General features: G+C 58.9%; 52 protein-coding genes and 1 pseudogene (2 of these 53 cut by a window edge). 29 read left to right on the top strand and 24 right to left on the bottom strand.

What is annotated here, in order from left to right; translation table 11 throughout:
* The 4 genes from ytfR to L362_RS02410 form a co-directional block, all read left to right on the top strand.
* A protein-coding gene (ytfR, locus tag L362_RS02425; RefSeq protein WP_008501421.1) for a galactofuranose ABC transporter, ATP-binding protein YtfR crosses the window boundary here: on the top strand, positions 1–1,104 show its 3' portion. It extends 399 nt beyond the left edge of the window; 1,104 of the gene's 1,503 nt are visible here — the last part of the coding sequence; its start codon lies beyond the left edge, outside the window; the stop codon is at positions 1,102–1,104.
* 10 nt (positions 1,105–1,114) lie between these two features.
* Positions 1,115–2,140, top strand: coding sequence for a galactofuranose ABC transporter, ATP-binding protein YtfT (gene ytfT / locus L362_RS02420; RefSeq protein WP_021240695.1), 1,026 nt, complete (start codon positions 1,115–1,117; stop codon positions 2,138–2,140).
* Positions 2,127–3,128: a galactofuranose ABC transporter, permease protein YjfF gene (yjfF, locus tag L362_RS02415; RefSeq protein ID WP_023293434.1), complete on the top strand. Its 1,002-nt coding sequence runs from the start codon at positions 2,127–2,129 to the stop codon at positions 3,126–3,128. Before ytfT ends, yjfF begins: the two co-directional genes overlap by 14 nt.
* An 84-nt stretch (positions 3,129–3,212) precedes the next feature.
* Entirely contained in the window at positions 3,213–4,784 is a 1,572-nt protein-coding gene (locus L362_RS02410) for a methyl-accepting chemotaxis protein (protein ID WP_021240693.1), read from the top strand.
* Here L362_RS02410 and L362_RS02405 read toward each other — a convergent pair.
* Positions 4,756–5,112 carry a helix-turn-helix domain-containing protein gene (locus L362_RS02405; RefSeq protein ID WP_023345312.1) on the bottom strand — a complete coding sequence of 119 codons (357 nt, stop codon included), beginning with the start codon at positions 5,110–5,112 and terminating at the stop codon, positions 4,756–4,758. The two genes, L362_RS02410 and L362_RS02405, sit on opposite strands and share 29 nt — an antisense overlap.
* Before the next feature lie 150 nt (positions 5,113–5,262).
* Positions 5,263–6,261 (bottom strand): class 1 fructose-bisphosphatase, encoded by a 999-nt coding sequence (gene fbp, locus L362_RS02400; protein WP_008501416.1) that lies wholly within the window; start codon positions 6,259–6,261, stop codon positions 5,263–5,265.
* 197 nt (positions 6,262–6,458) lie between these two features.
* Here fbp and mpl point away from each other — a divergent pair, with 197 nt between their 5' ends.
* The gene (mpl, locus tag L362_RS02395; protein WP_023345313.1) at positions 6,459–7,838 is read left to right on the top strand and encodes a UDP-N-acetylmuramate:L-alanyl-gamma-D-glutamyl-meso-diaminopimelate ligase; all 1,380 of its coding nucleotides are present in this window, start codon (positions 6,459–6,461) and stop codon (positions 7,836–7,838) included.
* Positions 7,839–7,942: 104 nt separating this feature from the next.
* On the opposite strand, the gene yjgA is transcribed toward mpl, so the two are convergent.
* On the bottom strand, positions 7,943–8,494 hold the full coding sequence (gene yjgA, locus L362_RS02390; protein ID WP_008501414.1) for a ribosome biogenesis factor YjgA: 552 nt from the start codon (positions 8,492–8,494) through the stop codon (positions 7,943–7,945).
* Positions 8,495–8,589: 95 nt separating this feature from the next.
* Here yjgA and pmbA point away from each other — a divergent pair, with 95 nt between their 5' ends.
* The 12 genes from pmbA to L362_RS02330 all read left to right on the top strand — a co-directional run bounded on the left by pmbA (position 8,590) and on the right by L362_RS02330 (position 19,257).
* On the top strand, positions 8,590–9,942 hold the full coding sequence (pmbA, locus tag L362_RS02385) for a metalloprotease PmbA (RefSeq protein WP_008501413.1): 1,353 nt from the start codon (positions 8,590–8,592) through the stop codon (positions 9,940–9,942).
* A 38-nt stretch (positions 9,943–9,980) separates the two neighbouring features.
* A complete protein-coding gene (cybC, locus tag L362_RS02380) occupies positions 9,981–10,367 on the top strand; it encodes a cytochrome b562 (protein WP_008501412.1) in 387 nt (128 codons plus the stop codon).
* Positions 10,368–10,682: 315 nt separating this feature from the next.
* Positions 10,683–11,021: a glycine dehydrogenase gene (locus tag L362_RS02375; protein ID WP_025911967.1), complete on the top strand. Its 339-nt coding sequence runs from the start codon at positions 10,683–10,685 to the stop codon at positions 11,019–11,021.
* Between the two features lie 10 nt (positions 11,022–11,031).
* Positions 11,032–11,394: an SFCGS family glycine-rich protein gene (locus L362_RS02370; RefSeq protein ID WP_006810339.1), complete on the top strand. Its 363-nt coding sequence runs from the start codon at positions 11,032–11,034 to the stop codon at positions 11,392–11,394.
* A gap of 2 nt (positions 11,395–11,396) precedes the next feature.
* On the top strand, positions 11,397–11,696 hold the full coding sequence (locus tag L362_RS02365; RefSeq protein WP_006810338.1) for a DUF4312 family protein: 300 nt from the start codon (positions 11,397–11,399) through the stop codon (positions 11,694–11,696).
* A gap of 22 nt (positions 11,697–11,718) precedes the next feature.
* Positions 11,719–12,495: a DUF4311 domain-containing protein gene (locus tag L362_RS02360; RefSeq protein WP_008501408.1), complete on the top strand. Its 777-nt coding sequence runs from the start codon at positions 11,719–11,721 to the stop codon at positions 12,493–12,495.
* A 13-nt stretch (positions 12,496–12,508) separates the two neighbouring features.
* Complete coding sequence (locus L362_RS02355; RefSeq protein WP_008501407.1) at positions 12,509–13,150, top strand: DUF4310 family protein; 642 nt, start codon at positions 12,509–12,511, stop codon at positions 13,148–13,150.
* A 42-nt stretch (positions 13,151–13,192) separates the two neighbouring features.
* Positions 13,193–14,326, top strand: a complete 1,134-nt coding sequence (locus tag L362_RS02350; protein ID WP_023345314.1) for an amidohydrolase/deacetylase family metallohydrolase — start codon at positions 13,193–13,195, stop codon at positions 14,324–14,326.
* Positions 14,310–15,428, top strand: a complete 1,119-nt coding sequence (locus tag L362_RS02345; RefSeq protein ID WP_023345315.1) for a DgaE family pyridoxal phosphate-dependent ammonia lyase — start codon at positions 14,310–14,312, stop codon at positions 15,426–15,428. The genes L362_RS02350 and L362_RS02345 overlap by 17 nt, the downstream gene beginning before the upstream one ends.
* On the top strand, positions 15,425–16,165 hold the full coding sequence (locus tag L362_RS02340) for a 2-dehydro-3-deoxy-phosphogluconate aldolase (RefSeq protein ID WP_023345316.1): 741 nt from the start codon (positions 15,425–15,427) through the stop codon (positions 16,163–16,165). Before L362_RS02345 ends, L362_RS02340 begins: the two co-directional genes overlap by 4 nt.
* Before the next feature lie 25 nt (positions 16,166–16,190).
* Positions 16,191–17,327 carry a lactonase family protein gene (locus L362_RS02335; protein ID WP_023345317.1) on the top strand — a complete coding sequence of 379 codons (1,137 nt, stop codon included), beginning with the start codon at positions 16,191–16,193 and terminating at the stop codon, positions 17,325–17,327.
* A gap of 19 nt (positions 17,328–17,346) precedes the next feature.
* The gene (locus tag L362_RS02330) at positions 17,347–19,257 is read left to right on the top strand and encodes a BglG family transcription antiterminator (protein WP_023345318.1); all 1,911 of its coding nucleotides are present in this window, start codon (positions 17,347–17,349) and stop codon (positions 19,255–19,257) included.
* A gap of 32 nt (positions 19,258–19,289) precedes the next feature.
* Here L362_RS02330 and nrdG read toward each other — a convergent pair whose 3' ends face one another.
* The 5 genes from nrdG to L362_RS02305 form a co-directional block, all read right to left on the bottom strand.
* Positions 19,290–19,754 (bottom strand): anaerobic ribonucleoside-triphosphate reductase-activating protein, encoded by a 465-nt coding sequence (nrdG, locus tag L362_RS02325; protein ID WP_023293423.1) that lies wholly within the window; start codon positions 19,752–19,754, stop codon positions 19,290–19,292.
* Between the two features lie 105 nt (positions 19,755–19,859).
* On the bottom strand, positions 19,860–21,998 hold the full coding sequence (gene nrdD / locus L362_RS02320; RefSeq protein ID WP_023293422.1) for an anaerobic ribonucleoside-triphosphate reductase: 2,139 nt from the start codon (positions 21,996–21,998) through the stop codon (positions 19,860–19,862).
* Positions 21,999–22,367: 369 nt separating this feature from the next.
* Positions 22,368–22,940 carry a fructose PTS transporter subunit IIA gene (locus L362_RS02315; RefSeq protein ID WP_023345319.1) on the bottom strand — a complete coding sequence of 191 codons (573 nt, stop codon included), beginning with the start codon at positions 22,938–22,940 and terminating at the stop codon, positions 22,368–22,370.
* A 1-nt stretch (position 22,941) separates the two neighbouring features.
* Positions 22,942–25,539 (bottom strand): glycoside hydrolase family 38 N-terminal domain-containing protein, encoded by a 2,598-nt coding sequence (locus tag L362_RS02310; RefSeq protein ID WP_023345320.1) that lies wholly within the window; start codon positions 25,537–25,539, stop codon positions 22,942–22,944.
* 10 nt (positions 25,540–25,549) lie between these two features.
* A complete protein-coding gene (locus L362_RS02305; RefSeq protein ID WP_071787691.1) occupies positions 25,550–26,947 on the bottom strand; it encodes a PTS fructose transporter subunit IIC in 1,398 nt (465 codons plus the stop codon).
* 179 nt (positions 26,948–27,126) lie between these two features.
* On the opposite strand from L362_RS02305, the gene L362_RS02300 reads away from it, so the two are divergent.
* Complete coding sequence (locus L362_RS02300) at positions 27,127–27,786, top strand: MurR/RpiR family transcriptional regulator (protein WP_023293418.1); 660 nt, start codon at positions 27,127–27,129, stop codon at positions 27,784–27,786.
* A gap of 8 nt (positions 27,787–27,794) precedes the next feature.
* Here the strand turns inward: L362_RS02300 and L362_RS02295 are convergent, their stop codons facing one another.
* The 4 genes from L362_RS02295 to treR all read right to left on the bottom strand — a co-directional run bounded on the left by L362_RS02295 (position 27,795) and on the right by treR (position 32,879).
* Entirely contained in the window at positions 27,795–28,541 is a 747-nt protein-coding gene (locus tag L362_RS02295) for an oligogalacturonate-specific porin KdgM family protein (RefSeq protein WP_023293417.1), read from the bottom strand.
* Between the two features lie 135 nt (positions 28,542–28,676).
* A complete protein-coding gene (gene treC, locus L362_RS02290; protein WP_023345322.1) occupies positions 28,677–30,332 on the bottom strand; it encodes an alpha,alpha-phosphotrehalase in 1,656 nt (551 codons plus the stop codon).
* A gap of 51 nt (positions 30,333–30,383) precedes the next feature.
* Positions 30,384–31,802, bottom strand: coding sequence for a PTS trehalose transporter subunit IIBC (gene treB, locus L362_RS02285; protein ID WP_008501395.1), 1,419 nt, complete (start codon positions 31,800–31,802; stop codon positions 30,384–30,386).
* A gap of 129 nt (positions 31,803–31,931) precedes the next feature.
* Positions 31,932–32,879: a trehalose operon repressor TreR gene (gene treR, locus L362_RS02280; RefSeq protein ID WP_023345323.1), complete on the bottom strand. Its 948-nt coding sequence runs from the start codon at positions 32,877–32,879 to the stop codon at positions 31,932–31,934.
* 391 nt (positions 32,880–33,270) lie between these two features.
* On the opposite strand from treR, the gene mgtA reads away from it, so the two are divergent.
* Positions 33,271–35,979 carry a magnesium-translocating P-type ATPase gene (gene mgtA, locus L362_RS02275; protein ID WP_023345324.1) on the top strand — a complete coding sequence of 903 codons (2,709 nt, stop codon included), beginning with the start codon at positions 33,271–33,273 and terminating at the stop codon, positions 35,977–35,979.
* Between the two features lie 202 nt (positions 35,980–36,181).
* Positions 36,182–38,566, top strand: a complete 2,385-nt coding sequence (locus L362_RS02270) for a beta-N-acetylhexosaminidase (protein ID WP_023345325.1) — start codon at positions 36,182–36,184, stop codon at positions 38,564–38,566.
* Positions 38,567–38,617: 51 nt separating this feature from the next.
* Here L362_RS02270 and ridA read toward each other — a convergent pair whose 3' ends face one another.
* The 4 genes from ridA to L362_RS24230 all read right to left on the bottom strand — a co-directional run bounded on the left by ridA (position 38,618) and on the right by L362_RS24230 (position 40,623).
* Positions 38,618–39,004 (bottom strand): 2-iminobutanoate/2-iminopropanoate deaminase, encoded by a 387-nt coding sequence (ridA, locus tag L362_RS02265; protein ID WP_008501391.1) that lies wholly within the window; start codon positions 39,002–39,004, stop codon positions 38,618–38,620.
* A 73-nt stretch (positions 39,005–39,077) separates the two neighbouring features.
* A complete protein-coding gene (pyrI, locus tag L362_RS02260; protein ID WP_008501390.1) occupies positions 39,078–39,539 on the bottom strand; it encodes an aspartate carbamoyltransferase regulatory subunit in 462 nt (153 codons plus the stop codon).
* Positions 39,540–39,551: 12 nt separating this feature from the next.
* On the bottom strand, positions 39,552–40,484 hold the full coding sequence (gene pyrB / locus L362_RS02255; RefSeq protein WP_023326589.1) for an aspartate carbamoyltransferase: 933 nt from the start codon (positions 40,482–40,484) through the stop codon (positions 39,552–39,554).
* Positions 40,485–40,518: 34 nt separating this feature from the next.
* Complete coding sequence (locus L362_RS24230) at positions 40,519–40,623, bottom strand: pyrBI operon leader peptide (protein WP_022646880.1); 105 nt, start codon at positions 40,621–40,623, stop codon at positions 40,519–40,521.
* Between L362_RS24230 and L362_RS24740 the strand changes: the two are divergent.
* A pseudogene (locus L362_RS24740) lies at positions 40,603–40,720 on the top strand (hypothetical protein). The gene L362_RS24230 and the pseudogene L362_RS24740 sit on opposite strands and share 21 nt — an antisense overlap.
* Before the next feature lie 3 nt (positions 40,721–40,723).
* On the opposite strand, the gene L362_RS02250 reads toward L362_RS24740, so the two are convergent.
* The 5 genes from L362_RS02250 to arcA all read right to left on the bottom strand — a co-directional run bounded on the left by L362_RS02250 (position 40,724) and on the right by arcA (position 45,907).
* The gene (locus L362_RS02250; protein WP_025912003.1) at positions 40,724–41,203 is read right to left on the bottom strand and encodes an arginine repressor; all 480 of its coding nucleotides are present in this window, start codon (positions 41,201–41,203) and stop codon (positions 40,724–40,726) included.
* Between the two features lie 80 nt (positions 41,204–41,283).
* Entirely contained in the window at positions 41,284–42,687 is a 1,404-nt protein-coding gene (locus L362_RS02245) for a YfcC family protein (RefSeq protein ID WP_008501387.1), read from the bottom strand.
* Positions 42,688–42,734: 47 nt separating this feature from the next.
* Positions 42,735–43,739 carry an ornithine carbamoyltransferase gene (gene argF, locus L362_RS02240; RefSeq protein ID WP_023345326.1) on the bottom strand — a complete coding sequence of 335 codons (1,005 nt, stop codon included), beginning with the start codon at positions 43,737–43,739 and terminating at the stop codon, positions 42,735–42,737.
* Positions 43,740–43,765: 26 nt separating this feature from the next.
* Entirely contained in the window at positions 43,766–44,677 is a 912-nt protein-coding gene (arcC, locus tag L362_RS02235) for a carbamate kinase (RefSeq protein ID WP_023345327.1), read from the bottom strand.
* Positions 44,678–44,686: 9 nt separating this feature from the next.
* Entirely contained in the window at positions 44,687–45,907 is a 1,221-nt protein-coding gene (gene arcA / locus L362_RS02230) for an arginine deiminase (RefSeq protein WP_008501384.1), read from the bottom strand.
* Positions 45,908–46,582: 675 nt separating this feature from the next.
* On the opposite strand from arcA, the gene L362_RS02225 reads away from it, so the two are divergent.
* From L362_RS02225 to L362_RS02205, 5 genes are all read left to right on the top strand, one after another.
* Positions 46,583–47,035 carry a YhcH/YjgK/YiaL family protein gene (locus L362_RS02225; protein WP_023345328.1) on the top strand — a complete coding sequence of 151 codons (453 nt, stop codon included), beginning with the start codon at positions 46,583–46,585 and terminating at the stop codon, positions 47,033–47,035.
* 221 nt (positions 47,036–47,256) lie between these two features.
* A complete protein-coding gene (yagE, locus tag L362_RS02220; protein ID WP_023345329.1) occupies positions 47,257–48,165 on the top strand; it encodes a 2-keto-3-deoxygluconate aldolase in 909 nt (302 codons plus the stop codon).
* A gap of 14 nt (positions 48,166–48,179) precedes the next feature.
* Positions 48,180–50,147 carry a xylonate dehydratase YagF gene (gene yagF / locus L362_RS02215; RefSeq protein WP_023345330.1) on the top strand — a complete coding sequence of 656 codons (1,968 nt, stop codon included), beginning with the start codon at positions 48,180–48,182 and terminating at the stop codon, positions 50,145–50,147.
* A gap of 226 nt (positions 50,148–50,373) precedes the next feature.
* On the top strand, positions 50,374–51,756 hold the full coding sequence (locus tag L362_RS02210; protein WP_023345331.1) for an MFS transporter: 1,383 nt from the start codon (positions 50,374–50,376) through the stop codon (positions 51,754–51,756).
* A gap of 11 nt (positions 51,757–51,767) precedes the next feature.
* Positions 51,768–53,378: a glycoside hydrolase family 43 protein gene (locus L362_RS02205; RefSeq protein ID WP_023345332.1), complete on the top strand. Its 1,611-nt coding sequence runs from the start codon at positions 51,768–51,770 to the stop codon at positions 53,376–53,378.
* Between the two features lie 4 nt (positions 53,379–53,382).
* Here the strand turns inward: L362_RS02205 and xynR are convergent, their stop codons facing one another.
* The 3 genes from xynR to L362_RS24990 form a co-directional block, all read right to left on the bottom strand.
* Positions 53,383–54,141, bottom strand: coding sequence for a DNA-binding transcriptional repressor XynR (xynR, locus tag L362_RS02200; RefSeq protein WP_023345333.1), 759 nt, complete (start codon positions 54,139–54,141; stop codon positions 53,383–53,385).
* A 191-nt stretch (positions 54,142–54,332) separates the two neighbouring features.
* Complete coding sequence (argF, locus tag L362_RS02195; RefSeq protein WP_023345334.1) at positions 54,333–55,337, bottom strand: ornithine carbamoyltransferase; 1,005 nt, start codon at positions 55,335–55,337, stop codon at positions 54,333–54,335.
* Positions 55,307–55,402, bottom strand: coding sequence for a putative translational regulatory protein ArgL (locus tag L362_RS24990; RefSeq protein WP_213014347.1), 96 nt, complete (start codon positions 55,400–55,402; stop codon positions 55,307–55,309). The genes argF (L362_RS02195) and L362_RS24990 overlap by 31 nt, the downstream gene beginning before the upstream one ends.
* Positions 55,403–55,501: 99 nt before the next feature.
* Here L362_RS24990 and rraB point away from each other — a divergent pair, with 99 nt between their 5' ends.
* The 3 genes in view from rraB to L362_RS02180 are tightly spaced (at most 46 nt apart) and all read left to right on the top strand, a layout consistent with a single transcriptional unit that may run on beyond the window.
* Positions 55,502–55,927 carry a ribonuclease E inhibitor RraB gene (rraB, locus tag L362_RS02190; protein ID WP_008501374.1) on the top strand — a complete coding sequence of 142 codons (426 nt, stop codon included), beginning with the start codon at positions 55,502–55,504 and terminating at the stop codon, positions 55,925–55,927.
* Positions 55,928–55,973: 46 nt separating this feature from the next.
* A complete protein-coding gene (gene miaE / locus L362_RS02185; RefSeq protein ID WP_023345335.1) occupies positions 55,974–56,732 on the top strand; it encodes a tRNA isopentenyl-2-thiomethyl-A-37 hydroxylase MiaE in 759 nt (252 codons plus the stop codon).
* 30 nt (positions 56,733–56,762) lie between these two features.
* Positions 56,763–57,185 carry the 5' portion of a hypothetical protein gene (locus L362_RS02180; RefSeq protein ID WP_023345336.1) on the top strand. 300 nt of this gene lie beyond the right edge of the window, so 423 of the gene's 723 nt are visible here — the first part of the coding sequence; it begins with the start codon at positions 56,763–56,765; its stop codon lies off the right edge, out of view.

The raw sequence follows: 57,185 nt of genomic DNA on the forward strand, positions 1-57,185 counted from the left end.
GGCTTCTCTCTCGACGTCCGCGAGCCGCTGAACCGCTTTTCCGTGGCGATGCAGCAGATCGTCGCCATTTGCCGCGCGATCGATCTCTCGGCAAAGGTGCTGATCCTCGACGAACCCACCGCCAGCCTTGATACCCAGGAGGTGGAAATGCTCTTTACCCTGATGCGCCAGCTGCGCGATCAGGGCGTCAGCCTGATCTTCGTTACCCACTTCCTCGATCAGGTGTATGAGGTGAGCGACCGCATTACGGTGCTGCGCAACGGCAGCTTTGTCGGCTGCCGCGAAACCCGCGAGCTGCCGCAGATCGAGCTGGTCAAAATGATGCTGGGCCGCGAGCTGGAGACCAACGCCCTTCAGCGCGCGGGCCGCACGTTGCTGAGCGAAAAACCGGTTGCCGCGTTCAGCGATTACGGCAAAAAAGGGGTCATCTCGCCGTTTAACCTTGAGGTGCGGCCGGGCGAAATTGTCGGGCTGGCGGGCCTGCTGGGCTCGGGGCGTACCGAGACCGCCGAGGTGATCTTCGGGATCAAGCCCGCCGACAGCGGCAGCGCGCTGATCAAGGGCAAACCGCAAACCCTGCGATCCCCGCATCAGGCCTCCTGCCTGGGGGTGGGCTTCTGCCCGGAAGACCGGAAAACGGACGGCATCATTGCCGCCGCCTCGGTGCGGGAAAATATCATTCTGGCGCTTCAGGCGCAGCGCGGCTGGCTGCGGCCGATCCCACGCAAAGAGCAGAACGCCATTGCTGAGCGCTTTATCCGCCAGCTCGGCATCCGCACCCCGAGCGCGGAACAGCCCATTGAGTTCCTCTCCGGTGGTAACCAGCAGAAAGTGCTGCTCTCCCGCTGGTTGCTGACCAAACCCCAGTTCCTGATCCTCGACGAACCGACCCGCGGCATTGACGTAGGGGCGCACGCCGAAATTATCCGGCTTATCGAAACCCTGTGCGCAGACGGTCTGGCCCTGCTGGTCATTTCGTCCGAGCTGGAAGAGCTGGTGGGCTATGCCGATCGCGTCATCATCATGCGCGATCGTAAACAGGTGGCAGAGATCCCGCTGGATAAGCTGTCCGTTCCGGCGATCATGAATGCCATCGCGGCATAAGGAGTGAATCGTGATGTCCCGTTCGCTTTCGCAAACCGGTGAGTCAAAGCGCCGCTTCAGCTGGCCGACCGGCACGCCGCAAATCGCGGCGCTGCTGGTGGTTTTACTGGTGGATAGCCTGGTCGCGCCGCATTTCTTCCAGATTATCGTGCAGGATGGCCGCCTGTTTGGCAGCCCGATAGACATTTTAAACCGCGCCGCGCCCGTGGCGCTGCTGGCCATCGGGATGACGCTGGTCATCGCCACCGGCGGGATTGATCTCTCCGTCGGCGCGGTGATGGCTATCGCCGGGGCCACGGCAGCCTCCATGACCGTGGCCGGGCATAGCCTGCCGGTGGTCCTGCTGGCGGCATTAGGCACTGGCGTGCTGGCCGGATTATGGAACGGCATTCTGGTGGCGGTGCTGAAAATCCAGCCCTTTGTCGCCACGCTCATTTTAATGGTGGCCGGGCGCGGCGTCGCGCAGCTGATTACCTCCGGCCAGATTGTCACCTTCAACTCGCCGAGCCTGGCGTGGCTCGGCAGCGGCAACCTTCTGTTCTTCCCGACGCCGGTGATGATTGCCCTGGTGACGCTCGTGGTGTTCTGGCTTTTCACCCGCAAAACGGCGCTGGGCATGTTCATTGAGGCCGTCGGGATCAACATTCGAGCCGCGCGCAACGCCGGGGTTAACACGCGGCTGATGGTGATGCTGACCTACGTGCTGAGCGGTATTTGCGCTGCCATCGCCGGCGTGATCGTCGCGGCGGATATTCGCGGAGCCGATGCCAACAACGCCGGGCTCTGGCTGGAGCTGGATGCGATCCTGGCGGTGGTGATCGGCGGCGGGTCGCTGATGGGCGGGCGCTTTAACCTGCTGCTCTCGGCGATCGGCGCGCTGATCATTCAGGGCATGAACACCGGGATCCTGCTTTCGGGATTCCAGCCGGAACTCAACCAGGTGGTGAAAGCGGTGGTCGTGCTCTGCGTGCTGATCGTCCAGTCGCCGCGCTTTGTCAGCATCATTAAGGGGATCCGTGGCCATGATAAAACGTAATTTGCCGCTAATGATCACGCTGGGCGTGTTTGTGCTGGGCTATCTCTACTGCCTGACCCAGTTCCCGGGGTTTGCCTCGACGCGCGTGATCTGCAATATCCTGACCGATAACGCCTTTTTAGGCATCATCGCCGTCGGGATGACCTTTGTGATCCTCTCCGGCGGGATCGACCTCTCCGTCGGCTCGGTGATCGCGTTTACGGGCGTGTTCCTCGCGAAAGCGATCGGCTTCTGGGGCATCTCTCCGCTGGTGGCGTTTCCGCTGGTGCTGGCGATGGGCTGTGCGTTTGGCGCCTTTATGGGGCTGCTGATCGACGCGTTAAAAATTCCTGCGTTTATCATTACCCTCGCGGGGATGTTCTTCCTGCGCGGGGTGAGCTACCTGGTGTCGGAAGAGTCGATTCCCATTAACCATCCGGTGTACGACACGCTCTCCAGCCTGGCGTGGAAAATCCCCGGCGGCGGCCGCCTGAGCGCGATGGGGCTGCTGATGCTGGGCGTGGTAGTGATTGGCATCTTCCTCGCCCACCGCACCCGGTTTGGCAATCAGGTTTACGCTATTGGCGGCAACGCCACGTCGGCCAACCTGATGGGGATCTCGACCCGCAGCACCACCATCCGCATTTATATGCTCTCGACCGGCCTGGCGACGCTGGCGGGGATCGTCTTCTCGGTGTATACCCAGGCGGGCTATGCCCTTGCAGGCGTTGGCGTGGAACTGGATGCGATTGCTTCTGTGGTCATCGGCGGCACGCTGCTCAGCGGCGGCGTGGGTACGGTGCTAGGGACGCTGTTCGGCGTGGCGATTCAGGGGCTGATCCAGACCTATATCAACTTTGACGGCACGCTCAGCTCCTGGTGGACGAAGATCGCCATCGGCATTCTGCTGTTTATTTTTATTGCCCTGCAGCGCGGCCTGACGGTGCTCTGGGAGAACCGCCAAAGCTCGCCTGTTACCCGTGTGAACACATCGGTAACAGAGCGATAACATGCTGAAAGTCTAAACATTTTCCGGTAGCGGCCGATACTCTTTTTTTATGCCCAGAAATATCTCGCTACCGGAAATAATATCATGCTGAAAACGCTATCGATTCGTACCGGCTTGCTCTCTTTACTGGCCGTTATGACCCTTCTGCTGCTGATTGTCAGCGGCATTGGCATTTATGCCCTCACACAGAGTTCTTCTTCGCTGCAGCGCATTAATCACCTTCAGGGTGAGCAGATGGTGCAGCTTAATTCAGGCTATACGCTGATCCTGCGCGCGCGCAATGAAGCGGGACAGGCCGTCCGCATGATGGAAATCGGCATGCTGGACGATGCGGCCAGCGCGGTAAAAAACATCAATCAGGAAGTCGCCCTGGCCCAGAAAACGCTGAAGGGCGTGATCGACGGCGGCGTGGCTGACGAGCAGGGGCAGCAGCTGCTCGATAAAGTGGCAGCCAGCCTGGCGGCGTATAACCAGCAGGGGATCAACCCGATGCTGAAAACCCTCAATGACCAGAGCGCGGACGGGTATTACGACCTGCTGGAGAAGACGCTGATCCCGCTGGCGTCAGCGTTTGATAACGACATGCAGGCGTTTCAGAAATGGAGCGAAGCGCGAGGTCAGGCGGAAGTGAGTGCCGTGCAGGCGAGTAAAACCCGCGTCCTGATCCTGATTATCGTCGCCGCGCTGCTGACGGCGGGCATTATCGTGCTGGCCTGGCTGGCGCTGCGCCATATGCTGCTCAAGCCGCTCTCGGCGTCGATTGCTCAGCTGGAGAACGTGGCGGCGGGCGATTTAACCCATACGCTGGCCGCGCCCGCGAGCCAGGAGTTTAACCGCCTTAACGCGGTCATTGAGGAGATGCGTCAGTCGCTGATGAACTCGGTTCTGCGGGTACGCGATGCCAGCGCGCAGATTGACACCGGCAGCCGCGAGCTGACGCTGGGGAACCGGGATCTTGCCGAGCGAACGGAATCCACCGCCACGTCGCTGGAGCAGACGGCGGCCAGCATGGAACAGATCACCGCCACGGTGAAGCTCAACGCCGATAACGCCGAGCAGGCGCACCAGCTGGCGAAGTCGGTGTCCGACACGGCCGATCACGGCAGCGAAATGGTCTGCTACGTGATTGAAAAAATGCGCGATATCTCCGGCAGCTCGGCGCGCATCGCCGACATCCTGAGCGTGATCGACGGCATTGCCTTCCAGACCAATATCCTGGCGCTTAACGCCTCCGTAGAGGCGGCGCGCGCGGGCGAGCAGGGGCGCGGGTTTGCCGTCGTCGCGGGCGAGGTGCGAAACCTGGCCAGCCGCAGCGCCGACGCGGCGAAGGAGATTCGTTCTCTTATCAGTGATTCGCAAACCCACGTTAACGAGGGCAGCGAGCTGGCCCAGCAGGCGGGCGAAACGATGGATGAGATCGCAACAGAAGTGCTGCGCATGACCAAACTGATGCGTGAGATTGCGACCGCGTCTCAGGAGCAGAGCCGCGGCATTGAGCAGGTTAATATTGCGGTAAACCAGATGGACGAAACCGCGCAGCAGAATGCGGCGCTGGTGCAGCAATCCTCCGCCGCGACCCGCTCCCTTGAGGAGCAGTCGCGTCAACTGATGGAAGCTATGTCATCATTCAAAGTGACGACTCAGAACGCGGCATAATATTACCCAGCCCCGGTACGTTCTGTGCCGGGGTTTTATTCCTTCCGGAATTAAGCGCCCCGATATTATCGTGAATTTCGCCCATTAATATTTCCAGCGAGCGGGTTAAGGCTAATGCTTTTTCAGTCGGCTCAAGATATAAGCCTTTGCGGAGAAATAACGGCTCATCAAAGAGTTGATTAAAACGCTTTAATGCCAGACTCACCGCAGGGCGTGACATCTCCAGACGCAAAGAGGCCTTTGCCATGCTGCCGCAGCGGACGATTTCAATAAATACAGGGATAAGATTTAAATCAATGCCGGTATTAGCACGGGAATAATTTTTCATTGCGTTTCTGCTCCACGAAATATCTGTCAAACTGTTATGGAAATAATGCAGGAGCAGTGGCGAATATTAAAGCGTGTTTTTTATAAACACTTATACGGTAAAATATATAAATGAACAGGGGAGCCGGATCGGCTCCCCTGAAGAGAGGGATTACGCGTCCGGGTACTCGCGGATAAAGCGTTCAACGTCTTCAACCATGTGGTTGTTGCCGACGAAGAACGAACGGCGCTGGTGAAGGCTTTCCGGCACGATCTCCAGAATACGCTCTTTACCGTCGCTCGCCTTACCGCCCGCCTGTTCGGCCAGGAACGCCATCGGGTTGCATTCGTACAGCAGACGCAGTTTCCCGTCCGGGTGGCTGGCGGTGCTTGGGTAGAGGTAGATGCCGCCTTTCAGCAGGTTACGGTGGAAATCCGCGACCAGAGAGCCAATATAGCGGGACGTGTACGGGCGCTGCGTCGCTTTATCTTCTTCCTGGCAGAATTTGATGTACTTCTTCACGCCGTTCGGGAAGCGGATGTAGTTACCTTCGTTAATGGAGTAGGTATTGCCCTTCTCCGGGAAGCGCATGCGTTCCTGGCTCAGACAGAAAACGCCCAGGGAAGGATCGTACGTAAAGGCATGTACGCCGCAACCGGTGGTGTAGACCAGCATGGTGGAGGAGCCATAGACGACGTAACCGGCAGCAACCTGATTAATGCCCGGCTGCAGGAAATCTTCTTCGGTCACCGGCGTGCCAACAGGCGTGACGCGGCGGTAGATGGAGAAAATGGTACCGACAGAAACGTTAACATCAATGTTGGAGGAGCCGTCGAGCGGATCCATCAGAACAACGTATTTCGCGTGTTCACACCCTTCGAAAACAACAATTTCATCTTCTTCTTCGGAGGCGATACCCGCAACGATGTCGCGCGCGCGCAGTGCAGCTTTCAGTTTTTCATTTGCGAACAGATCGAGTTTCTGTTGAACCTCGCCCTGAACGTTCTCGGCACCGCTGGCACCCAGGATATCGACCAGACCGGCCTTGTTGATATCACGGTGGATGATCTTAGCGCCCAGCTTTATTGCCGACAGCAAAGCAGTGAGTTCACCGGTAGCATGAGAGAACTCGTGCTGCTTTTCGACAATAAATTCACCTAACGTTTTCATAACACTTTCCCTGCATCTTTGTGAGTAGAGCGATTGTATGTTCACTAAAACGACTAAAGCCCAACAATCTTAACAAATATTCAAATAGTAGCGCAGAGGTGAATCGCGCCAGCAACATACGGATTTACCTGAAATGCGTTTCACAGCCGCTAACATGTGAGTAAAATGTGCGCCACATTAAAGAAGGATAGTGACGTATGCGCATTCATATATTGGGGATTTGTGGCACTTTCATGGGCGGACTGGCAATGCTGGCGCGCTCGCTGGGCCATGAGGTGACAGGTTCGGACGCCAATGTGTATCCGCCAATGAGCACACTTCTGGAGAAACAGGGCATCGCTTTAATTCAGGGCTACGATGCCAGCCAGCTGGATCCCGAGCCGGACCTGGTGATTATTGGCAACGCCATGACCCGCGGCAATCCGTGCGTTGAGGCGGTACTGGAACGCAATATTCCGTTCATGTCCGGCCCGCAGTGGCTGCATGACTTCGTCCTGCGCGACCGCTGGGTGGTTGCCGTTGCCGGTACCCACGGCAAAACGACCACCGCGGGCATGGCGACCTGGATCCTCGAAGCCTGCGGCTACAAGCCGGGCTTCGTCATCGGCGGCGTACCGGGTAATTTCGACGTCTCTGCGCGCCTGGGGGACAGCCCGTTCTTTGTGATCGAAGCCGACGAGTATGACTGCGCGTTCTTCGACAAGCGCTCCAAGTTCGTGCACTACTGCCCGCGCACGCTGATCCTCAACAACCTTGAGTTTGACCACGCGGATATTTTTGACGACCTGAAAGCCATACAGAAACAGTTCCACCACCTGGTGCGCATCGTGCCGGGCCAGGGCCGCATCATCCTGCCGGAAAACGACATCAACCTGAAGCAGACCCTGGCAATGGGCTGCTGGAGCGAGCAGGAGCTGGTGGGCGAGCAGGGCCACTGGCAGGCGAAGAAACTCAACGCCGATGCCTCCGAGTGGGAAGTGCTGCTCGACGGCGAAAAAGTGGGCGAGGTGAAGTGGGGCCTGGTGGGCGAACACAACATGCACAACGGCCTGATGGCGATTGCGGCAGCGCGTCACGTGGGCGTTCAGCCTGCGGATGCGGCGAATGCGCTGGGTTCGTTTATCAATGCCCGCCGCCGTCTGGAGCTGCGCGGTGAAGCCCACGGCGTCACCGTGTATGACGATTTCGCGCACCACCCAACGGCCATTCTGGCGACGCTTGCCGCCCTGCGTGGCAAAGTTGGCGGTACCGCGCGCATTCTGGCGGTGCTGGAACCGCGCTCGAACACCATGAAGATGGGCATCTGCAAAGACGATCTCGCGCCGTCGTTAGGACGTGCCGATGAAGTCTTCCTGCTGCAGCCGCAGCATATTCCGTGGCAGGTGGCGGAAGTGGCCGATGCCTGCATCCAGCCGGCACACTGGAGTGCGGATGTGGATGCGCTGGCGGATATGGTGGTGAAAGCCGCTCAGCCCGGCGACCATATTCTGGTGATGAGCAACGGCGGTTTTGGTGGGATCCATCAGAAGCTGCTGGACGGGCTGGCGAAGAAAGCGGAAGCGGCCGCCGAGGCGTAAAAAAAAGCCCGGTGGCGCTAGCGCTTACCGGGCCTGTATTTTTCGCACGACCTTGTAGGCCGGATAAGGCGTTTACGCCGCCATCCGGCGCAAACCCGCACGGATTACTCTTCGTTCTCAGACAGCTCGCGCAGATACTGGAAAATCAGGCGCGCAGACTTCGGCGGCTTATTCCCTTCTTTCTCTTTCTTCGCGTTGCGGATCAAGGAACGCAGCTGCTGGCGGTCGGCATCCGGCCACAGGTTCAGCACTTCCGGTACGGCGTCATCACCCTGTTCAATCAGACGATCGCGGATCTGCTCCAGCTTATGGAACAGCGCAACCTGCTGGTTGTGGCGGTTTTTCAGCTTGTCCAGCGCCTGGCGGATCGGATCGACATCGCGCTGACGCAGCATTTTCCCGATAAGCTGAAGCTGGCGACGACGGCCTTCTTTTTTGATTTTCTGTGCCAGTTCAATGGCATCGCGCAGATCCTGGTCGAGCGGGATCTTATCCAGCGCGTTTTTACCCAGTTCTACCATTTCCGCGCCAAGCTGTTTTAACTCTTCGGCGTCACGTTTAATTTCACTTTTACTGACCCAGATGATCTCATCATCTTCGTCTTCGATGTCATCACCGGGAACGTCGTCGAGCCAGTCTTCGGGCTGCTTAGTCATGTCAGGCTCCTTAAAAAAAGAGGCTAATGTTACCAGTTAAGACGCGCACTGAAAAACGGTTCTCTGTTAGACTTCAGTTAACTCTCTCTTACAGTATGGCATTTGCGATGAAAGTAACCTCACAAGTTGAAGCGCAGCGTAAGATTCTGGAAGAAGCCGTCTCCACCGCGCTGATGCTTGCTTCAGAAAAATCAGATGGCGCCGAAGTGGCGGTCAGCAAAACCACCGGCATTAGCGTGAGCACCCGCTATGGCGAAGTGGAGAATGTTGAATTCAACAGCGACGGCGCGCTGGGTATCACGGTATACCACCAGAATCGCAAAGGCAGTGCGTCATCCACCGATCTCAGTCCGGATGCCATCGCCCGTACGGTGCAGGCCGCGCTGGATATCGCCCGTTATACCTCGCCGGATCCTTACGCCGGCGTGGCGGATAAAGATCTGCTGGCGTTTGACGCGCCGGATCTCGACCTGTTCCATCCGGCGGAAGTGACGCCGGACGAAGCGATTGAGCTGGCCGCGCGCGCCGAGCAGGCGTCCCTGCAGGCCGACAAGCGCATCACCAATACCGAAGGCGGCAGCTTTAACAGCCACTACGGCATCAAAGTCTTCGGCAACAGTCACGGCATGCTGCAGGGCTACTGCTCTACCCGCCACTCGCTCTCCAGCTGCGTCATCGCCGAAGAGAACGGTGACATGGAGCGCGACTACGCCTACACCATTGGCCGCGCGCTGGGGGATTTGCAGTCTCCGGAGTGGGTAGGTAAAGAGTGCGCCGAACGCACGCTGTCTCGCCTGTCGCCGCGCAAGCTCTCCACCATGAAAGCCCCGGTGATTTTTGCCAACGAAGTGGCGACCGGCCTGTTTGGCCATCTGGTGGGCGCTATCGCGGGCGGCTCCGTTTACCGTAAATCGACCTTCCTGCTCGACTCGCTGGGCAAGCAGATCCTGCCGGAATGGCTCACCATCGAAGAGCATCCGCACCTGCTGAAAGGCCTGGCCTCCACGCCGTTCGACAGCGAAGGCGTGCGCACCGAGCGTCGTGACATCGTGAAAGACGGCATTCTGACCCAGTGGCTTCTGACCAACTACTCCGCGCGCAAGCTGGGGCTGAAAAGCACCGGGCACGCGGGCGGCATTCACAACTGGCGCATTGCCGGGCAGGGCCTCAACTTTGAGCAGATGCTGAAAGAGATGGGCACCGGTCTGGTGGTGACCGAGCTGATGGGTCAGGGCGTCAGCGGCATCACCGGCGATTACTCTCGCGGCGCGGCGGGCTTCTGGGTTGAAAACGGCGAAATCCAGTATCCGGTGAGCGAAATTACCATCGCTGGCAATCTGAAGGATATGTGGCGCAATATCGTTACGGTCGGTAACGATATTGAAACACGCAGCAATATACAGTGTGGTTCTGTATTACTCCCGGAAATGAAAATCGCCGGACAATAGAGATAGCGTTTTGTTGATAATAAAAAAGGAAGTGAGCAATGCGTAAACATCTGTTAGCGATCGTCGCGGCTTCAACGCTGGTTCTTGGCTCTTCTGCGTTTGCTGCCGATCTTGAAGACGACATGGGCATCCTCGGGCAAAACCTGAAGGTGGTGCAGAAAACCGACAATGCGGCGGAAATGAAAGACGCGCTGACCAAAATGCGTGAAGCGGCGCTGGACGCACAAAAAGCGACGCCTCCTAAACTGGAAAGCAAAGCGGCAGACAGTGCAGAGATGAAAGACTACCGCCACGGCTTTGACGTGCTGGTCGGCCAGATCGACGGCGCGCTGAAGCTCGCTAACGAAGGCAAAGTGAAGGAAGCCCAGGCGGCGGCCGAGCAGTTTGTGACGACCCGTAATACGTATCACAAGAAATACCGTTAACCGATCGCGCATCTGACAAATAATCAGCGGGGGCCAATGGCCCCCGTTTTTTTGCGCGGTAATAAGTAAACCCTATCGCCATCACATTTTTGCGTCACCACGCCTGAACGTTTTCGCTTCCCCGGCGCGCGTTTTGCCGCTGGAATACGTGATATTCATCACGCAAATGCCGTGATTAATCCAGATTCACCGTATTTATGTGGCACAGATCACTGCTGCGGCTCGCCTTTCCACTTCGAAGTGGAAAACAACTCGCTACAAACCCTTCCCTCCCACCGTTAGTTTTAATCCAGAGCCATTAACGGGGTAAGACCAGTGATTAACGGAGCGGTAATGAACGACGTTGGGGAACAGGCAGAGCAAACAGAACAGCTCGCGAACACCATGCTGCAGCAGGTTTATGCCCTGCTGGCCCGGAACAACATCATCCCCAATGCGGTACAGGAGCAGATGCTTACTTCCCACGTGCGCGCCATGGCGCACCGGTCCGTGACCGGCGAGCCGCTGCCGGAGGTTGAAGCAGAGCTGTTTGACGAAATTTCACCGGATTCAATGCGGCTTGCCCGTGAAGTGGTGGCGCAGTTTGGCAACCTTCCAGATGAAGAGGCCTGGCTGCTCTCCGTTCACTTTGAAGTCGCGAAAGACAACCTTTAAGGAGCAACACATGGAACAGATTACAGTCGTGATTGGCGATCGCCTGGGTAAAGGTCAGAAGGTGGCGGCCGGTGTGGAAAAAGCAGGTGGACGCGCGGTTGTCGTACCGGGCATGGCGGCAGACATGAAGCTCGGCGACGTGATGAAAGCGGAAAACGCCACCTTCGGCATCTCCTTCTGCGGCAGCGGCGGCGCGGGTGCCATCACCGCCCAGACCAAATATGGCTACAAGGCCAAATACGGTATGCGTTCCGTGGATGAAGGCGTCACCGCCATCAACGAAGGCTGCAACGTGCTGGGCTTTGGCTTTATGGATAAAGAAGAGCTGGGCGAGCGTCTGGTACAGGCGTGGCAGAAAAAATACGGCGCATAAGCATGAAAGAACAGTTCACAACCACGGTGAGAGTGAAGGGGAAGGGCGACGCCAAAGCGCGCGCCTTTGCCGACGCGCTCAACCACGTTCAGGCCGCGGTGATGAAAGCCTCACCGCATATCTTACTGCGTATTGAGCCACAGGATGTGCAGGTCGTTCAGGCGCAAGAAGCGGTGCGTAAAGAAGCCTTTCTGTTCTTCTTTTTGCGCCGGGAAAGACGCACCTACAGCGTGGAGCTGGATGTGACCGTCAACGTGACAGCCATCAATCTCGACCAGGTGGATTTCGTCACGCAACGCTGATTATTCATAAAAGGGCAGACTGATGTTCTTAATTATATTAATAAAATCGCTCATCATTGGCGGCCTGGTGGGCGTCGGTGTGGGGGCCGGGGCTGCACGCATGTTTCATGCGCCTACCACTCAGGGGATGGGCGCGTTTCGTACGTTGGGGGAACTGAACTCCTGCGAAGGGGATCCGGCGTCCCACTTCTCCTTTGGGTTAGGCTTCTTCTTTAACGCCTGGGCCTCTTCCGTGGCCGCAGGTGCCTTCACACAGGACGTAGACCACCGCATCATCCCAAACTGGGGTGCCGCAGCATTGATGATCAAAAACCGTAACGTCGGCGAAACGCTGCACGATCCCCGCAAAATGGCGATTGCCTGCGGCGTGATCGGCATGATCGTCGTGACCTTCCTTAACCTGACTGCCTCTTCTGTTCCGGCCGCGCTTCAGGTCACCGCCGTGAAGGTGCTGGTGCCTGCCGCGAACCTGCTGGTCAACACCGTGATGCCGGTGATCTTCTGGCTGGCGGCCATCGACGCGGGTAAAAAATCGGGCTTCTGGGCCACCATCTTTGGCGGCGCGGCGCAGCTGATTATGGGCAACGCCGTACCGGGCCTGGTGCTGGGGATCCTGATCGGTAAAGGCGTGGAAGAGAGCGGCTGGAACCACGTCACCAAAGTGATGATGGCGGCGATCGTTCTGCTCTTCGTGCTGAGCGGCTTCTTCCGCGGTTTCGACATGAAGATGATCGAATCCTTCCATCTGACCGTGCCGAACTGGCTCGACATGATCCACAACTCGCTCAGCGGTAAATAACAGGAGCCTCGACATGGAACAGAATAAAGGTTTTTGGTATGCCGACTGGTCGTTCCCGATCTTCGTTGGCCTGCTCTCCTCCGGCGTGTTTGCCGGGACGCACATGTACTACCTCTACGGCATCGGCGCGTTTAACGAAGTGGCCTTCGTGGCGATGCTGAAAGCGGGAATTGACACCGGCGTTTACGGCGCGGTGGCGGCGTTCGGCGCGAGCTTCCTGTTCGCCCGTATTATCGAAGGCTCGCTGGTCGGTATTCTCGACATCGGCGGGGCGATCCAGACCGGCGTGGGCCTCGGGGTTCCGGCGCTGCTGCTGGGCGCGGGGATCATGTTCCCGGTGACCAACTTCATTGCCGCGCTGATCACCGGCCTGGTGATTGGCCTTGCGATTGGCTACGTCATCATCCTGGCGCGTAAGTTCACCATCAACCAGAGCAACTCCACCTACGGCGCAGACGTGATGATGGGGGCGGGCAACGCTTCCGGCCGCTTCCTCGGACCGTTGATTATCCTCAGCGCCATGACCGCCTCCATTCCGATTGGCGTGGGTTCTCTGCTGGGTGCGCTGCTGTTCTACATCTGGCAGAAGCCCATTACCGGTGGCGCTATCCTCGGCGCAATGATTCTGGGCTGGCTGTTCCCGGTTGCCCTTTAATACCCGCGGGCGCTACGGCGCCCGCCTTTTCAGGAGATCCTCATGTTTGATTTACTCCTGCGCCGTGCGCGCCTCGCCGACGATACCCTGACCGATATCGCCATTCAGGACGGGAAGATCGCCGCGACGGGCGACATAGACGCTCCCGCCCGCAAAACGGTGGAGCTTAACGGCGACGTGTTCGTCAGCGCAGGCTGGATTGACTCCCACGTACACTGCTACCCGAACTCCCCGATTTACCACGACGAGCCGGACAGCGTGGGCGTTGCCACCGGCGTGACCACCGTGGTGGACGCGGGCAGCACCGGGGCCGACGACGTGGACGATTTCTACGCGATTACCCGCAAGGCCTCCACCGAGGTCTTTGCCCTGCTGAACATCTCCCGCGTGGGGCTGATTGCCCAGAACGAGCTGGCCAACATGGCCAATATTGACGCCGACGCGGTGAAAGAGGCGGTGAAACGCCATCCTGATTTTATCGTCGGCCTGAAGGCGCGCATGAGCAGCAGCGTGGTCGGTGACAACGGCATCACGCCGCTGGCGCGCGCCAAAGCCATTCAGAAAGAGAACGGCGATCTGCCGCTGATGGTGCACATTGGCAACAACCCGCCGAACCTCGACGAAATTGCCGAGCTGCTGAGCTCCGGCGACATCATCACCCACTGCTACAACGGCAAGCCTAACCGCATTCTGACGCCCTCCGGCGAGCTGCGCGCCTCCATTACGTCTGCGCTGAAGCGCGGCGTGCATCTGGATGTCGGCCACGGCACGGCGAGCTTCAGCTTTGAGGTGGCGAAACGCGCCATCGCGATGGGCATTCTGCCGCACACCATCAGCTCGGATATCTACTGCCGCAACCGCATCAACGGCCCGGTCGGCTCGCTGGCAAGCGTGATGTCGAAATTCCTCGCCATCGGCATGTCATTGCCGCAGGTGATTGACTGCGTCACGGCGAACGCCGCCGATGGCCTGCGCCTGACGCGCAAAGGCCGCATTCAGCCGGGTCTCGATGCCGACCTGACGCTGTTCACGCTCAAACGCCAGCCGACGGTGCTGACGGATGCCGAAAACGACAGCCTGCAGGCTGAACACATTCTGGTGCCGCTTGCCGCGATCCGCGCGGGCAAGGGCTACATGACCGAACAAGGGAGCACGGAAAATGCCTTCGATTTATGAGAAGTACCGCTTAAAGCAGGTTATCAACACCTCTGGCCGCATGACGGCGCTGGGCGTCTCCACGCCGCGTCCGGAGGTGGTACAGGCGGCGATGGATGGCATGAATCACTATTTCGAGATGAAGGATCTGGTCAATAAAACCGGGGAGTACATCGCGAAGCTGCTGGACGTGGAAGGGGCGACGGTGGTCTCCTGCGCGTCGGCGGGCATTGCCCAGTCCGTGGCCGCGGTGCTGGTGAAAGACAGCGACTGGCTGCTGGAAAACCTGCACGTCACCCCGATTGAGAACAACGAGATCGTCCTGCCGAAAGGCCACAACGTGAATTTTGGCGCGCCGGTGGGCACCATGGTGGCGCTGGGCGGCGGCAGGCTGGTGGAAGCGGGCTACGCCAACGAATGTTCCGCCGATCAGCTGGCGGCGGCGATTACCCCGCGCACGGCGGCGATCATGTACATCAAATCTCACCACTGCGTGCAGAAAAGCATGCTCAGCGTCGAGCAGGCGGCGGTTGTCGCACGTAAACACGACTTGCCGCTCATCGTCGATGCCGCGGCGGAAGAAGATCTGCACGCGTACTACCGCGCCGGCGCGGACCTGGTGATCTACAGCGGTGCGAAGGCGATCGAAGGCCCCACCAGCGGGCTGGTGATCGGCAAGACCCAGTACGTAGAGTGGGTGAAGCGCCAGACGGCGGGGATTGGCCGCGCCATGAAGGTGGGTAAAGAGGGCATTCTTGGCCTGACCTGCGCCATCGAACACTATCTGACGGCCACCAAAGAGAGCGGTGCCGAGATGGTGGCGAAAATGACGCCGTTTATCGAGGCGCTCAACACCCTGAACGGTGTGACCGCGCGCGTGGTCTGGGACAGCGCCGGACGCGACATCGCCCGCACCGAGATTAAGTTTGACGAAGCCACCACCGGCCTCGGCACGGGGGACCTGGTGGCGAAGCTCAAGCAGGGCGAGTACGCCATTTACTTCCGTGGCTACAAGGCCAACGAAGGGATTATCGAGGCGGACGTGCGCAGCGTAAACGCTGACCAGCTGAACATTGTGTACCGCCGCATTAGTGAAGTATTAGGACAGGAGAAAAACGCATGAAACTGACCCCCAACTTTTACCGTGACCGCGTCTGTCTGAACGTGCTGGCTGGCTCAAAGGCCAACGCCAGCGCCATCTACGAGGCGGCGGAAGGCCACGTGCTGGTGGGCGTGCTCTCCAAAAATTACCCGGACGTGGCGAGCGCGGTCGCTGATATGCGCGAATACGCGAAGCTGATTGATAACGCGCTCTCCGTTGGCCTGGGCGCGGGCGATCCGAACCAGTCGGCGATGGTGAGCGAGATCTCCCGCCAGGTGCAGCCGCAGCACGTTAACCAGGTCTTTACCGGCGTGGCCACCAGCCGCGCGCTGCTGGGGCAAAATGACTCCGTGGTCAACGGTCTGGTCTCTCCGACCGGTACCGTCGGGATGGTGAAAATTTCCACCGGCCCGTTGAGCAGCGCGGCGCCGGACGGCATTGTGCCGGTGGAAACGGCGATTGCTCTGCTGAAAGATTTCGGCGGCAGCTCTATCAAATACTTCCCGATGGGCGGCCTGAAGTGCCGTGACGAGTACAAAGCGGTGGCGGAAGCCTGCGCCCGTCGCGACTTCTGGCTGGAGCCGACCGGAGGTATCGATCTGGAAAACTATGAGGAGATCCTGCAGATCGCCCTCGACGCGGGCGTGAGCAAAATCATCCCGCATATCTACAGCTCGATTATCGACAAAGCCAGCGGTGATACGCGTCCGGAAGATGTGCGTACGCTGCTGGCGATGACGAAGAAGCTGGTGAAGTAGAACTCACACCTATACAGGAGCCACCATGCACACCCGTACCTTGCTTGTCGCTTCACTCTCAATGTTCGCCACCGCCGCTGTCGCCCAGACGCAATACGCCTGGGTGGGTACCTATAATCCGAACGGTGAAGGGCTGTACCGTTTTACTGTTAACCCGCAAACCGGTGCACTGAACGATAAAACGTTGGTAAGCAAACTGCCGAATGCGGCGCAGTTGACCCTTTCACAGGACGGCAAAACGCTGTATCTGGCAAGCGAAGTGGAGCAGGGCGTGGTGCAGGCGCTGCGCGTCGGCGATAACGGTGAGCTGAGCGAGCTCAGTCAGGTGGCCTCCGGCGGTGCCGGGCCTGTGTATCTCTCCCTGACGCCGAACGGCCAGCATCTGCTGGTGGCGAACTACGTCAGCGGCTCCATTGCCGTTTTACCCGTTAACGCAGACGGCAGCCTGGGTGACGCCACGGACACACATCAGGATCAAGGCGAACCGGGCGCGGCGAAGCCGGAAGCTGCCGTCGAGGGCAGTTTCGCGATCAGCGATCATAACGGCCCCCATGCGCATATGATCGCCGCCGATCCGAGCGGGAAATACGTGTTTTCCACCGATCTGGGGCTGGATCGCATCTATCAGTACCGCTTTGACGATCGGACAGGAAAGCTGACGCCGAACGATCCGCCGTTTATCAGCGCCTCCTCGAAAGGCGCCGGGCCGCGCCACTTTGTCTTTACGCCGAAGGGCGATGCCCTGTGGCTGATTAACGAAGAGGCGTCTACGCTCACCCGGTATACCGTGAATACCAACGGCACCCTGAAAGAGGGTAAAACGGTTTCTGCCCTGCCGGAAGGTTACAAAGGCACCAGCTTTGCTGCCGGGCTCGCATTAAGCGCCGACGGTAAGCAGCTGTATGTGGCTAACCGTTTGCATAACAGCATCGGGCACTTTACCGTAACGGCGGAGGGCACGCTGACGCATCAGGACGATGTGTGGACGCGCGGTGACTACCCGCGCACCCTGACGCTCGATAAACAGGGGCGCTGGCTGTACGTCATGAACCAGCGCAGCGACAACATTACCCGCTTCCGCGTGGCGCAGGACGGGAAATTGAGCTTTGAGCCAGACTATACCCCGGTCGGCAGCCCATCCCAGATGGTCATTTCACCTTAAGCCGTAAGAGGACAACGACGTGCGATTTCCGAACCAACGTTTGGCGCAACTTTTCGACCTGTTGCAAAACGAGACGCTGCCGCAGGACGAGCTGGCGCAGCGGCTGTCGGTCTCCACGCGAACCGTCCGTGCGGACATCACCGCCCTGAACGCGCTGCTGGCCAGCCACGGCGCGCAGTTCATCCTGAGCCGGGGCAACGGCTACCAGCTCAAAATTGAGGATGCCGAGCGCTATCAGCAGCTTCAGGCATCCCACCCGCGCGCGCTGCGTATCCCGCGGACCGGGCCGGAGCGCGTGCATTATCTGGTGGTGCGTTTTCTGACCTCGGCGTTTTCTCTTAAGCTGGAGGATCTGGCGGACGAATGGTTCGTCAGCCGCGCCACGCTGCAAAGCGATATGGCGGAGGTGCGCGAGTGGTTTCATCGCTACAACCTGACGCTGGAAACCCGTCCGCGCCATGGGATGAAGCTGTTTGGCAGCGAGATGTCGACCCGCGCCTGCCTGACCGATCTGCTCTGGGAGCTGGCGCAGCAGGACAGCCTGAACCCGCTGGTAACCGACGTGGCGCTGAATGCGGGCGTGGCGGAGCAGATGGTGCCGGTGCTGCACGACGCCTTGACCCGTCACCACATTCGCCTGACCGATGAAGGCGAGCTGTTCCTGCGCCTGTACTGCGCGGTGTCGGTACGTCGCATCAGCGAAGGTTACCCGCTGCCGGAATTCCATGCCGAAGACGTGGAAGAGAACGTGCGCGAGGCGGCGAAGGATATCGCGGTGACCCTCCAGCAGCTGGCGGGCAAGGCACTTTCGCCGTCGGAGGAGAGCTGGCTGTGCGTGCACATTGCGGCTCGGCAGATTCAGGAGATCGCGCCCAGCGCCATTAACGCTGACGACGACGAGGCGCTGGTCAACTACATCCTGCGCTATATCAACACTCACTATAACTACAACCTGCTCAGCGACGCGCAACTGCACGCGGACCTGCTCACGCACATCAAAACCATGATCACCCGCGTGCGGTATCAAATCATGATCCCCAATCCGCTGCTGGATAACATCAAGCAGCACTACACGATGGCGTGGGACATGACGCTGGCGGCGGTGTCGAGCTGGGGCAAATACACGCCGTATGTGATCAGCGAAAACGAAATTGGCTTCCTGGTGCTGCATATTGGCGTCGGGCTTGAGCGCCACTACAACATCGGCTACCAGCGTCAGCCGCGCGTGCTGCTGGTATGCGACGCCGGTAATGCCATGGTGCGCATGATTGAGGCGGTACTGCAGCGTAAATACCCGCAGATTGAGGTGACGCGCACGCTCACCCTGCGCGAGTACGAGCTGGCGGAAACCATTAGCGAAGACTTTGTGATCGCGACCGCCCGCGTCAGCGAAAAGTCGAAACCGGTGGTGATGATCGCCCCGTTCCCGACCGACTACCAGTTAGAGCAGATTGGCAAACTGGTGCTTGTGGACCGCACCCGCCCGTGGATGCTGGATAAATACTTCGACGCGGCCCATTTCCGCATTATCGACAAGCCGATCGATCAGCAGACGCTCTTCCGCGAGCTGTGTGAACAGCTTGAAGCAGAGGGCTTTGTCGGCGCGGAGTTTCTGGATTCGGTTGTTGAACGTGAAGCTATTGTCAGCACCATGCTCGGCGACGGCATCGCGCTGCCGCACTCCCTCGGCCTGCTGGCGCAGAAAACGGTGGTCTATACCGTGCTCGCCCCGCACGGCGTGCAGTGGGGCGACGAAACCGCGCACGTTATCTTCCTGCTCGCCATCAGCAAAAGCGAGTACGAAGAGGCGATGGCGATTTACGATATCTTCGTCACCTTCCTGCGCGAGCGGGCCATTTCACGGCTCTGTAGCTGCGAGGATTTCGCCGGGTTTAAGGCGGTGGCGATTGAGAGTTTGAGTCGTTTTTGAGATAAGGGCGGATGGATAACATCCGCCTTTGATCAACGCAGATGATGCACAACCTGGTTGCTGCTGCCTCGCCAGATGAGTGCCGGGTCTTTTAAATCCTGCACGAACTTGCCGTCGACCAGCACGTTAATCAGATCCACGACTTCCATCTGCTGCGCATTCAGTTCATCCAGCTTGTAGCCCGTCCAGACCCAGATATCTTTTCCCGGACACTCTGCGCGAATGCGCTCCACCAGCTTCAACATATCCGGCACGTTTTGCGGGTGCAGGGGATCGCCGCCGGAGAGCGAAATCCCCTGGCGTTTGATGCGCGTGTCGTTCAGGTCGTTGATGATTTTATCTTCCATCTCCGCGGTGAACGGCATGCCGGAATTGAGTCGCCAGGTGCTTTTGTTGTAGCAGCCGGGGCATTCGTGGACGCAGCCTGAAACAAACAGGGTGCAGCGGGTGCCGGGGCCGTTGACGATGTCGACGGGGTAGTACTGGTGATAGTTCATCGCGAATAACCACGCCGGGTGGCGCTGCGCTTACCCGGCCTACAAAAGAGAGCGGTCCGTAGGCCCGGTAAGCGCAGCGCCACCGGGCATTAACGTGGCAGAGGATTAACCGATCTGCCCATTTCCCAGATGCTTCACGCGGCGCTTCACTTCTTCCTGTTTGCCAGCGTTAAACGGACGGGCGTCCGGGCTGCCGAGATAGCCGCATACGCGACGGGTCACGGAGACGCGAGCCGCATCGTGGTTGCCGCATTTCGGGCAGGTGAAGCCTTTACTGGTACATTCAAACTCACCGGTGAAGCCGCACTCGTAACACTCATCAATTGGCGTGTTGGTCCCGTAATACGGCACGTGCTGATAGCTATAGTCCCACACGTCCTCCAGCGCCTTCAGGTTGTGCTGAATGTTCGGGTACTCGCCGTAGCAGATGAAGCCGCCGCTGGCGATCGGCGGATAGGCCGCTTCGAAGTCGATCTTGTCGTACGGGTTCACCTTTTTCTCGACGTCGAGGTGGAAGCTGTTGGTGTAGTACCCTTTATCGGTCACACCTTCCACAATCCCGAACTCGGCGGTGTCCAGGCGGCAGAAGCGGTCGCACAGGTTCTCGCTTGGGGTGCTGTACAGGCTGAAACCGTAGCCGGTTTCCTCTTTCCACTGGTCTACCGCGTCGCGCAGGCGCTGAACGATGGCGATGCCTTTCTCACGCAGGGCTTCGCTGTCGTACATGTGCGTGTCGCCAAACAGGGCGTTGATGGTCTCGTGAATGCCGATGTAGCCCAGCGAAATCGACGCGCGGCCGTTTTTGAAGATCTCGGATACGTCATCGTCCGCCTTCAGGCGCACGCCGCAGGCCCCTTCCATATAGAGGATCGGCGCCACGCGGGCTTTGACCCCTTCGAGGCGCGCAATGCGGGTCATCAGCGCCTTACGCGCCAGCTGCAGGCGCTCATCCAGCAGTTTCCAGAATTCAGCTTCATTACCTTTGGCCTCCAGCGCGATGCGCGGCAGGTTGAGGCTGATCACGCCCAGGTTGTTACGCCCGTCGTGGATCTGCTCGCCGTTTTCATCCTCGTACACGCCGAGGAAGCTACGGCAGCCCATTGGCGTTTTAAACGAACCGGTGACTTTGACGACCTGATCGTAGTTCAGGATGTCCGGGTACATGCGCTTGCTCGCGCACTCCAGCGCCAGCTGTTTGATGTCGTAGTTCGGGTCACCAAACTTGTGGTTCAGGCCGTCGCGAATCGCGAACACCAGTTTCGGGAAGACGGCGGTTTTGCGGTTTTTACCAAGGCCAGAAATACGGTTGCGCAGAATGGACTGCTGGATCAGGCGCGATTCCCAGCTGGTGCCCAGGCCAAAACCGAAGGTTACAAACGGCGTCTGGCCGTTGGCGGTGTGCAGCGTGTTCACCTCATATTCCAGCGACTGGAAGGCGTCGTAGCACTCTTTCTCGGTACGGGAATGCGCATAGCCGTCCGCGTCCGGAATCTGCCACTCTTCGGCGGTTTTACGGTGCTTATTGAAGCTCGCCGTCACGAACGGGGCCAGCACTTCGTCAATGCGGTTAATGGTGGTGCCGCCGTAAATATGGCTGGCGACCTGGGCAATAATCTGCGCCGTGACCGCGGTAGCCGTGGAGATCGACTTAGGCGGTTCAATCTCCGCGTTACCCATTTTAAAGCCGTGGGTCAGCATGCCTTTCAGATCGATCAGCATGCAGTTGAACATCGGGAAGAATGGCGAATAGTCGAGATCGTGGTAGTGGATCTCGCCGCGCTCGTGCGCCGAGACCACGTCGCGCGGCAGCAGATGCTGGCGGGCATAGTGTTTGGCAACGATACCGGCCAGCAGGTCGCGCTGGGTGGGGATCACTTTACTGTCTTTGTTGGCGTTTTCATTGAGCAGCGCAGAGTTGGTCTGCTCCACCAGGCCACGGATCTCCTGGTTCAGGCGGCCGCGCTTCTCGCGCTGGACGTCTCGATCGTGGCGGTACTCAATGTAGGCGCGCGCCAGCTGCTTGTAAGGTCCTGCCATGAGCTGGTTCTCAACCGCGGTCTGGATCTCGTTGATATCGACCTGGCTGCGTTCAGTCATCTGGCTGCTAACGACTTCTGCGACGGTGGCGCAGTAATCTGCGTCATCGACTCCCGCTGCTTTAGCTGCACGCAGAATGGCTTCCTGGATGCGCTCTGATTTAAACGGCACTTTACAGCCATCACGTTTCATCACATGCGGTGTCATGATCACTCCATTTTTAAAAACAGGTTATCCACAGAGGTGGAGAAGTATTCACCGGACGCATTTCCCGCCAGGCCAATGACTTCCCGCGTTCCCAGCTCGTGTTATCCACAATTCCGGCCAGCGTAAGCGCCGTCTTGTTGTTGGAATAGTAGACGATAAATACAAGATGTTGGGTCGGCGTGCATTTTAAGTGCTACATATAGTGATTTGCATCAAACATGTTTGCGATTTATTTGATGCAGAACAAAGTAAAAAGACGAGAGTACAAACGACGGGCGCTTCAGCGATTGTAAAGCCGGGCGAGAAAAATCTGATTAATTATTCAACAAAAACAAGCGCTCAGCACGGTGTGTGCTAAGCGCTGTTCATTTAACTCCCCCCGCAGACCCAGCTCAGTCCCGCCTGCAAAAAGGCTGCGGTTGCGATACTGCCCAGCACCACCGGGATGAGAAAGGAGCGTTCAGGAGCATCGTCCTGTTTTTGTGGTTCTTCAGCACTCAGCGCGGACATCGCCTCTTCCCGGGTGTGCGCCGCCAGCAGTCGCTCACGCACCCGATCTTCCGTCAATAAACAGGTCAGCGTCGTCAGCAGCTGCATATGGGTACTCCCTGCTTCCGCGGGCGGAATGGCGAGCAGGAAAACCATTCTCACCTCTTCGTCACCATCCAGCCCGGGCCAGCGTATCGGGTCGTCAAAGAGCGCCAGACAAAACGCCGCCTGCTGCACCGCCTCGGTTTTACCGTGCGGGACGGCGAGCGCTTCACCCAGCGCGGTAGGACCTTCACTTTCGCGTTGTAACACGCTCTGGATGAACGTTTCTTCATCACTGATGATTTTTTGCCTGGCGAGCGGTTCGGCGAGCCAGCGTATTAGCGCTTCAGGCGAACGGTGCGGCGGGTTGATAAAAACCAGATCGGGATGCGTCAATGCAAGCAGCTTCATATTAAGCCTCCATTAAAAAATCGCAGGTCGCGAAAGGGGGAATAGCCGTTACCGGCTGCACCGGCTCTTCCAGATAGTTGATCTGACGAAACCCCTCCAGGCTTGCCGGGACGGGAACGGGCTCCGTGCCGGCGTTAAACACGCGAACGACCGTACCCTGCGACTGCTGCGCATGGGGCAAGGCAGAGAGGATGAGCGGCTCCGGCAGGTACAATAATGAGAATTCTGCCGGAAGCCTGCGGTCGGGCAGACGCAACGAAAAGCGCTCAAGACGGTGATCGAGCGTGTGCAGCGTTTGCCGTTGATAGGTGAAGGGCTGTCCCGCTGTCTGATTTTCCAGCTGGCGAAGCGTGAGATGATCGGCGCTATCGGCCAGCGCGACGGTGAAGGAGAAGCGCAACGGTTTCAGCAACTGGGCATCGGGGGTCTCGACCACCGTATTATTGATGCCGGATGCCCGGCCCGGTCGCCAGTCGAGATCGCTGCGTCCCAGCACGCCCGTTGATTTAAACAGCGTCAGGGCAATCGCAGCCGGTGCGTCGCCGATTATCTGAAACTCCTTCATGCCGCGGCTATTCACCACCAGCGCTTTGCCCGCTTCCGCAACTGCAATGATTCCCTCGCTGGTTTCGATATCCACGGGCATTTCGCGATAGTGTTCCTGCCACTCTTCAGCGTGACACCCCGTTTCGCGCTCGATTATCGCGAAGGGCTGCGAGGCGATTGCGTGGCGGGTGTGAATATCGCTGTTAATCAGCAAACGTAGCCGGTGATCGCAGTGGCTGTTTTCCAGCGAGCTGTCCACATACAGGTTCGGATCGTGATCGCGTAATTCACACGCCAGACGAAGGGATAACGGCGTTCGGGCATTTTCCTGACGGTCTGCGAGATCCGGCGGAAGATGCAGGGTGGCTTCCACGATCAGCTTTTCGACAAGCGGCGTTTTCAGGCAGTCGACGAGCGTGAACTGGTCGCTCCGCGTCGGCGTGTCGCCCGCAAGCGGTGAGAAATCGTAGCTGTCGCCCGCATCCGCGCAGTCTTCGAGAGTAAAGAAAGAGGGAATGCATCTGCCGCTGCGTTTGTCGTGCAGGGTGAGCGTTCCGGCGTCCAGCGTTAATCGATAATGCGCATTCTCTATCTCGCTGCCCTTTGTCTGTTCCTGCTGCTGGAAAGGCGCCGGGTCATCGTTAACGTTAACGCTGAGATAGCCGACCGGCGGCAGAACCGGTGTCTTCACAGCAACGTGCCAGCGATAATAGGGAGGAAGGGGCGTTTCACATTCGCCTTCAGCGCTAAGGGAGATCGCCGTTCCGCCGGGCAGAATGTCTCTTTTCAGGACGTCGAAAGAGATGGGCTGCCCCTGATATGTCAGGGCGATATTATCAGCACGGCTATACAGGGTGGTTATCACTACGCGCTGCGTTGGGGTGCCCAGCGGGTTGAAAATCAGCAGGTCATTTTCCTGAGCGCAGGCGGCGGCCAGGGTTTTTACCACCAGGTTCCACAGGCTGTGGCACAGCTGTTCGGTTTGCTCCAGCCGATGCAGTATGTCGCGGTTGGTGGTATCGCTATTACAGCCGCCGATAGAGTCGTGGGCATGGCTTCGCAACAGCTTCTTCCAGAGCGTATCGACCACAGAGAGGTTGACCGCAATCCCCTGATGGCGAGCCATAGCGATTGTCGGCTCCAGCTGCCGCAGGATGAACTGCTCCACCTCATCATTTTTCTTTTTTATGTCGTAGCGCACGGAGCCGATCGTTTTATGGATGCGGGTGTAGCGCGGCGATTTCAGCTCCCCTTCCCAGCCTTCAAACTGTTCACGCTGCGCGCGCAGAATGTCGACGTAGCGCTCCAGCGAACTGATAACGTATCGATCCCCATCGGGAGAGCGTGCGCTGGCGACCTGCAGAATTTCCGGCAGCGCCGGGTCGATGCAGACCTGATCGCCGCCGCAGGGGAGGAGCAGGTCGTTTATCCCGGCCCGTGAACGCAGGAGATTGACCATCGGGAAGATTTTTCCCTGCAGATGGCTCGCGTCTGAACGCATGTTTTTAGCTGCGCCATAACCGAATGCCATCGCGCAGGCGATAACGGTCGCCCCAGACGGCGCGCGCCAGAGGAACTGGCTGCTTTTCGCTTGTCTGTCGTGATCGATGCCGCGCCAGAAGACGATATTGTCGATATTGCAGCCCTGCAAAATGGTGGGCATCTGAGCATTGTGGCCAAAGGTGTCCGGAAGGTACCCGACCTGCATAGCATGCCCCAGCGCGCGGGCGGCGAAAATGCCATACTTGAGATTGCGAATAATGGATTCGCCATGCACGTTGTAGGTGTCCGTCTGGGTATACCATGGCCCCACAAAGATTCTTTTCTCTTTGACGAGGGTTTCCAGCCTGGCGCGATAATCGGGATTGATGGCGAGAAAGTCCTCCACTACCGCCATCTGTCCGTCAAGGTGATAGCAGCTGTAAGCGGGCTCCAGCTCCAGCGTGTCGATGACATCCGCAAAGTTATAGGATGCCAGCACCATGCTGTCCTGACGGGTGAAATACCACTCCTGATCCCAGTGCGTATGGGCAATGACGTGGATCTGATTCATGACGTTCCCCTTACCTGGCGTTCTTTGGGCTGACATAGAGCACGCCCAGGGCGCAAATCAGTGCGCCAATAAAGACGCTCGCCAGGTAGCCCACCACATTGGTTGCCAGCGGCCAGCCCCAGATGGCAGGCAGAGGCAGCGTCTGCTTCACGCCAAGTGCAATGGCGATTAGCGCGCCGGCAACGGCACCGGTCATGAACACCGGGATCAGACGTGGGTTTTTCAGGATGAACGGGATCGCGCCTTCGGAGATCCCAATCACGCCCAGCAGCAACGAGGTACTCCCGACGGTTTTCTCTTCCCGGCTGAAGACATCCGGTAGTCCAAAGCGGCCGTTGAGAAACGCCGCAAAGCCGACGCCAATAGAGGGGATCACGATGGAGAGTTCGCGGGCGGTGAGATCAAACGTTTCGCTCATGCCATTCAGGCCGAGCGCGACCGAGCCTGCCGCCTTGTTGACCGGACCGCCCAGGTCGAACGCGGTGCCCGCGGCGATCATCGCGGAATAGAATCCGCGCCCGGTGTCACCTGCCGAGGTAAAAAAGACCACCATCAGCTGGTTAAGCGAGCCAAAAATCGGGTTGATCAGGTATTCCATGACCATCACCAGCGTAATGCCGGTGATCAGCGGGACGATCAGCATGGTCTTAATGGTGGTGAGCTGCTGGCGGACGTGAATGGAATCATTCAGCCAGCGCACCAGATAGCCTACAAAGAAGCCGATGCCAATCGCGCCAAAGAAGCCGGACGGCATAAAGCCGTCGATATCGAAGAAGCGCTTGTAGACCTCGTCTGACATGATGCCGCCGATAAGCCCGGGGATCAGCGCCGGTTTGCCGGCAATGGAAAATGCCAGATACATAGCGAAAACCGGATACATGAACTTGATGGTCATAAAGCCCACTTTATCCAGCACGCTGAACGGCGAATGTTCGATGTTAATAAACTGGCCGGTAATTTTAGCCGTCGCCATCATCAGCCCGCCCATGACCACCACCGGCAGCATATAGCTGATGGCTGCCATGATATGGCCGATAAAAATCTGGTAAGCCGAACGCTGAAGATCGTCTTCATGTACGACAGTGGTGATGCTTTTTTCCATGGCCAGCGCCTGACGCAGATAGCGATCGGTATGCTTGATCAGCTCTTGCGTACGGGTCTGAAGGTGAGGAATGTTTTCAAAGCGCTCGGCATCCTGAATGGGGACGTCGGTTGCCAGAATAATGGCCGTGGCGGAGGCGATGTCCTGCTTCGTTAAGCGGTTTTTAACGCCGTCGCTGCCCTGCGTTTCGACCTTAACCTCAATATTGTGCGCTTTAGCCCATGCAATAATTTTATTCGCCGCCATAAAGGTGTGCGCAATGCCCGTCGGGCAGGCTGTTACCGCGACAACTTTTTGTTTCGTCATTGTCATAATTCCCTGGATGTGAAAACAGGGAAAGTATAAAGAGAACCTAAACCGGTTTTTAATGTTTGCTAATACTAATTACGTATCGTGATACGCGTAAATGCAATGTGTGAAGCGTCTTCCAGAGACTATTTTCCCGTTGTGTTAATATCATGCCGGGATTAAACAGGGCGTAATTTATGAATTCATTCCAGGGAAGTGAACGTTTGATATTTGAATACATTCAGCATCACGCATGTAATATTTCTAATATATCGGCAAAAGAGATTGCCCGTGATACCTTTACGACGACAACTTCCGTTAATCGTGTGTGTAAAAAAATGGGCTATAAAAGTTATACCGAGCTTCGGTATCGTTTTTTGCGCGATCATTTTACACCCGCACCCGTAGAGCCTGACGTAGGGCCGCAGGCGGACGATATTGTGGCGGAGGTGTCCGGGTTGCTTACCCATTCCAGCCATATCTATCTGTACGCACGGGGAGCCTCGCTCACCAGCCTCAATTACCTGTCGCGCTTTTTATCGCTGGCGAGCCTGCCGCACCTTATTTTGAATGACATGCACCAGCTGACACGGGTATCGAAGGGGACGCTGGTGCTGATCAGTAAATCCGGGGAGACGCAGTCGCTGATTGAAATGGCGCGTAACGCGTTGCGCAAAGGGTTAAAGATTATTGCGATTACCCGCGAGGGATCGACACTGGCGGCGATCTCATCGCTATGCTGGCCGTTACCGATCGACATTAACGCGGTATCGCTGTATCAGCGGGAAGGGCAGCTTGAACTGTTAAGCGCCGTGGACCGTATCGGCTGCAGGCTGCTGCAGCACGATACGGTGTAGTCAGACCGTCAGAGTTGCTTCACTATCCCCAGACGTACGGCATAATCATTTTCATGACTGCCATCGGCAGTGATGTAGGTTTTATCCAGTGAAACCAGCTCGACGTAAGGCGTCCAGCCATCGTCGAGCTTGTAGTTGAACGCAACGGTATGCTCCCAGTAGGTGTCATCCCCGGTTCCCTGATCGACATCATCCTGCCAGCGGAAGCGCGGGTTGTAGGACATACCGAATTTGCCAATGTTATACGCGAACCAAATGTCGAACTGGTGTGACTGGCGGCGGGTGTAGCCGCTGCCGTCTACTTCTTTGTCGCTGTGTGCGTCATTGACGGTGTTATATCGGTAACGGGCGGAGAGGTTCAGACCGTTATCGAACGCTTTCCAGCCCTGAATGAAGGGGCGGTAATGGGTATTGCTGGCGGTGAAAACCGTCACCATGCCAGGCGCAACGGCGAAGCCATTACCCAGATCGAAGCGCCAGCGCGTTTCAATCTCCTGTGCTGCTTCCGTTAACCCTTTGTCATCGGGATTATATCGGTCGGTATCACCAAAAAAGGTATCGTTGTGGTTTTGTGCGGCTTCAACGGAGAAGTAAAAACCGTTATTTGCCTGATGCATGACCTTAATACGTGAATCATTTACGTCTGAGCGCGTATTATGACCAAATCGAAGGTCGACGGATGTATTTCCGCACCATCCCTGCGTGCTTAATAATAATGCGCTAATACACGTTGCTTTAATAATTGTCTTTTTCATCATATCCTGCCGAGGTTATTTAATTGGCAGGGCTATTTTTATTTTGGGCACAGCGTGATGTAAAAGTTATCGTCGTACATTTAGCGTATCGCTAAACCTAAAAAAGGAGATACAGCATGCTGTATCTCCTGGTATTTATTCCTGCACCCACCAGATGGCTTCAAACGGGCGCAATAGCCGCGCATTGGGGCGGGAGGGAACGTCATCATAGTTGCCGAGAGCGACCCGCCAGGCGCCCTGTACCGGGTCCGGCTGCCACTGCTGGCGTTCCCGGCTCAGGTTCGCCACCACCATCAGCGTCTGCCCCTGCCACTGGCGGCGATAGCACCACAGGGAAGGGTGTTCCGGCAGGAGATCCTCATAATCTCCCCACGTCAGCACCGGGAGGGTTTTGCGCAGGCGAATCAGCGACTGATAGGTGTAGAACACCGAATCCGCATCGTCCAGCGCCGCGCGGGCGTTCACGGTTTCGTAGTTATCGCAGACGCCAATCCACGGCTCGCCCTCGGTAAAGCCCGCATTGTGCGACGCGTCCCACTGCATTGGGGTTCGCCCGTTGTCGCGGGACTTGCTCGCCAGAATCGCCAGTAATTCATCCGGCTCGCGGCCGCTGGCGCGCAATTCGGCGAACATGTTCAGACTTTCCACGTCGCGGTAATCGGTGATGCGGCTGAAGTGCGGGTTGGTCATGCCAAGCTCTTCACCCTGATAGATATACGGCGTGCCCTGCATCCCGTGCAGCACCATGCCGAGCATTTTCGCGGCGTGAATCCGGTATTCTCCTTCGTCACCGAAGCGCGACACGATGCGCGGCTGGTCGTGGTTACACCAGAACAGTGCATTCCAGGCTTTGTTGTGCATCCCCTGCTGCCAGTGGCGGAAGAGGGTTTTCAGCGCCACGAAGTCCGGCTTCGCCAGCGTCCACTTTTCGCCGCCGGGGTAATCCACCTTCAGATGATGGAAGTTAAAGGTCATCGACAGCTCGCGCCCGTCGAGAGACGCATACTGCTGGCAGTTCTCCAGCGAGGTCGAGGACATCTCGCCCACCGTCATCAGATTACGCGGCGTAAAGACGTCGCGGCTCATCTCCTGGAGATATTCATGAATGCGCGGCCCGTCGGTATAGAAGCGGCGACCGTCGCCGATGTTGTCGTCCGGGAAATCCTGATCTTTTGAAATCAGGTTAATGACGTCCAGACGCAGGCCGTCGACGCCGCGATCGGCCCAGAACTCGCACACCTTTTTCAGTTCGGCGCGCACGGCCGGATTCTCCCAGTTGAGGTCCGCCTGCTCCGGGGCGAAGAGGTGCAGATAATACTGCTCGCTCTCGGCGTGCCAGCGCCAGGCGTTGCCGCCAAACTTGGAGCGCCAGTTGTTGGGCAACTGCTCCGGCGAGCCGTCTCGCCAGATGTAGAACTGGCGGTACGGGCTCGCTTTGTTCAGCGACTCGCGGAACCAGGCGTGCTGCGTGGAGGTGTGGTTAAACACCATGTCCAGCACGATGCGAATGCCGCGCGCGTGCGCCTCAGCGACCAGCTCGTCGAAATCATCCAGCGTGCCGTAGGCCGGATCGATGGCGGTGTAGTTCGCCACGTCGTAGCCGTTGTCCACCTGCGGAGAGATATAAAACGGCGTCAGCCAGATGGCGTCAATGCCGAGGGTTTTCAGATAGTCCAGACGCTGCGTCACGCCGCGTAAATCGCCGGTGCCGCTGCCGGTGGTGTCCTGGAAGCTCTTTGGGTAAATCTGGTAGATGACGCCGTTCTGCCACCAGTGAGGAAGGGTATTCATAATGCGTTCCTGCAAATGCGAAGGGGCGCAACTGCGCCCCGAAAGATGAAGTTAAACAATCTGCAGCGAGCCCTGACGGAACTTACGCTGGTAAACCACGGTGGTGAGCGCCATTGGGACGATAATGGCGATGGCCATTGCCAGGGCAAACACCTGCCAGTAAGCGGGCTGGATGGAGAGGATGCCCGGCAGGCCGCCGACGCCAATCCCGTTCGCCATCACGCCGTTCAGTCCACACACCAGGCCTGCCAGACCGGAACCGATCATCGCGCAGAGCATCGGGAAGCGGTATTTCAGGTTGATACCGTACATTGCCGGTTCGGTGACGCCGAGGTAGGCGGAGATGGCCGCCGGAACGGAGATCTCGCGTTCGTTGTGCTTGCGGCTGACGATAATGATGCCGGTCACCGCGGACGCCTGAGCAATGTTCGACAGGGCGATAATCGGCCAGACCGGCGTGCCGCCGAGGCTCTGGATCATCTGCATATCAATCGCCAGCGTGGTCTGGTGCACGCCGGTGATCACCAGCGGGGCGTACAGGAAGCCAAACAGCGCGGCGCCAATCGGGGCGAAGCTGCCGGTCATCAGGTGACGCACCGCGAAGGCCACGCCGTCGCCAATCATGCGGCCAAACGGACCGATAAAGGCATGCGCCAGGAACACCGCCAGAATCAGCGAGCACACCGGCACCACCACCAGATAAAGGTAATCCGGCACGATGCGTTTCAGTCGGGTTTCAATAAAGCCCAGCGCCAGGCCCGCCAGCAGGGCCGGAATGACCTGCGCCTGATAGCCCACTTTGGCGATGCTAAACAGGCCGAAGTTCCACACCTCTGGCACCTGTTGACCAAGTAAGTAAGCGTTCATTAACTGCGGAGAGACCAGCGTGACGCCCAGCACGATACCCAGAATCGGGGTACCGCCCATCTTGCGCACCGCGGACCAGCAAATCCCGACCGGCAGATAGAAGAAGATCGCTTCGCCAATCAGCCACAGGAAGTCGTACACGGTTTTCAGCGCCGGGTACATCTGCGCCAGGGTCTTGCCGTCGCTCATCGGCACGTCGCCGATGACGTTACGGAAGCCTAAAATCAGGCCTCCGCTGATCAGCGCCGGCAGCAGCGGGAAGAAGATCTCCGCGAAGTGGGAAATCAGCTGCTCGTGCCACTTCATATTCTGGCGCGCAGCCTTCTTGGCCTGCTCTTTATCCGCCGCGCTGTGCCCGGTGGTCGCCAGCAGAGCCTGATAGTAATCGCCCACTTCGGTACCAATCACCACCTGGAACTGACCGGCGTTGGTGAAGCAGCCTTTTACCATGGAAAGCTCTTCAATCGCCTTCGGGTTCGCTTTGGCCGGATCGTTCAGCACGAAGCGCAGGCGGGTAATGCAATGGCTAACGGTTGCGATGTTTTCGCGGCCGCCGACCAGGACGATCAGCTGATCAATATCTGCTTGTTTGACTTTACTCATCATGAAACCTCATGACAGATGGTGAGGGGGTGTAATGACCTGAGCGCAAGCCTACTCCTTCAGCGTGACGGCGAAAATGGGAACGTTCCCGAAATCGGGCGAAGATCACAATAAACCGATTGGTGGGGGTTATGAAAGGTGGGCAGGAATAACGATCTGACGCGGCTCTGCGCGCCCGTTGATCTGCTCGATCAGCTGCGCGGCGGCCTGTCTGCCGGACTCAGCGTAGCCCGGATCGACGGTGATGATCTCCGGGTGCAAAAACTTCATCAGCGGCGTGCTGCCGACGCTCGCCACCTGCAGACTGTCGATACGCTGCTCCTGCAGATATTTACTCGCGCCCAGCGCCAGCGTATCCGTGGCGCACACCAGCGCGGTGGTCTGCGGCGTCAGGACGCTGGCGACCTGCTCGTAGCCCTGCTTCATGCCCAGCCCCGGCAGGGAGGCCACGGCGGAGAGGTTGTGCTTTTTGCAAAACGTCAGATAGGCCTCATGGCGCCGCTTGCCGGTGGTAACGTCCGCGTGCGGTACGCCGAGGAAGCTGATGTGGCGATGACCTTCGTCAAACAGGCGCTGCATCAGGGTGATAATCGCGCCCTCGTCGTCATAGCAGACGGAGGCAAAACCGTGGGCATCGCGCGCCAGCAGCACCAGCGACGGCTGCCAGGGTTTCAGCATCTCGTCTTTAATGCCGGTAAAGCCGAACAGCACCACGCCGTCAATGTTGCGCCGCTGGAGCATCCCCAGATGCTCTTCTACCAGCTGGGGCGAGAACTGGCTCTCCATCATGATCGGGTCATATCCCTGTTCGTAGAAGGCGGGCAGCATGGTCTGCACGGCGAGGTTTTCAGACAGAGAATCCAGACGCGAGACAATGATGGCGACCACTTTGTCACTTTGCCCGCGCATGGCGCGCGCGGAGCGGGAAGGGGAAAAGCCGTGCTGATTCATGACCGCCTCAACGCGCTCGCGGGTGCGTTCGCTGACGCCGCTTTCGTTGTTCAGCACGCGTGAGACGGTCGATTTCCCCACGCCGCTTAAACGCGCGATGTCTTTAATCGTAAGGCGGTTCTGCATGCTGTATTCCCTGTAACAACGACAATGTAATGAATTGAGCCTAATGCTATAGCGCGATTTCGCTATGGGCTAAATCTGGTTTACGTTCGGTTTATTTGCAGGGGGGTATAATACCGCCCGAATCATCAAAAAGGGTACGCTTAAATCCTTATACTGCGCGGCGACACCCTACTTTTTACTTACCGGAGGCTTCATGGATCCCGATCCCACACCTCTCCTGAACGGGAGAATGCGTTCTTTCCGGTAAGCCAGCCTGTTGCTGACTCACCGGTGATGTGAGGCAGCAGCGTTCCAAACGTTCCTGCTTGAAAAATTGAGTGCCTCTCAGGTACGGCTTTGCCACGCCTGAAGGAAATGCTGCGTCCGCCTTTGCGGATGCGGAGGAATGACGATGTTTAAAAATATCACCCGGCAGCTGCAGGCCCTGCTGAGCCGCCACCTGCCACACCGTCTTGTTCAGCGCGACCCGCTGCCAAACGCCAAAAACATGGCGGGGGCGGCGATCCCCGCGTCCCTGACCGAACGCTGCCTGAACGTGGCGGCGATGGATGAAAACGAAGTCTGGCGCGCCTTTGGCGGACACCCGGAAGGGCTGAACGCGGCAGAAGTGGAAAAAATCCGCGCCGTGCATGGCGATAACCTCATTCCGGCGCAAAAGCCCTCTCCGTGGTGGGTGCATCTGTGGCTCTGCTACCGCAACCCGTTCAACCTGCTGCTGACCGTGCTCGGCCTCATCTCCTACGCGACGGAAGATCTGTTTGCCGCAGGGGTGATTGCCCTGATGGTGGGCATCTCCACGCTGCTGAACTTTATTCAGGAGGCCCGCTCCACCAAAGCGGCGGACGCCCTGAAGGCGATGGTCAGCAACACCGCGACCGTCTCGCGCGTGATCAACGATCTCGGCGAAAACGCCTGGGTGGAATTGCCTATCGACCAGCTGGTGCCGGGCGATCTGGTGAAGCTGGCCGCGGGGGACATGATCCCAGCGGATTTACGCATCATCCAGGCGCGCGATCTGTTTGTGGCGCAGGCTTCCCTGACCGGCGAATCCCTGCCCGTTGAAAAGGTGGCGCGCAGCCGCGACCCGCAGCAGATGAACCCGCTCGAGTGCGACACCCTGTGCTTTATGGGCACCACGGTCGTCAGCGGCACCGCGCAGGCGATTGTCACCGCCACCGGGGGCAACACCTGGTTTGGTCAGCTTGCCGGGCGCGTCAGCGAGCAGGAGAGCGAGCCGAATGCCTTCCAGAAAGGGATTGGCCGCGTCAGCATGCTGCTGATCCGCTTTATGATGGTGATGACGCCGATCGTGCTGCTGATCAACGGCTACACCAAAGGCGACTGGTGGGAGGCGGCGCTGTTTGCGCTCTCCGTGGCGGTCGGCTTAACGCCGGAAATGCTGCCGATGATTGTGACCTCTACGCTGGCGCGCGGGGCGGTGAAGCTCTCTAAACAGAAGGTGATCGTCAAACACCTCGACGCCATTCAAAACTTTGGCGCGATGGACATTCTCTGCACCGATAAAACCGGTACCCTGACGCAGGACAAAATCGTGCTGGAGAACCACACTGATATCTCCGGCAAAACCAGCGAGCGCGTGCTGCACAGCGCGTGGCTGAACAGCCATTACCAGACCGGGCTGAAAAACCTGCTCGACGTCGCGGTGCTGGAAGGGGTAGATGAAGAGTCAGCCCGCACGCTCTCCGGCCGCTGGCAGAAGGTGGATGAGATCCCGTTCGACTTCGAGCGCCGCCGTATGTCGGTGGTGGTGAGCGAGCAGCCGAACGTGCATCAGCTGATCTGCAAAGGGGCGCTGCAGGAGATCCTCAACGTGTCGACGCAGGTGCGCTATAACGGTGACATCGTGCCGCTGGATGACACCATGCTGCGCCGCATCAAGCGCGTCACCGACAACCTCAACCGTCAGGGGCTGCGCGTGGTGGCGGTGGCGAGCAAGTTCCTGCCCGCGCGTGAGGGGGACTATCAGCGTATCGACGAATCCGATCTGATCCTCGAGGGCTACATCGCCTTCCTCGATCCGCCGAAAGAGACCACTGCCCCGGCGCTGAAGGCGCTGAAGGCGAGCGGCATTACCGTGAAAATCCTCACCGGCGACAGCGAGCTGGTGGCGGCCAAAGTGTGCCACGAGGTTGGGCTGGACGCGGGCGACGTGGTGGTGGGGAGCGATATTGAACATCTCTCTGATGACGAGCTGGCGAAGCTGGCCCAGCGCACCACGCTGTTTGCCCGCCTGACGCCGATGCACAAAGAGCGCATCGTCACCCTGCTTAAGCGAGAAGGGCACGTGGTGGGCTTCATGGGCGACGGCATCAACGATGCGCCCGCCCTGCGTGCGGCGGATATCGGTATCTCCGTAGACGGGGCGGTCGATATTGCCCGCGAAGCGGCGGATATCATTCTGCTGGAAAAGAGCCTGATGGTGCTGGAGGAGGGCGTGATCGAAGGGCGCCGTACCTTTGCCAATATGCTCAAGTACATCAAGATGACCGCCAGCTCCAACTTCGGTAACGTCTTCAGCGTGCTGGTGGCGAGCGCGTTTCTGCCGTTCCTGCCGATGCTGCCGCTGCACCTGCTGATCCAGAACCTGATGTACGACGTGTCTCAGGTGGCGATCCCGTTTGATAACGTGGACGACGAGCAGATCCAGAAGCCGCAGCACTGGAACCCGGCAGATCTTGGGCGCTTTATGCTGTTCTTTGGCCCGATCAGCTCCATCTTCGACATCCTGACCTTCTGCCTGATGTGGTTTGTGTTCCACGCCAACACCCCGGAACACCAGACGCTGTTCCAGTCCGGCTGGTTCGTGGTCGGGCTGCTGTCGCAGACGCTGATTGTGCACATGATCCGCACCCGCCGCATTCCGTTTATCCAGAGCCGCGCCGCGTGGCCGCTGATTGTAATGACGGGCATTGTGATGGCGCTCGGCATCGCGCTGCCGTTCTCACCGCTGGCAAGCTACCTGCAGCTGCAGGCGCTGCCGCTGAGCTACTTCCCGTGGCTGGTAGCGATCCTCGCCGGTTACATGGTGCTGACGCAGATGGTGAAAGGGTTCTATGCGCGTCGGTATGGGTGGCAGTAAGTTATGTTTGCCGGGTGGCGGCTTCGCCTTACCCGGCCTACTCCCGAAACGTAGGCCCGGTAAGCGCAGCGCCACCGGGCAATAGCTTTCCTCCCAAATTCAACAACCTGTGATCTCCGTCGGCGCATTCGCTTGACGACAAAATGAGCGCATGTTAACAGAATGTTTTGCCTTTATTTGGCCCGTCAGATAAGGAACATTCATGTTACGGTACAGTCTCTTAACCGCCGGGCTGATGCTCGGCGCCTCTGCCTTTGCCGCCCCGGCAGGGGATCTCCCCTTAATGCCCTGGCCTGCGAAGGTCGAACGCCCGACCACCCAGGGCGCACTGGTGCTTAGCAACAACGTTTCTGTAAGCGTCAGCGGGGACGATCTCGGTGACGCCGTCAACCGACTGCGCCAGCGCATCGCCCTGCAAACCGGCTGGACGCTGCAGCCTCAGGCTGAAAAGCCAGACAAACCAACTATCCGCATCGCCATCGCTAAAAAGGTGAAGCCGCAGCCGCTGCCGGACAGCGATGAAAGCTATAAGCTCACGGTGGACGCCAACGGCGTGAACATCTCTGCCAACACCCGCTTCGGTGCCTTGCGCGCCATGGAAACCCTGCTCCAGCTGGTGCAGAACGGGGCGGAAAACACCTCGATCCCGTGGGTGACCATTGACGATTCACCGCGCTTCCCGTGGCGCGGGCTGCTGCTCGATTCGGCACGCCACTTTCTCCCGCTGCCGGATATCAAACGCCAGATCGACGGCATGGCCGCGGCGAAGCTCAACGTGCTGCACTGGCATTTGACCGACGACCAGGGCTGGCGCTTCAGCTCGAAGCGTTATCCAAAATTAACCCAGCTTGCCAGCGACGGGCTGTTCTACACGCCTGAGCAGATGCGCGAGGTGGTGCGTTACGCCGCCGAGCGCGGTATTCGCGTGGTGCCGGAGATCGACATGCCGGGCCACGCCTCGGCGATTGCCGTGGCCTACCCGGAGCTAATGAGCGCGCCGGGGCCGTACGCCATGGAACGCCACTGGGGCGTGCTGAAGCCGGTGCTGGATCCCACAAAAGACGCAATCTACGCTTTTGCCGATGCGATGGTCAGCGAACTGGCGGCGATCTTCCCCGATCCGTATCTGCACATCGGCGGCGACGAAGTGGACGACAGCCAGTGGAAAGCGAACCCGGCTATCCAGCAGTTTATGCGCGACAACAGGCTGGCGGACAGCCACGCGCTGCAGGCGTACTTCAACCGCAGGCTGGAAACGATCCTTGAGAAGCATCACCGCCAGATGGTCGGCTGGGACGAGATCTACCATCCTGACTTACCGAAAAGCATTCTGATCCAGTCCTGGCAGGGCCAGGACGCGCTGGGGCAGGTGGCGCAGAGCGGCTACAGGGGCATTCTGTCGACCGGCTTTTATCTCGACCAGCCCCAGTCCACCGCCTATCACTACCGCAACGAGATCGTCCCGCAGGGGTTAAACGGCGTGGACGTGATAGCGGACACCGACAGCGCCCAGAGCTGGGCCTTCTCCATGCCGCGCCTGAAGGGCAAGCCGGTGGAGGGGAGCTTCACGCTGGTGAAAGGGGATGCCGGCTGGCGCGGGTTTATTGATTTTGCCGGGAAATCCCGCCGCGCGGTGCAGGATATTGAATGGCGGGATGACAATCAGGTGACCTTCACCGTCGATACCTGGATGGGCGAAACGCGCCCGGTTGTCACCGTTGATAACGACAAACTCTCCGGTTATTTCCTCGTCGGGAATACGCGCTACCCGATTAGCGGCACGCGTCTGGACGACGTGCCGAAAGGCGTTCCGCCCGTCGTGCCGGACGTGGCGAACCAGTCCAACCTGCTCGGCGGCGAAGCGGCGCTGTGGGCGGAAAACGTGGTGGCGCCGGTGCTGGATATTCGTCTGTGGCCGCGTACGTTTGCGGTGGCGGAGCGGCTCTGGTCCGCGCAGGACGTCAACGACGTCGACAACATGTACACCCGCCTGCAGGCGATGGACAGCTGGTCGACGGTGTCGGTCGGGCTGCAGCAGCATACCCAGCAGCAGGTGCAGTTCACGCGCCTCGCCGGTAATGCCGACACGCTGCCGCTGCAGGTCCTCGCGCAGGCGATTGAACCGGCTCAGTATTACACCCGCCAGCACCTGAAGTTCCAGGCCGGAAACTACCATCAGTTCGAGCCGCTCAACCGCTTTGCGGATGCGCTGAACGCCGAAAGCACCACCGTGCGCCAGATGCACAAGTGGGCGGACCGCCTGGTGAGCGATGCGGAAGACACGGAAAGCGCCGACGCCCTGCGTCACGTCTTTAACCGCTGGCAGAGCAACACCAGCGACGCGCTGGCCTTAAGCGAAAACAGCTATCAGCTGAAGGCGATGAAGCCGGTGATCCAGGAGGTGGATAAGCTGGCGTCGATTGGCCTGCGGCTCACCGACCTGGTGGCGCGTCAGGGCACGCTGGATGACAAAGAGATCGCCTCGATTCAGAGCGAGCTGGATAACGCGGCGAAGGTGCAGGACGAAGTGGTGATTGCGGCGGTGTACCCGCTGGAGACGCTGCTGCGCGCCACGCGGAATCAGTAGCAAGCAACAAAAAAGGCAGCCTGGGCTGCCTTTTTTCATCGCCAAAGCGAATTAGCGACGAACGGCAATCGCTTCGATTTCAATTTTCACGTCTTTTGGCAGACGCGCCACTTCCACGCAGGAGCGCGCCGGGAAGGTGGCGTTATGCTCGGTGAAGAACGCTTCGTAGGTGGCGTTAACGGTCGCGAAATCGTTCAGATCCTTCACGAACACGGTGGTTTTCACGATATCACCCACTTTCAGGCCGGCAGATTCCACGATAGCCTGCACGTTTTCCAGCGACTGACGCGCCTGCGCCGCGACATCTTCCGGCACCGCGCCGGTTTTTGGGTTTACGGGGATCTGACCTGAAGTGATGATCATGCTGCCCAGATCAACGCCCTGAACGTAAGGGCCGATAGCGGCTGGTGCATTTTCCGTCGCGAGTACTTTGCTCATGTTTTCTCCAGAATTACAGCGTTAAGAATGTTCCCGGCCATTATAACAGCCGGGATTTCATTACCAACCTCAATTAGTTGGCCAGCACCACATAATGAGAAAACTCTTTTTCGCAGTATTTGCATTTGAGTGCGATGTCATTCGCGCGCTTTTTCACTGCGAAACTGGAGGAAACCGGCTCAGCATGACTGATGCAGTTGCTGTTCGGGCAGACCAGCACGCTTTCGATACGTTCTGGCAGGCTCGGGCGGGATTTGCCGACCACTTCGTACTCGTCGATGCGGTTGACGGTGGCGTCCGGCGCGTACAGCGACAGCTGGTTAACCTGCTCGTCGGTCAGGAAGGTGTTCTCGATTTTGATCAGGTCTTTGCGGCCCATCTCGCCCGACGGCAGGTTCAGGCCGATGGTGATGCGCTGGTCAGTTTCGGTCAGTTTGAACAGCGTCAGCAGCTTAAAGCCCACCTGCGCAGGGATATGGTCAATCACGGTGCCACGCTTGATGGCTTCAACCTGGAGTTTGTTATCGTGTGTCATGGTCGTCTCCCCTTACAGAGCTAATTCGCGATTCAGAACCAGTGCCAGTAACGCCTGGCGAGCGAAGATGCCGTTCCCGGCCTGCTGGAAGTACCAGGCGTGCGGCGTTTTATCCACGTCTGTGGTGATTTCATCGATGCGCGGCAGCGGATGCAGGACCTTCATGTTGTCGCGCGCGCCTTCCAGGTCGCTGGCGCGCAGCACGAACTGCGCCTTCACGTTGGCGTATTCGGACGGATCCAGACGCTCTTTCTGCACGCGGGTCATGTACAGAATATCCACGTGGCTCATCACCTCTTCGATGCTGGCATGCAGGCTCCACGCAATGCCTTTCTCGTCCAGCATGTCGAGAATGTACTGCGGCATCGCCAGCGCCTCCGGGGCTATGAAGTAGAAGCGGTTGCCGTTAAATTTCGCCAGCGCCTGGGTCAGGGAGTGGACGGTGCGGCCATACTTCAGGTCGCCAACCATGGCGATGTTCAGGTTCTCAAGCGTGCCTTGGGTCTCCTGAATGGTGAACAGATCCAGCAGCGTCTGCGTTGGGTGCTGGTTGGCACCGTCACCGGCGTTCAGCACCGGAATGCCGCCGGAGAACTCGGTTGCCAGGCGCGCCGCGCCCTCCTGCGGGTGACGCATCACAATCGCGTCGACGTAGGTGCTAATCACTGAAATGGTATCCGCCAGGGTCTCGCCTTTTTTACCCAGCGACGTGTTGCTGCTGTCAGAGAAGCCCACCACGCTCGCGCCCAGGCGGTGCATGGAGGTCTCAAAGGAGAGGCGGGTGCGGGTCGAGGCTTCAAAGAAGCAGCTCGCAATCACCTTGTGCTTCAGCAGCTCCGGTTGCGGATTGGCCTTCAGTTTTGCCGCGGTTTCCAGAACCAGTTCCAGCTCTTCGCGGCTGAGGTCGTTTATGGAAATGATGTGTTTTTGATAAAGCGGATTCATGTTTATCTCCTGACGCCGGGCAAAAAAAAGCCCCTCAAATGAGGGGCTCTGGGAATAGGTTTAGCAACGGGAAGAAAAACGGCAGGCCAGCGTCTGATTTCAGACGCGGTAAGACGTTATGTCGTACACGCTTGACCATGCTTCCTCCCGGCAAATTGTCGGGCATTATACGCAGCTCGCTTTTCGGATCAAGCGATTTAATGCACGCTTTACTCAATGCAAACGGTTCTTTGTGAATATTAATGCGTTCTGAGTAAATAATTAATTTGCTTATGCACCAGCGCGGTGCGCTTCACCACCCGGGGGGCGACCCAGACAATACTGCTGCCGGCCACCACGCCTAAAATTTCCGGAAGCTGGTGATAATCCAGAATACGCGCCACCGCGCGGCCATATCCGGCGACGGTATGGACAAGGATAAACTCGCTATTATGCTCAACGCTGACCACCATTTCCGAAACGGTACGCGCGGCGTCGGGGGCAGGGCGCAGCTGAGGATTCAACGAATAAATCTTTAGCCCTTTGGCATTTCGAATTTTTATGACTCCGAGCAACTTCAGCAATCGCGAAACGGTCGACTGGCTGATGCTGTCAAACCCTCTCTCCTGCAGGTCGCGGCGAATCTCTTCCTGCGAAAGGTAACTCTTTTCGGCGATCAAACGCTGGCACACCGTGAGCTGCAGCTGTTCTTTGGGAGAGTACTCTTCGTAATCCATCATGTTTCCCATATCAGTTCCCGAAATAACCGGTGACACCGCACCGATCCGTAGGCCGGATAAGCGCAGCGCCATCCGGCAAATTACAACAACGCCCCCAGACTTAACGCCACCATAATCACCACCGTCAGGATCGCCAGCAGCGGCGCCACCCATTTCAGGTAGCGCACGTAAGGTACCCGGGCGATAGCCAGCCCGCCCATAACCACCGCAGAGGTCGGCGTGACGAGGTTAACGATGCCGGAGGCCGACTGGTAAGCCGTAACCACCAGGTCGCGGTTGACGTTAGCGAAATCAGCAAGCGGCGCCATGATCGGCATCGTCAGAACGGCCAGGCCGGATGAAGAAGGCACAAGAAACGACAGCACGACTTCCAGCCAGTACATCACGTTGATAAACGCTACCGTGGACAACCCGCTGACCAGGCCTTCCGCGCTGTGCAAAATGGTGTGGGTAATCATGCCCTTATCCATGATGACTACGATACCGCGCGCGATGCCGATAATCAGCGCGACGCCCAGCAAATCTCGCGCGCCGTTGATAAACGTCGACGTCAGCTCCTCTTCGCTCATGCGGGCAATCAGGCCGACGATGATCGCGCTGGCGAGAAACACCGCTGAAATCTCCGCCATCCACCAGCCCAGCACCGCCACGCCGTAAATCATCACCGCGAAGGCCAGAGCGAAAATCACCAGGATGATTTTGCGCACCGGGGTGAATTCCAGGGACTGCTCGCCCTTGTTGCCGAGGAAATGGGCGAGGTTCTCCTCCTGCTTGTCTGCAACGATGGACTGCGAGGGATCCTTACGCACCTTGCGGGCGTAGCGCATCACCCACGCCACGCAGATGATCCAGCCGATGACCAGCAGCGCCACGCGCAGGGCGATGCCGTTGGTGAAGGGGATCCCGGCGGCGTTGGCGGCGATCACCGTGGCAAACGGGTTAATGGTGGAGCCGAGGGTGCCGATCCCCGCCCCGAGCAGCACGGTAGATGCAGCGACAACCGGATCGAACCGCGCGGCCAGCATCACCGGCACCAGTAAGGTATAGAAGGGCAGTGACTCTTCGGCCATACCGTAAATCGTGCCGCCTGCGGCAAACAGCGCCATCAGGATCGGGATCATCCACTCCTCGCGTCCGCGCAGCCGGGTGGTTACACGCTCGATCCCGGCGTCAATCGCCCCGGTTTTGGTGACGATCCCGAGGAATCCCCCGATGATCAGAATAAACAGCGCCACGTCGATCGCCCCGGCCTGGCCGGATTCCGGATCGTACAGCCCGGCAATCGGCGCCATCAGCACCGAAACCAGCCCCTGCGGATGCGCCGCGACGTGCGCGTAGGTGCCTGCAACGGGGACGTCTTTGCCGAGCGCCTCGTTCATTGCCATATGGTACTGCCCGGCCGGGACAATCCACGTCAGCACGGCCACGACGGCAATCAGAAAAAAGAGAATGGTGTAAGCGGAGGGAAACTTGAACTTGCCCATGATGTTCTCCTGAAGCCCGGCGCACCCCGAGGCGCGCCGGGCGGTGATTAGTCGCCGAGTGTCGCCACCATGACCGCTTTAATGGTGTGCATGCGGTTCTCTGCTTCGTCGAAGACGATGGAGTTCGGTGATTCGAAGACCTCTTCCGTCACCTCCAGCCCCTTCAGCCCGTACGCCATCTCGATCTCGCGGCCCACCTTAGTGTGCTCGTTGTGGAATGCCGGCAGGCAGTGCATGAATTTGACGTTCGGGTTGCCGGTGGCCTTCATCACCCGGGCGTTAATCTGATACGGCTTCATCAGGCTGACGCGCTCGGCCCAGGCTTCCTTCGGCTCGCCCATGGAGACCCACACGTCGGTGTAGAGGAAATCGGTCCCCTGCACGCCTTCTTCCACGTCGTCGGTGAGGGTGATGCGCGCGCCCGTCTCTTTCGCAATGGCGCGGCACTGCTCAACCAGCCCCGCTTCCGGCCAGAAGGATTTCGGCGCCACGAGGCGGATATCCATCCCCATCTTGGCCGCGCCGACCATCAGGGAGTTGCCCATGTTGTTGCGCGCGTCGCCGAGATAGGCAAAGCTCAGCTCCGGCAGGGTTTTGCCCGGGGAGTGCTCCAGCATGGTCATCAGGTCGGCGAGAATTTGGGTCGGGTGGAACTCGTCGGTCAGGCCGTTCCATACCGGCACGCCCGCGTACTCGCCCAGCTCTTCGACGATGGCCTGGCCGTAGCCGCGGTATTCGATGCCGTCGTACATGCGGCCCAGCACGCGGGCGGTGTCTTTCATCGACTCTTTATGGCCAATCTGCGAGCCGCTTGGGCCGAGATAGGTGACCTGCGCGCCCTGGTCGAACGCGCCCACTTCGAAGGCGCAGCGGGTGCGGGTGGAGGTTTTTTCAAAGATCAGGGCGATGTTTTTCCCGACCAGGGTTTGCTTCTCGCGCCCGGCTTTTTTGGCGGCCTTGAGCTCGATGGCGAGGTCGATCAGGTACTGGATCTCCGCCGGGGTGTAGTCCAGCAGTTTGAGGAAGTTGCGGTTTTTCAGGTTGATGGTCATGGCTAAATCCTTTTTAAAATGAGTGTTCAGTTACGAATCAACGTGCCTTTCTCGCCCGCGAGGATCTCCGCGCCGTCGGCCAGCGCGCCGATCCCGGCTATCCCATTGCAGGCTTCAACGAACTCGCGGCAGGCGGCCACCTTCGGCCCCATCGATCCGGCGTCGAACTGCATGCCCCTGAGCAGCTCCGGCGTCACCTGCGCCAGCGGACGCTGGGTTGGTTTGCCCCAGTCGAGGTACACCGCGTCGGCATCGGTCAAAATCAGCAGGGCGTCGGCCTCGATCTGCCTCGCCAGCAGGGCAGCGGAGAGGTCTTTGTCGATCACCGCCTCAATCCCGCGATAGCCGTTGGCGTTTTCCACCACCGGTACGCCGCCGCCGCCGTTGCAGATCACCAGGTGGTCGCGCTGAATCAGCGCGGTGATGGCGTCGCTCTCGACGATGCGCTTCGGCTGCGGCGACGGCACCACGCGGCGGACGTAGCTGCCGTCGGCCTTAAACACCCAGCCTTTCTCTGCGGCCAGCATTTTTGCCTGGGCTTCGCTGTACACCGGGCCGATGTATTTGGTCGGGTTGCTGAAGGCCGGGTCGGCGGCGTCCACTTCTACCTGAGTGAGCAGAACGCTCACCTCCCGCTGCGGCAGGCTGTTTTTCAGCGCCTGCTGGAGCATGTAGCCGATCATTCCCTGGCTTTCGGCGCCAAGAACGTCCAGCGGGTAGGGTGTGACTTTGTCGTAGGCGCTGTTTTGCAGCGCCAGCAGTCCGACCTGCGGGCCGTTGCCGTGCACCAGCACCACGCGCCACTGCGCCGTTAAGCCGGCGATGGTGCGGGCGGCCTGCTCGATGTTCTGGCGCTGGATCTCCGCTTCCAGCGGCTCGCCGCGCTTGAGCAGCGCGTTGCCGCCCAGGGCCACAACCAGAGTGGGTTTTCGTTCCATGATGGCTCCTTAAATTCCGTCGCGTTCCAGCGGGCAGCTCATGCAGCGCGCGCCGCCGCGGCCGCGTCCCAGCTCGTCGCCCGGGATGGGCAGCACGGTGATACCCGCTTTGTCGTACTTCTCGTTGGTCCAGACGTTGCGCTCGTAGCCGATCACCACGCCGGGGCGGATGGTCAGGACGTTGTTGGCGTCGTTCCACTGCTCGCGTTCGGCCTCAAAGGCGTCGCCGCCGGTGGTGATCAGGCGTACCTGGTTAATGCCGAGCGCTTTCTCGATGGCGTGCAGGAGGTCGGTTTCCTGGGTGCGCAGCAGGCCGCCGCGGCCGTCCGGGGTGAGCGTCCAGCACTGGGCGTCCTTGCGCACCACTTCCGGGTAGACGGAGAAAGTGTCCACGTCGATGTGGGTCATGACGGTGTCGAGGTGCATGCAGGAGCGGTGTTTTGGCAGCTCAACGGCAATCACGCGCTCGGCCTGACGGTGTTTGAACAGGCTGTTGGCGAGGAACTCCACGCCCTGCGGCGTCGTGCGCTCGGACATGCCGATCAATACCGCACCGCGGCCAATGACTAATACGTCGCCGCCTTCTAAAGTGGCGTGGTCGTAATTAATATTCTCGTCGCCGAAATACTTAATAAAATCGCCGTCGGCGAACGCCGGGTGCCAGCGATATATTGCCCGCAGGTTATTGGTTTCACGCTGACGCGCCGGTTTGGCCATTGGGTTAATAGAGACGCCGTTATAGATCCAGCAGGAGGTATCGCGGGTAAATAAATGGTTCGGCAGCGGCTTCATAATAAAATCATTCGCCGTATGGGTATCCACCACCATATTTTTAATGGCTGCCGGAATTTCACCGTAGGTTAATCCGCCGCTTAATCTGCGCGCCAGTTCCCGGTGCGGCATATCCGCCAGCCAGCCGCGCACGTCGCCAGCAAAGGTTGGGCCGAGGCGGTAGTCAGAGATTTGCGTCTCCAGCAGCCAGGCTTTCGCCTCAGCGATATCAAGGGTTTGTGTCAGCAGGTCGGTCAGCAGCAGGACTTCCACCCCCTGCTCACGCAGCGTGTTGGCGAAGATGTCATGCTCCTCACCCGCCCGCTCAACCGAGAGCACGTCATCGAAAAGCAGCTCCTGACAGTTTGATGGCGTTAAGCGTTTCAGACTTAAATTTGGGCGGTGCAGCATAACGCTACGCAATTGACCAATTTCAGAACCGACGTAATGCTTTTCCATAATTATTCCTTTAACTGTTTTTCAGAATAAAAAGGGCATGCGCCATGTGATGTATTTAATTGCATGGCGGCTAAGCTCAATTGATTTCGTGGTTCATACTAGGCAGTTAAATAATCCGTATTGTGATATTGCTCACGCGAAAATGGATATTAAGCGGTTTGTTTTCATTTGCATGATTCGCATCAGATAATGATTAATTGGCTATTCTGGCGAGGTGAATAGCTAAGCACTATCCGTTGTCATTATTTGCAGTTGTTAGTATTTTGTAGAATTTCATGCTTTGAAATGTTTTTTTAAGCCATTGATTTTAATTGTGTTTAAAGGTGGCGGGGAATGGCTATGCAATATTACTAATTAACTATTTTTGGCTTAAGGAAAATCAATAAATATTTATTGAATTTAATAGCAAATTATCAAAGTGATAAAATGTGAAGCTGTAGCGAGTTTTGTTGTTAAGGCATGACGATCAGTAAGTTAGCGCAAGGCCGTGATAACGAAGAACTGAAGATATGCATAATGGCTGCATAAATGCCTGCGAGGGCTTAACAGCAAATTAACACCATTCCCGATAAACATGCGTTCGCGCAAAACCCGTCTAAAAAGCGCTGGTATGGCAGCCAGGATTCTCGTATAAAAGATGAAAATGAAACGTTGTTTTATATCGAGGGTTTTCTGATGATTATCGGCAACATCCACCATCTGCACTCCTGGCTGCCTGACGAACTGCGTCAGGCCATCGAGCATGTTAAAGCGCACGTCACCGACGCGACGCCGCTCGGGAAACACGACATCAACGGCAACAGCCTGTTTTATCTGGTCTCTGAAGATATAACCCAGCCGTTCGCCGAGCGTCGCGCCGAGTACCACGCGCGCTATCTGGATATTCAGATCGTGATGAAGGGTCAGGAAGGGATGACCTTCAGCACCCTGCCGCCCGGCACGCCGGACACCGACTGGCTGGCGGACAAAGACATCGCGTTCCTGCCGGAAGGCGAGCAGGAGAAAACCGTGGTACTGAACGAAGGGGATTTTGTGGTGTTCTGGCCGGGTGAGGTGCATAAGCCGCTGTGCGCGGTGGGGGCACCTGCTAAGGTCAGGAAAGTGGTGGTGAAGATGCTTGTAGAGTAACCCTCTCCCAAGGGCAGAGGGTGTAAAAGTTCCCTCTCCCTGTGGGAGAGGGTTAGGGTGAGGGCACCAGACCGCACCTTCCAATATGTGATCCAGCTTAAACTTCCCGCACTCCCTCTTCATCTCTCATTTACCTGCGCTTTTCCTGCGTCATAGTATGATCGTTAATTTAACGAACACTGTTCTATAATGTAGAACAAATGATTCAGCAAGGAGATCTCATGCCGCAGTCCGCGTTGTTCACGGGAATCATTCCCCCTGTCTCCACCATTTTTACCGCCGACGGCCAGTTCGATAAGCCGGGCACCGCCGCGCTGATCGACGATCTCATCAAAGCAGGCGTTGACGGCCTGTTCTTCCTTGGCAGCGGCGGCGAGTTCTCCCAGCTCGGCGCCGAAGAGCGTAAAACCATTGCCCAATTTGCTATCGATCATGTCGATCGTCGCGTACCGGTCCTGATCGGCACCGGCGGCACCAACGCGCGGGAAACCATTGCGCTCAGCCAGCACGCGCAGCAGGCGGGGGCGGACGGCATCGTGGTGATCAACCCTTACTACTGGAAAGTGTCGGAAGCGAACCTGATCCGCTATTTCGAGCAGGTGGCGGACAGCGTCACGCTGCCGGTGATGCTCTATAACTTCCCGGCGCTGACCGGGCAGGATCTGACCCCGGCGCTGGTCAAAACCCTGGCCGACTCGCGCAGCAACATCGTCGGCATCAAAGACACCATCGATTCCGTGGCCCACCTGCGCAGCATGATCCACACCGTCAAAGCCGCCCATCCGCACTTCACCGTGCTGTGCGGCTACGACGATCATCTGTTTAATACCCTGCTGCTCGGCGGCGACGGGGCGATCTCGGCCAGCGGCAACTTTGCCCCGCAGGTGTCGGTGAATCTTCTGAAAGCCTGGCGGGATAAAGACGTGGCGAAAGCGGCTGAGTATCATCAGACCTTACTGCAAATCCCGCAGATGTATCAGCTGGATACGCCGTTTGTGAACGTGATTAAAGAGGCGATCGTGCTCTGTGGCCGCCCGATTTCTACCCACGTGCTGCCGCCCGCCTCTGCGCTGGACGAGCCGCGCAAGGCGCAGCTGAAAACCCTGCTGCAACAGCTCAAGCTCTGCTGAGCCGGACGATAACCATGACCATCGAGAAGATTTTCACCCCGCAGGACGATGCGTTTTATGCGGTGATCACCCACGCGGCGGGGCCGCAGGGCGCGCTGCCGCTGACCCCGCAGATGCTGATGGAATCCCCCAGCGGCAACCTGTTCGGCATGACGCAGAACGCCGGAATGGGCTGGGATGCCAACAAGCTGACCGGCAAAGAGGTGCTGATTATCGGCACACAGGGCGGCATCCGCGCCGGGGACGGACGCCCGGTTGCGCTGGGCTACCACACCGGGCACTGGGAGATCGGCATGCAGATGCAGGCGGCGGCGAAGGAGATCACCCGCAACGGCGGGATCCCGTTTGCGGCCTTCGTCAGCGATCCGTGCGACGGGCGCTCTCAGGGCACGCACGGCATGTTCGACTCTCTGCCGTACCGCAACGACGCGGCGATCGTGTTTCGCCGCCTGATCCGTTCCCTGCCGACGCGCCGGGCAGTGATCGGCGTGGCGACCTGCGATAAAGGGCTGCCCGCCACCATGATTGCCCTGGCCGCGATGCACGACCTGCCGACCATTCTGGTGCCGGGCGGGGCGACGCTGCCGCCGACCGTGGGGGAAGACGCGGGCAAGGTGCAGACCATCGGCGCGCGCTTTGCCAACCACGAACTCTCCCTGCAGGAGGCCGCCGAGCTGGGCTGTCGCGCCTGCGCCTCGCCGGGCGGCGGGTGTCAGTTCCTCGGCACGGCGGGCACCTCGCAGGTGGTCGCGGAAGCGCTGGGGCTGGCGCTGCCGCACTCCGCGCTGGCCCCGTCCGGGCAGGCGGTGTGGCTGGAGATCGCCCGCCAGTCGGCGCGGGCGGTGAGCGAGCTGGATAACCGCGGCATCACCACGCGCGATATCCTCACCGATAAAGCCATCGAAAACGCGATGGTGATCCACGCGGCGTTCGGCGGCTCCACCAATTTACTGCTGCACATTCCGGCCATCGCCCACGCGGCAGGCTGCACGATCCCGGACGTAGAGCACTGGACGCGCGTCAACCGCAGGGTGCCGCGCCTGGTCAGCGTGCTGCCCAACGGCCCGGACTATCACCCGACCGTGCGCGCCTTCCTCGCGGGCGGCGTGCCGGAGGTGATGCTCCACCTGCGCGATCTCGGTCTGCTGCACCTGGACGCCATGACCGTCACCGGCCAGACGGTGGGCGAGAACCTCGACTGGTGGCAGACGTCCGAACGCCGGGCGTGCTTCCGCCAGTGCCTGCGCGAGCAGGATGGCGTGGATCCGGATGACGTGATCCTCCCGCCGGAGAAGGCAAAAGCGAAAGGGCTGACCTCAACGGTTTGCTTCCCGACGGGCAACATCGCGCCGGAAGGCTCGGTGATCAAGGCCACGGCGATCGACCCGTCGGTCGTCGGTGAAGATGGCGTTTACCGCCACACCGGCCGGGCGCGGGTGTTTGTCTCGGAAGCGCAGGCGATCAAGGCCATCAAGCGGGAAGAGATCAAGCAGGGCGATATCATGGTGGTGATCGGCGGCGGGCCGTCCGGCACCGGCATGGAAGAGACCTACCAGCTTACCTCCGCGCTGAAGCATATCTCGTGGGGCAAGACGGTGTCGCTCATCACCGATGCGCGCTTCTCGGGCGTGTCGACGGGCGCCTGCTTCGGCCACGTGTCGCCGGAGGCGCTGGCGGGCGGGCCGATTGGCAAGCTGCGTGACAACGACATCATCGAGATAGCCGTCGACCGGCTGACATTAACGGGCAGCGTCAACTTTATCGGTACCGCAGAAAACCCGCTGACGCCGGAAGAGGGCGCGCGCGAGCTGGCAGTACGGCAGACGCACCCGGACCTGCACGCCCACGACTTTTTGCCGGACGATACCCGGCTGTGGGCAGCACTGCAGTCGGTGAGCGGCGGCACCTGGAAAGGCTGTATTTATGACACCGATAAAATTATCGAGGTAATTAACGCCGGTAAAAAAGCACTCGGACTTTAATTATTTTTCACGCGATTGTCGTCTACGGAATATATTCTGTGGGCGGCTTTTGCTTGTCTTTATTTTATGAATTTAATCAATAAGTTGTGATATATCGTTGGCGTCACAAAAGCAAAATAACGTAATTCAGAAATAAGATATGACCATTGCTGGTTAATTGAACAGCTCATTACACTCCATTAACACGATGTTGTAATTCAGCACACTACATAAGGGTGTAATTCTGATGACGCAATTAACCATGAAAGACAAAATTGGCTACGGGCTGGGTGACACCGCCTGTGGCTTCGTCTGGCAGGCTACCATGTTCCTGCTGGCCTATTTCTACACCGACGTCTTCGGCCTGTCGGCGGGCATTATGGGGACGCTGTTTTTAATCTCCCGCGTGCTCGACGCCGTGACCGACCCGCTGATGGGGCTGCTGGTCGACCGCACCCGCACGCGGCACGGCCAGTTCCGCCCGTTCCTGCTGTGGGGCGCCATCCCGTTTGGCATCGTCTGCGTGCTGACCTTCTACACGCCGGACTTCTCCGCGCAGGGCAAAATCATCTACGCCTGCGTGACCTACATTCTCCTGACCCTGGTCTACACCTTCGTTAACGTGCCGTACTGTGCCATGCCGGGCGTCATTACCGCCGACCCGAAAGAGCGTCACGCCCTGCAGTCCTGGCGTTTCTTCCTGGCGGCGGCGGGATCGCTCGCCATCAGCGGCATTGCCCTGCCGCTGGTAAGCATCATCGGCAAGGGGGATGAGCAGGTGGGCTATTTCGGCGCCATGTGCGTGCTGGGGCTGACCGGCGTGGTGCTGCTCTACGTCTGCTTCTTTACCACCAAAGAGCGCTACACCTTTGAGGTGCAGCCGGGCTCGTCGGTGGCGAAAGATCTCAAGCTGCTGCTCGGCAACGGCCAGTGGCGGATCATGTGCGCGTTCAAGATGATGGCGACCTGTTCCAACGTGGTGCGCGGCGGGGCGACGCTCTACTTCGTCAAATACGTGATGGATCACCCGGAGATGGCGACCCAGTTTTTACTCTACGGCAGCCTCGCCACCATGTTTGGCTCGCTCTGCTCCTCCCGACTGCTGGGCCGCTTCGATCGCGTCACCGCCTTCAAGTGGGTCATCGTCGCCTACTCGCTGATCAGCCTGCTGATTTTCGTCACCCCGGCGGAGCATATCGCCCTGATTTTCGCCCTCAACATCCTGTTCCTGTTCGTCTTTAACACCACCACGCCGCTGCAGTGGCTGATGGCCTCTGACGTGGTGGACTACGAGGAGAGCCGCAGCGGGCGCCGCCTCGACGGCTTGGTGTTCTCCACCTACCTGTTCAGCCTGAAGATTGGCCTGGCGATTGGCGGGGCGGTGGTGGGCTGGATCCTGGCGTACGTGAACTACTCCGCCAGCAGCAGCGTGCAGCCGGTCGAGGTGCTGACCACCATCAAAATTCTGTTCTGCGTGGTGCCGGTGGTGCTCTACGCGGGCATGTTCATCATGCTGTCGTTCTACAAGCTCACCGACGCTCGCGTGGAGGCCATCAGCCAGCAGCTGATCAAGCACCGCGCGGCGCAGGGCGAGGCCGTTCCCGACGCCGCGACAGCCGCATCCCATTAACCGGAGGCACTATGCAAATCACAAACCCTATTCTGACCGGCTTCAACCCGGACCCGTCCCTCTGCCGCCAGGGCGAGGACTACTACATCGCCACCTCGACCTTCGAGTGGTTCCCGGGCGTGCGCATCTACCACTCCCGTGACCTGAAAAACTGGTCGCTGGTCAGCACGCCGCTGGACCGCGTGTCGATGCTGGACATGAAGGGCAACCCGGACTCCGGCGGCATCTGGGCGCCGTGCCTGAGCTACGCCGACGGCAAATTCTGGCTGCTCTACACCGACGTGAAGATTGTCGACTCGCCGTGGAAAAACGGCCGCAACTTCCTCGTCACCGCGCCGTCCATTGAGGGGCCATGGAGCGAGCCGATCCCGATGGGCAACGGCGGGTTTGATCCGTCCCTGTTCCACGACGACGATGGCCGCAAGTACTACCTCTACCGCCCGTGGGGGCCGCGCCACCACAGCAACCCGCACAACACCATCGTCATGCAGGCGTTTGACCCGCAGACTGGCACGCTCTCGCCCGAGCGTAAAACCCTTTTTACCGGCACGCCGCTCTGCTACACCGAGGGGGCGCATCTTTATCGCCACGCGGGCTGGTACTACCTGATGGTTGCCGAGGGCGGCACCAGCTACGAGCACGCGGTCGTGGTACTGCGTTCCAAAAATATCGACGGGCCGTACGAGCTTCATCCGGACGTGACGATGATGACCAGCTGGCACCTGCCGGAGAACCCGCTGCAAAAGAGCGGCCACGGCTCGCTGCTGCAGACCCACACGGGGGAGTGGTACATGGCCTACCTCACCAGCCGCCCGCTGCGCCTGCCCGGCGTGCCGCTGCTGGCCTCCGGCGGGCGCGGCTACTGCCCGCTGGGACGCGAGACCGGCATCGCCCGCATTGAGTGGCGCGACGGCTGGCCGTACGTGGAAGGCGGCAAGCACGCGCAGCTGACCGTGAAAGGCCCGCAGGTGGCCGAGCAGCCTGGCGCCGCTCAGGGTAGCTGGCGAGAGGACTTCGACGGCAGCACGCTTGACCCTGAATTGCAGACCCTGCGCATTCCGTTCGACGACACTCTCGGCTCACTCACCGCGCGCCCGGGCTATTTACGGCTCTACGGCAACGACTCGCTCAACTCCACCTTCACCCAGTCGACCGTGGCGCGCCGCTGGCAGCACTTCGCTTTCCGCTCAGAAACGCGGATGCAGTTCTCGCCGGTTCACTTCCAGCAAAGCGCCGGACTGACCTGCTACTACAACAGTAAAAACTGGAGCTACTGCTTTGTGGACTACGAGGAGGGGCAGGGGAGAACCATCAAGGTGATCCAGCTCGACCACAACGTGCCGTCATGGCCGCTGCACGAGCAGCCCATTCCGGTGCCGGAACAGGCGGAGAGCGTCTGGCTGCGCGTGGACGTGGATACGCTGGTCTACCGCTACAGCTACTCGTTCGACGGCGAGACGTGGCACGCCGTGCCGGTGACGTATGAGGCCTGGAAGCTGTCGGACGACTACATCGGCGGGCGCGGCTTCTTCACCGGCGCGTTTGTGGGGCTGCACTGCGAGGACATCAGCGGCGACGGCTGCCACGCGGACTTCGACTACTTCACCTACGAGCCGGCCTAACGGCTCAGGCCGGGTAGCCCAGCGCGCGTGACAGCGCGAGCCCGGCCTGCTGAAGCTGCTCGCGGAAATCAGCCAGCTCGGCGTCGTCCACGCGCGAGGTCAACGTCGACAGGCTCAGGGCGGCAATCACGCGGGATTCATGGTTCCACACCGGCACCGCCACGCAGCGCACGCCCTGCTCGTTCTCTTCGCTATCCAGGGCATAGCCCTGCTCGCGGGTCTGCGTCAGGGCGGCCATTAGCTCTTCACGAGAGGCGAGGGTGGAAGGGGTATAGGTGGTGTACTGATAGCCCTCAAGCAGGGGGGTCAGCTCGGTCTCGCCCAGCCAGGCAATCAACACCTTGCCGATGGCGGTGGCGTGAACCGGCAGGCGGCGGCCAATGCGCGAATAGGCGATGGCGGCCAGCTTGCCTTCAATCTTCTCGATATAAACCCCTTCACGCCCGTCCAGGATCCCCAGATGGGTGGTCTGCCCGGTACGCTGGGACAGATCCGTCAGCCAGCCTTTCGCCTTCTGACGAATATCGATGGAGCCCACGACAAAATGGCCGCGCTCGACCAGCTTCATGCCGAGGCGATACTTACCGTTTTCCGGGTTCTGATCGATATAGCCGTGAAGCTGCAGGGTTTTCAGCAGCGAGTGGAGGGTACTCTTGCTCAGCCCCATCAGTTTGCTGATGTCGGTGATCTTAAGCTCGGTGGCCTGCTCGTTGAACAGGTCGAGGATCTGCAACGCACGTTCAACAGACTGAATAATCGGCATAATGCTGGTATGTCCACGCTGGAATTAAGGCGAAAACGTACCTTTTTCGGGGTGAAAAATCAATGAAATGGAGCTGGCCTGATCCGCCCGGCGGCGCTACGCTTGCACGGGCCTACGGGTTGTGTAGGCCGGGTAAGCGCAGCGCCACCCGGCAAGAAGAGCGCACCGAATCAATAAAGTGGGAGAAAGGATCACTCCCCAAGCGTCGCCACCATCACCGCCTTAATCGTATGCATTCGGTTTTCCGCCTGGTCGAACACGATGCTCGCCGCCGACTCAAACACCTCGTCCGTCACTTCCATCCCGCCGTGCAGATCGAACTCCTTCGCCATCTGCTTGCCGAGCGTGGTCTGATCGTCATGGAACGCCGGCAGACAGTGCAGGAACTTCACGTCCGGATTGCCGGTGAGCGCCATCATCTGCGCGTTCACCTGATACCCGCGCAGCAGCGCAATCCGCTCCGCCCACTTCTCTTTGGCTTCGCCCATCGACACCCACACATCGGTATAGATAAAGTCCGCGCCCTTCACGCCCGCCGCCACGTCTTCCGTCAGCGTGATTTTCCCACCGTGCTTTTCCGCCAGCGCGCTGCACTCTGCCACCAGGCTCTCTTCCGGCCAGCAGGCTTTCGGGGCCACCAGGCGCAGATCCAGCCCGGTCAGCGCCGCCGCTTCCAGCATCGAGTTGCCCATGTTGTTGCGCGCATCGCCCGCGTAGACCAGCGTCATCTCGTTAAACGCCTTGGCCGGCAGGTGCTCCTGCATGGTCAGCAGGTCCGCCAGCAGCTGCGTCGGGTGGAACTCGTTGGTCAGCCCGTTCCACACCGGCACGCCCGCATACTGCGCCAGCGTCTCGACCACTTCCTGGCCGTGCCCGCGATACTGAATGCCGTCGTACATCCGCCCGAGCACGCGCGCGGTGTCTTTAATTGACTCTTTATGCCCAATCTGGCTGCCGCTCGGGCCTAAATACGTGACGCGCGCGCCCTGGTCAAATGCGGCAACTTCGAAAGAGCAACGGGTACGGGTCGAGTCTTTTTCGAAGATGAGCGCGATGTTTTTACCGGTAAGCTTCTGTACTTCCTTGCCATTTTTTTTATCGGCTTTGAGCTGTGCGGCAAGGGTCAGCAGAGAAGTGAACTGTGCAGGGGTAAAGTCGAGCAATTTCAGAAAGTGTTTCTTGTACAGATCAGACATTTTATCCTCACATGGCGAACGCCACTTATTGAATTAAAATTCACTTTATATGTGTAATTATTCATTTGCAACCCCGTTTCACAAATCTTTCCAACAAAGGTGGAGGCAAACCCGTCCGTGTGTGAAAATAGAAGTATCTGCCGCACTTTAAAGAGGATTGAGCCATGGCAAACCCGGAATTACTGGAAGAGCAACGCGAAGAGACGCGTCTGATTATTGAAGAGCTGCTGGAAGACGGTAGCGATCCGGACGCGCTGTACACCATCGAGCACCATTTCTCTGCGGATGATTTCGACGCGCTGGAAAAAATGGCCGTGGAAGCCTTCAAGCTGGGCTACGAAGTGACCGAGCCGGAAGAGCTGGAAGTGGAAGAGGGCGACACCGTCATCTGCTGCGACATCCTGAGCGAAGGCGCGCTGAAGGCGGAGCTAATTGATGCGCAGGTCGAACAGCTGATGAACCTGGCCGAGAAGTTTGACGTGGAATACGACGGCTGGGGAACCTACTTCGAAGATCCGAACGGTGAAGACGGCGAAGAAGGCGACGACGAAGATTACGTCGACGAAGACGACGACGGCGTGCGTCACTAAGCGTTTCAGGCGGTGGCGCGCGCCACCGCTTTTTCAAGGCAGAACCATGGATTACCCGCAGATACTCGCCCCCGTACTCAACTTCCTCCAGTGCCCGACCCCGCAAGCATGGATTGATAAAGCCCGCGACCCGGCGAACCTGCCGCTGCTGCTCACCGACCACATGGTGTGCGAGCTCAAGGCCGCCCAGACCGCGCTGCTGCTGGTGCGTAAATACGTCGCCGACGAAAGCGGTGCCGACGCGCTGCTCGACTGGCTCAAACCCTACGAACAGTTCACCTTCCGCGACGGCCCGGAGCCAGACTTCATCGCCCTGCACAGACAGATTGGCAAAAGCGTGATGCCCAAAACCGACGACCCGTGGGGCCAGGCGCTCATCGACAGCATGGTGCTGCTGATTAAAGAGGAGTTGCACCATTTCTGGCAGGTGCGCGAGGCGATGCTGGCCCGCGACATTCCGTACGTCAAAATCACCGCCAGCCGCTACGCCAAAGGGATGCTGAAGGAAGTGCGCACCCACGAACCGCTGACGCTGATCGACAAGCTCATCTGCGGCGCCTACATCGAAGCCCGCTCCTGCGAACGCTTCGCCGCGCTGGCCCCGTTCCTCGACGACGACCTGCAGAAGTTTTATCTCTCGCTGCTGCGCTCGGAAGCGCGCCACTATCAGGACTACCTGACGCTGGCCCGGCAGGTGAGCGACGACGATATCTCACCGCGTATAAAGCTTTTTGGCGAAATTGAAGCCACACTTATCTCGACACCGGACAACGAGTTTCGCTTCCACAGCGGCGTGCCGGTGTAAACCGGCATAGCGAAAGGATAAGGATGCGAGATGAATAAAACGTGGACCCGTATTGTGATTGTCGTCGTCGCGGCCGCCGCCGTGGCGTTCTGGGTGTTTTTCGACAGGCAGCGCGCCCCGGAACGGCAGATGGATAACGCCCTTAACGCGATGCCCGCCTGGCAGGTGATTAAGGAGCAGGAGCCCGCGCTGCATCAGCGCATCCTCGACCAGATGGCCGCCCTGCAAAAAGCGGGCGAGCCGGAGCAGCAGATTATCGACACCATCCAGCCGCAGATCCTGCATCTGCAGATGTCGCGCCTGCAGAACGCACCGGACGCCAACGTGGTGAACTACATGACCATCAACATGGAGCAGACCGCCGCCATCCAGAAGGTGAGCGACGACGCCTGCTTCCGCTTCCTCTATCCGACGGTGAAGGGCGGCGTGAACCCTATGCGCATGCTGGATAAA

The organism is Enterobacter sp. MGH 16 (assembly GCF_000493175.1).
In the GTDB taxonomy this organism is placed as follows: Bacteria; Pseudomonadota; Gammaproteobacteria; order Enterobacterales; family Enterobacteriaceae; genus Enterobacter; species Enterobacter roggenkampii.

Bases quoted from the DNA above. Each gene is read 5' to 3' on its own strand.
- L362_RS02300 (WP_023293418.1), top strand. From the start codon at position 27,127: ATGAATTCATTCCAGGGAAGTGAACGTTTGATATTTGAATACATTCAG.
- pmbA (WP_008501413.1), top strand. From the start codon at position 8,590: ATGGCATTTGCGATGAAAGTAACCTCACAAGTTGAAGCGCAGCGTAAG.
- L362_RS02345 (WP_023345315.1), top strand. From the start codon at position 14,310: ATGCCTTCGATTTATGAGAAGTACCGCTTAAAGCAGGTTATCAACACC.
- L362_RS02350 (WP_023345314.1), top strand. From the start codon at position 13,193: ATGTTTGATTTACTCCTGCGCCGTGCGCGCCTCGCCGACGATACCCTG.
- fbp (WP_008501416.1), bottom strand. From the start codon at position 6,261: ATGAAAACGTTAGGTGAATTTATTGTCGAAAAGCAGCACGAGTTCTCT.
- L362_RS02225 (WP_023345328.1), top strand. From the start codon at position 46,583: ATGATTATCGGCAACATCCACCATCTGCACTCCTGGCTGCCTGACGAA.
- pyrB (WP_023326589.1), bottom strand. From the start codon at position 40,484: ATGAATCCGCTTTATCAAAAACACATCATTTCCATAAACGACCTCAGC.
- yjfF (WP_023293434.1), top strand. From the start codon at position 2,127: ATGATAAAACGTAATTTGCCGCTAATGATCACGCTGGGCGTGTTTGTG.
- nrdG (WP_023293423.1), bottom strand. From the start codon at position 19,754: ATGAACTATCACCAGTACTACCCCGTCGACATCGTCAACGGCCCCGGC.
- L362_RS24990 (WP_213014347.1), bottom strand. From the start codon at position 55,402: ATGAATAATTACACATATAAAGTGAATTTTAATTCAATAAGTGGCGTT.
- mpl (WP_023345313.1), top strand. From the start codon at position 6,459: ATGCGCATTCATATATTGGGGATTTGTGGCACTTTCATGGGCGGACTG.
- L362_RS02270 (WP_023345325.1), top strand. From the start codon at position 36,182: ATGTTACGGTACAGTCTCTTAACCGCCGGGCTGATGCTCGGCGCCTCT.
- argF (WP_023345326.1), bottom strand. From the start codon at position 43,739: ATGACCATCAACCTGAAAAACCGCAACTTCCTCAAACTGCTGGACTAC.
- L362_RS02250 (WP_025912003.1), bottom strand. From the start codon at position 41,203: ATGATGGATTACGAAGAGTACTCTCCCAAAGAACAGCTGCAGCTCACG.
- yjgA (WP_008501414.1), bottom strand. From the start codon at position 8,494: ATGACTAAGCAGCCCGAAGACTGGCTCGACGACGTTCCCGGTGATGAC.
- L362_RS02305 (WP_071787691.1), bottom strand. From the start codon at position 26,947: ATGACGAAACAAAAAGTTGTCGCGGTAACAGCCTGCCCGACGGGCATT.
- argF (WP_023345334.1), bottom strand. From the start codon at position 55,337: ATGTCTGATCTGTACAAGAAACACTTTCTGAAATTGCTCGACTTTACC.
- L362_RS24230 (WP_022646880.1), bottom strand. From the start codon at position 40,623: ATGGTCAAGCGTGTACGACATAACGTCTTACCGCGTCTGAAATCAGAC.
- L362_RS02315 (WP_023345319.1), bottom strand. From the start codon at position 22,940: ATGAAGCTGCTTGCATTGACGCATCCCGATCTGGTTTTTATCAACCCG.
- L362_RS02405 (WP_023345312.1), bottom strand. From the start codon at position 5,112: ATGAAAAATTATTCCCGTGCTAATACCGGCATTGATTTAAATCTTATC.
- L362_RS02310 (WP_023345320.1), bottom strand. From the start codon at position 25,539: ATGAATCAGATCCACGTCATTGCCCATACGCACTGGGATCAGGAGTGG.
- miaE (WP_023345335.1), top strand. From the start codon at position 55,974: ATGGATTACCCGCAGATACTCGCCCCCGTACTCAACTTCCTCCAGTGC.
- yagF (WP_023345330.1), top strand. From the start codon at position 48,180: ATGACCATCGAGAAGATTTTCACCCCGCAGGACGATGCGTTTTATGCG.
- L362_RS02335 (WP_023345317.1), top strand. From the start codon at position 16,191: ATGCACACCCGTACCTTGCTTGTCGCTTCACTCTCAATGTTCGCCACC.
- pyrI (WP_008501390.1), bottom strand. From the start codon at position 39,539: ATGACACACGATAACAAACTCCAGGTTGAAGCCATCAAGCGTGGCACC.
- nrdD (WP_023293422.1), bottom strand. From the start codon at position 21,998: ATGACACCGCATGTGATGAAACGTGATGGCTGTAAAGTGCCGTTTAAA.
- xynR (WP_023345333.1), bottom strand. From the start codon at position 54,141: ATGCCGATTATTCAGTCTGTTGAACGTGCGTTGCAGATCCTCGACCTG.
- L362_RS02355 (WP_008501407.1), top strand. From the start codon at position 12,509: ATGGAACAGAATAAAGGTTTTTGGTATGCCGACTGGTCGTTCCCGATC.
- cybC (WP_008501412.1), top strand. From the start codon at position 9,981: ATGCGTAAACATCTGTTAGCGATCGTCGCGGCTTCAACGCTGGTTCTT.
- L362_RS02365 (WP_006810338.1), top strand. From the start codon at position 11,397: ATGAAAGAACAGTTCACAACCACGGTGAGAGTGAAGGGGAAGGGCGAC.
- arcA (WP_008501384.1), bottom strand. From the start codon at position 45,907: ATGGAAAAGCATTACGTCGGTTCTGAAATTGGTCAATTGCGTAGCGTT.
- L362_RS02360 (WP_008501408.1), top strand. From the start codon at position 11,719: ATGTTCTTAATTATATTAATAAAATCGCTCATCATTGGCGGCCTGGTG.
- L362_RS02245 (WP_008501387.1), bottom strand. From the start codon at position 42,687: ATGGGCAAGTTCAAGTTTCCCTCCGCTTACACCATTCTCTTTTTTCTG.
- mgtA (WP_023345324.1), top strand. From the start codon at position 33,271: ATGTTTAAAAATATCACCCGGCAGCTGCAGGCCCTGCTGAGCCGCCAC.
- L362_RS02295 (WP_023293417.1), bottom strand. From the start codon at position 28,541: ATGAAAAAGACAATTATTAAAGCAACGTGTATTAGCGCATTATTATTA.
- rraB (WP_008501374.1), top strand. From the start codon at position 55,502: ATGGCAAACCCGGAATTACTGGAAGAGCAACGCGAAGAGACGCGTCTG.
- arcC (WP_023345327.1), bottom strand. From the start codon at position 44,677: ATGGAACGAAAACCCACTCTGGTTGTGGCCCTGGGCGGCAACGCGCTG.
- L362_RS02205 (WP_023345332.1), top strand. From the start codon at position 51,768: ATGCAAATCACAAACCCTATTCTGACCGGCTTCAACCCGGACCCGTCC.
- treC (WP_023345322.1), bottom strand. From the start codon at position 30,332: ATGAATACCCTTCCTCACTGGTGGCAGAACGGCGTCATCTACCAGATT.
- L362_RS02410 (WP_021240693.1), top strand. From the start codon at position 3,213: ATGCTGAAAACGCTATCGATTCGTACCGGCTTGCTCTCTTTACTGGCC.
- treR (WP_023345323.1), bottom strand. From the start codon at position 32,879: ATGCAGAACCGCCTTACGATTAAAGACATCGCGCGTTTAAGCGGCGTG.
- L362_RS02340 (WP_023345316.1), top strand. From the start codon at position 15,425: ATGAAACTGACCCCCAACTTTTACCGTGACCGCGTCTGTCTGAACGTG.
- L362_RS02210 (WP_023345331.1), top strand. From the start codon at position 50,374: ATGACGCAATTAACCATGAAAGACAAAATTGGCTACGGGCTGGGTGAC.
- L362_RS02370 (WP_006810339.1), top strand. From the start codon at position 11,032: ATGGAACAGATTACAGTCGTGATTGGCGATCGCCTGGGTAAAGGTCAG.
- treB (WP_008501395.1), bottom strand. From the start codon at position 31,802: ATGAGTAAAGTCAAACAAGCAGATATTGATCAGCTGATCGTCCTGGTC.
- yagE (WP_023345329.1), top strand. From the start codon at position 47,257: ATGCCGCAGTCCGCGTTGTTCACGGGAATCATTCCCCCTGTCTCCACC.
- ridA (WP_008501391.1), bottom strand. From the start codon at position 39,004: ATGAGCAAAGTACTCGCGACGGAAAATGCACCAGCCGCTATCGGCCCT.